At 72.6% G+C, this 57277-nt stretch carries 49 protein-coding genes and 1 pseudogene (2 of these 50 cut by a window edge); 31 read left to right on the top strand and 19 right to left on the bottom strand.

What is annotated here, in order from left to right; genetic code table 11:
• The 7 genes from VA596_RS18460 to bla form a co-directional block, all read right to left on the bottom strand.
• A protein-coding gene (locus VA596_RS18460) for an Hsp70 family protein (protein ID WP_323328728.1) crosses the window boundary here: on the bottom strand, window positions 1–1556 show its 5' portion. The gene continues 325 nt to the left of window position 1, outside the view; 1556 of the gene's 1881 nt are visible here — the first part of the coding sequence; it begins with the start codon at window positions 1554–1556; its stop codon lies off the left edge, out of view.
• Window positions 1553–3370 carry a dynamin family protein gene (locus VA596_RS18455; protein WP_323328726.1) on the bottom strand — a complete coding sequence of 606 codons (1818 nt, stop codon included), beginning with the start codon at window positions 3368–3370 and terminating at the stop codon, window positions 1553–1555. The genes VA596_RS18460 and VA596_RS18455 overlap by 4 nt, the downstream gene beginning before the upstream one ends.
• Window positions 3363–4157 (bottom strand): nucleotide exchange factor GrpE, encoded by a 795-nt coding sequence (gene grpE / locus VA596_RS18450; protein ID WP_323328724.1) that lies wholly within the window; start codon window positions 4155–4157, stop codon window positions 3363–3365. The genes VA596_RS18455 and grpE overlap by 8 nt, the downstream gene beginning before the upstream one ends.
• Window positions 4158–4494: 337 nt before the next feature.
• Complete coding sequence (locus tag VA596_RS18445; RefSeq protein ID WP_323328722.1) at window positions 4495–5928, bottom strand: dynamin family protein; 1434 nt, start codon at window positions 5926–5928, stop codon at window positions 4495–4497.
• A gap of 169 nt (window positions 5929–6097) precedes the next feature.
• A complete protein-coding gene (locus tag VA596_RS18440) occupies window positions 6098–6856 on the bottom strand; it encodes an ATP-binding protein (protein WP_323328720.1) in 759 nt (252 codons plus the stop codon).
• 192 nt (window positions 6857–7048) lie between these two features.
• Entirely contained in the window at window positions 7049–7297 is a 249-nt protein-coding gene (locus VA596_RS18435; protein ID WP_410171894.1) for a sigma factor-like helix-turn-helix DNA-binding protein, read from the bottom strand.
• Window positions 7298–7444: 147 nt separating this feature from the next.
• Window positions 7445–8314 carry a class A beta-lactamase gene (gene bla / locus VA596_RS18430; RefSeq protein WP_410171898.1) on the bottom strand — a complete coding sequence of 290 codons (870 nt, stop codon included), beginning with the start codon at window positions 8312–8314 and terminating at the stop codon, window positions 7445–7447.
• A 139-nt stretch (window positions 8315–8453) separates the two neighbouring features.
• On the opposite strand from bla, the gene VA596_RS18425 reads away from it, so the two are divergent.
• Genes VA596_RS18425 through VA596_RS18415 form a run of 3 tightly spaced genes read left to right on the top strand, consistent with a single transcriptional unit; the run spans window position 8454 to window position 10615 of the window.
• Window positions 8454–9332, top strand: a complete 879-nt coding sequence (locus VA596_RS18425; RefSeq protein ID WP_323328715.1) for a LysR family transcriptional regulator — start codon at window positions 8454–8456, stop codon at window positions 9330–9332.
• Window positions 9333–9342: 10 nt separating this feature from the next.
• The gene (locus tag VA596_RS18420; protein ID WP_323328713.1) at window positions 9343–10245 is read left to right on the top strand and encodes a serine hydrolase; all 903 of its coding nucleotides are present in this window, start codon (window positions 9343–9345) and stop codon (window positions 10243–10245) included.
• A gap of 43 nt (window positions 10246–10288) precedes the next feature.
• Entirely contained in the window at window positions 10289–10615 is a 327-nt protein-coding gene (locus tag VA596_RS18415) for an antibiotic biosynthesis monooxygenase family protein (RefSeq protein WP_323328711.1), read from the top strand.
• 479 nt (window positions 10616–11094) lie between these two features.
• Here the strand turns inward: VA596_RS18415 and VA596_RS18410 are convergent, their stop codons facing one another.
• A complete protein-coding gene (locus tag VA596_RS18410; RefSeq protein WP_323328709.1) occupies window positions 11095–11661 on the bottom strand; it encodes an isochorismatase family protein in 567 nt (188 codons plus the stop codon).
• A 31-nt stretch (window positions 11662–11692) separates the two neighbouring features.
• Complete coding sequence (locus tag VA596_RS18405; RefSeq protein ID WP_323328707.1) at window positions 11693–12364, bottom strand: TetR/AcrR family transcriptional regulator; 672 nt, start codon at window positions 12362–12364, stop codon at window positions 11693–11695.
• A gap of 79 nt (window positions 12365–12443) precedes the next feature.
• Between VA596_RS18405 and VA596_RS18400 the strand changes: the two genes are divergently transcribed.
• Complete coding sequence (locus tag VA596_RS18400) at window positions 12444–13340, top strand: MBL fold metallo-hydrolase (RefSeq protein ID WP_323328705.1); 897 nt, start codon at window positions 12444–12446, stop codon at window positions 13338–13340.
• 41 nt (window positions 13341–13381) lie between these two features.
• Window positions 13382–13684 carry a ribosomal protein L7/L12 gene (locus VA596_RS18395; RefSeq protein WP_323328703.1) on the top strand — a complete coding sequence of 101 codons (303 nt, stop codon included), beginning with the start codon at window positions 13382–13384 and terminating at the stop codon, window positions 13682–13684.
• Here the strand turns inward: VA596_RS18395 and VA596_RS18390 are convergent.
• Window positions 13681–15516, bottom strand: a complete 1836-nt coding sequence (locus tag VA596_RS18390; RefSeq protein WP_323328701.1) for an FUSC family protein — start codon at window positions 15514–15516, stop codon at window positions 13681–13683. The two genes, VA596_RS18395 and VA596_RS18390, sit on opposite strands and share 4 nt — an antisense overlap.
• Window positions 15517–15614: 98 nt before the next feature.
• The gene (locus VA596_RS18385) at window positions 15615–15791 is read right to left on the bottom strand and encodes a CsbD family protein (RefSeq protein ID WP_323328699.1); all 177 of its coding nucleotides are present in this window, start codon (window positions 15789–15791) and stop codon (window positions 15615–15617) included.
• A gap of 188 nt (window positions 15792–15979) precedes the next feature.
• Here VA596_RS18385 and VA596_RS18380 point away from each other — a divergent pair, with 188 nt between their 5' ends.
• The gene (locus VA596_RS18380; protein ID WP_323328697.1) at window positions 15980–16333 is read left to right on the top strand and encodes a hypothetical protein; all 354 of its coding nucleotides are present in this window, start codon (window positions 15980–15982) and stop codon (window positions 16331–16333) included.
• 48 nt (window positions 16334–16381) lie between these two features.
• Here VA596_RS18380 and VA596_RS18375 read toward each other — a convergent pair whose 3' ends face one another.
• The 5 genes from VA596_RS18375 to VA596_RS18355 form a co-directional block, all read right to left on the bottom strand.
• The gene (locus VA596_RS18375) at window positions 16382–20041 is read right to left on the bottom strand and encodes a family 78 glycoside hydrolase catalytic domain (protein WP_323328695.1); all 3660 of its coding nucleotides are present in this window, start codon (window positions 20039–20041) and stop codon (window positions 16382–16384) included.
• A 162-nt stretch (window positions 20042–20203) separates the two neighbouring features.
• On the bottom strand, window positions 20204–21514 hold the full coding sequence (locus tag VA596_RS18370; RefSeq protein WP_323328693.1) for a DJ-1/PfpI family protein: 1311 nt from the start codon (window positions 21512–21514) through the stop codon (window positions 20204–20206).
• Window position 21515: 1 nt separating this feature from the next.
• Window positions 21516–21905: a hypothetical protein gene (locus tag VA596_RS18365; RefSeq protein ID WP_323328691.1), complete on the bottom strand. Its 390-nt coding sequence runs from the start codon at window positions 21903–21905 to the stop codon at window positions 21516–21518.
• Window positions 21906–21995: 90 nt separating this feature from the next.
• Window positions 21996–22649: a response regulator transcription factor gene (locus VA596_RS18360; RefSeq protein ID WP_323328689.1), complete on the bottom strand. Its 654-nt coding sequence runs from the start codon at window positions 22647–22649 to the stop codon at window positions 21996–21998.
• Window positions 22646–23740: a sensor histidine kinase gene (locus tag VA596_RS18355; RefSeq protein ID WP_323328687.1), complete on the bottom strand. Its 1095-nt coding sequence runs from the start codon at window positions 23738–23740 to the stop codon at window positions 22646–22648. The genes VA596_RS18360 and VA596_RS18355 overlap by 4 nt, the downstream gene beginning before the upstream one ends.
• Before the next feature lie 138 nt (window positions 23741–23878).
• Between VA596_RS18355 and VA596_RS18350 the strand changes: the two genes are divergently transcribed.
• From VA596_RS18350 to VA596_RS18340, 3 genes are all read left to right on the top strand, one after another.
• A complete protein-coding gene (locus VA596_RS18350) occupies window positions 23879–26455 on the top strand; it encodes a glycosyltransferase (protein WP_323328685.1) in 2577 nt (858 codons plus the stop codon).
• A complete protein-coding gene (locus VA596_RS18345) occupies window positions 26455–27906 on the top strand; it encodes a radical SAM protein (RefSeq protein WP_323328683.1) in 1452 nt (483 codons plus the stop codon). The genes VA596_RS18350 and VA596_RS18345 overlap by 1 nt, the downstream gene beginning before the upstream one ends.
• Window positions 27907–28008: 102 nt before the next feature.
• On the top strand, window positions 28009–28851 hold the full coding sequence (locus tag VA596_RS18340) for a lysozyme (protein ID WP_323328681.1): 843 nt from the start codon (window positions 28009–28011) through the stop codon (window positions 28849–28851).
• A gap of 50 nt (window positions 28852–28901) precedes the next feature.
• Here the strand turns inward: VA596_RS18340 and VA596_RS18335 are convergent, their stop codons facing one another.
• Together VA596_RS18335 and VA596_RS18330 are read right to left on the bottom strand one after the other, a co-directional pair.
• Window positions 28902–29186: a hypothetical protein gene (locus VA596_RS18335; protein ID WP_323328679.1), complete on the bottom strand. Its 285-nt coding sequence runs from the start codon at window positions 29184–29186 to the stop codon at window positions 28902–28904.
• Entirely contained in the window at window positions 29183–30070 is an 888-nt protein-coding gene (locus VA596_RS18330; protein WP_323328677.1) for an AraC family transcriptional regulator, read from the bottom strand. Before VA596_RS18330 ends, VA596_RS18335 begins: the two co-directional genes overlap by 4 nt.
• Before the next feature lie 100 nt (window positions 30071–30170).
• Here VA596_RS18330 and VA596_RS18325 point away from each other — a divergent pair, with 100 nt between their 5' ends.
• The 7 genes from VA596_RS18325 (at window position 30171) to VA596_RS18295 (ending at window position 37367) form a co-directional block, all read left to right on the top strand.
• Window positions 30171–30854, top strand: coding sequence for an alpha/beta hydrolase (locus tag VA596_RS18325; RefSeq protein ID WP_323328675.1), 684 nt, complete (start codon window positions 30171–30173; stop codon window positions 30852–30854).
• 813 nt (window positions 30855–31667) lie between these two features.
• Window positions 31668–32903: a GDSL-type esterase/lipase family protein gene (locus VA596_RS18320; RefSeq protein ID WP_323328673.1), complete on the top strand. Its 1236-nt coding sequence runs from the start codon at window positions 31668–31670 to the stop codon at window positions 32901–32903.
• A gap of 56 nt (window positions 32904–32959) precedes the next feature.
• Window positions 32960–33349, top strand: coding sequence for a hypothetical protein (locus tag VA596_RS18315; protein WP_323328889.1), 390 nt, complete (start codon window positions 32960–32962; stop codon window positions 33347–33349).
• Window positions 33350–33389: 40 nt separating this feature from the next.
• Window positions 33390–33746: a ClpX C4-type zinc finger protein gene (locus VA596_RS18310; protein ID WP_323328671.1), complete on the top strand. Its 357-nt coding sequence runs from the start codon at window positions 33390–33392 to the stop codon at window positions 33744–33746.
• A gap of 124 nt (window positions 33747–33870) precedes the next feature.
• Window positions 33871–34530: a DUF4255 domain-containing protein gene (locus VA596_RS18305; RefSeq protein ID WP_323328669.1), complete on the top strand. Its 660-nt coding sequence runs from the start codon at window positions 33871–33873 to the stop codon at window positions 34528–34530.
• Window positions 34527–36512, top strand: a complete 1986-nt coding sequence (locus VA596_RS18300; protein WP_323328667.1) for an ATP-binding protein — start codon at window positions 34527–34529, stop codon at window positions 36510–36512. Before VA596_RS18305 ends, VA596_RS18300 begins: the two co-directional genes overlap by 4 nt.
• A 105-nt stretch (window positions 36513–36617) precedes the next feature.
• Window positions 36618–37367, top strand: coding sequence for an eCIS core domain-containing protein (locus tag VA596_RS18295; protein WP_323328665.1), 750 nt, complete (start codon window positions 36618–36620; stop codon window positions 37365–37367).
• A gap of 5 nt (window positions 37368–37372) precedes the next feature.
• Here the strand turns inward: VA596_RS18295 and VA596_RS18290 are convergent, their stop codons facing one another.
• On the bottom strand, window positions 37373–40810 hold the full coding sequence (locus VA596_RS18290; RefSeq protein WP_323328663.1) for a phage tail protein: 3438 nt from the start codon (window positions 40808–40810) through the stop codon (window positions 37373–37375).
• Window positions 40811–41000: 190 nt separating this feature from the next.
• On the opposite strand from VA596_RS18290, the gene VA596_RS18285 reads away from it, so the two are divergent.
• From VA596_RS18285 to VA596_RS18215, 15 genes and pseudogenes are all read left to right on the top strand, one after another.
• Window positions 41001–42548 (top strand): phage tail sheath family protein, encoded by a 1548-nt coding sequence (locus tag VA596_RS18285; protein WP_323328661.1) that lies wholly within the window; start codon window positions 41001–41003, stop codon window positions 42546–42548.
• A 15-nt stretch (window positions 42549–42563) separates the two neighbouring features.
• Window positions 42564–43007, top strand: a complete 444-nt coding sequence (locus VA596_RS18280) for a phage tail protein (protein WP_323328659.1) — start codon at window positions 42564–42566, stop codon at window positions 43005–43007.
• 4 nt (window positions 43008–43011) lie between these two features.
• Window positions 43012–43464, top strand: a complete 453-nt coding sequence (locus tag VA596_RS18275; RefSeq protein WP_323328657.1) for a hypothetical protein — start codon at window positions 43012–43014, stop codon at window positions 43462–43464.
• Window positions 43461–43619 carry a DUF6760 family protein gene (locus VA596_RS18270; protein ID WP_003098516.1) on the top strand — a complete coding sequence of 53 codons (159 nt, stop codon included), beginning with the start codon at window positions 43461–43463 and terminating at the stop codon, window positions 43617–43619. The genes VA596_RS18275 and VA596_RS18270 overlap by 4 nt, the downstream gene beginning before the upstream one ends.
• Window positions 43620–43626: 7 nt before the next feature.
• Window positions 43627–46317 carry a hypothetical protein gene (locus VA596_RS18265; RefSeq protein ID WP_323328655.1) on the top strand — a complete coding sequence of 897 codons (2691 nt, stop codon included), beginning with the start codon at window positions 43627–43629 and terminating at the stop codon, window positions 46315–46317.
• A gap of 11 nt (window positions 46318–46328) precedes the next feature.
• Entirely contained in the window at window positions 46329–46775 is a 447-nt protein-coding gene (locus tag VA596_RS18260) for a phage tail protein (protein WP_323328653.1), read from the top strand.
• A 2-nt stretch (window positions 46776–46777) separates the two neighbouring features.
• Entirely contained in the window at window positions 46778–47542 is a 765-nt protein-coding gene (locus VA596_RS18255; protein WP_323328651.1) for a CIS tube protein, read from the top strand.
• Window positions 47535–49355 (top strand): VgrG-related protein, encoded by a 1821-nt coding sequence (locus tag VA596_RS18250; protein ID WP_323328649.1) that lies wholly within the window; start codon window positions 47535–47537, stop codon window positions 49353–49355. Before VA596_RS18255 ends, VA596_RS18250 begins: the two co-directional genes overlap by 8 nt.
• A gap of 13 nt (window positions 49356–49368) precedes the next feature.
• Window positions 49369–49650, top strand: coding sequence for a PAAR domain-containing protein (locus tag VA596_RS18245; protein ID WP_323328647.1), 282 nt, complete (start codon window positions 49369–49371; stop codon window positions 49648–49650).
• A 1-nt stretch (window position 49651) separates the two neighbouring features.
• Window positions 49652–49822, top strand: a pseudogene (locus VA596_RS18240) (GPW/gp25 family protein); the annotation flags it as partial.
• A 58-nt stretch (window positions 49823–49880) separates the two neighbouring features.
• Window positions 49881–50291, top strand: a complete 411-nt coding sequence (locus tag VA596_RS18235; protein ID WP_323328645.1) for a GPW/gp25 family protein — start codon at window positions 49881–49883, stop codon at window positions 50289–50291.
• Window positions 50291–52252 (top strand): putative baseplate assembly protein, encoded by a 1962-nt coding sequence (locus VA596_RS18230; RefSeq protein ID WP_323328643.1) that lies wholly within the window; start codon window positions 50291–50293, stop codon window positions 52250–52252. Before VA596_RS18235 ends, VA596_RS18230 begins: the two co-directional genes overlap by 1 nt.
• On the top strand, window positions 52249–52788 hold the full coding sequence (locus VA596_RS18225; protein WP_323328641.1) for a phage tail protein: 540 nt from the start codon (window positions 52249–52251) through the stop codon (window positions 52786–52788). The genes VA596_RS18230 and VA596_RS18225 overlap by 4 nt, the downstream gene beginning before the upstream one ends.
• 3 nt (window positions 52789–52791) lie before the next feature.
• Entirely contained in the window at window positions 52792–53769 is a 978-nt protein-coding gene (locus VA596_RS18220) for a zinc ribbon domain-containing protein (RefSeq protein ID WP_323328639.1), read from the top strand.
• 27 nt (window positions 53770–53796) lie between these two features.
• Window positions 53797–57277 carry the 5' portion of a VWA domain-containing protein gene (locus VA596_RS18215; protein ID WP_323328637.1) on the top strand. It continues 542 nt past the right edge of the window, so 3481 of the gene's 4023 nt are visible here — the first part of the coding sequence; it begins with the start codon at window positions 53797–53799; the stop codon falls past the right edge of the window.

Raw genomic sequence — 57277 nt, 5'->3', positions numbered from 1 at the left:
CTCACCCCGACCTTCTCCCCGTCCATCAGGTTGGTGTCCTCGACCCGGCACGAGTCGAGCTCGTCGACCAGCCGCCACACCCGCTTCGACGCCGCGAGGACCGTGGAATCGTCCACAGTGGACGGCCTGGTGGTGGTCGTGCTGTCCGTGGTGTCGGTGGTGTCCGTCGTGGTCGACCGGCCGGACGTCGAGGTGTCCGAGGTCGTGCTCGTCCGGGTCGGGCAGTCGAACGAGTACTCGACCGTCGTGCCGTCGGAGCAGGTGTAGCCGGAGCGGGAGCTTTCGTTCGCCACGACGATCAGGTAGGCCGCCACCGCGAGCACCACGAGGGTCATCGCGGAGAACGACGCCGCCAGCGCCCGGCGTCGTTTCCGGGGCGGCGGCACGACGACGGGGGCCGGGCCGGGCGGCGGGAAGGCAGCCGGGCCGTGCGCGCGGGCCCAGGCGTGGCGGGCGGCACCGTCGGCCACCGCGGTCGTCGGGTCGCCGTGCACCAGCGGCGGCTGCCCGATCCGCTGCGTGACGAGCGTGCCCAGCAACGGGATCCGGGACGACCCGCCGACCAGGAACACCCCGGCCGGAGGCGGCCCGGGTGCCGCTTCGGCGAGCGCGCCGGCCACCAGCTCGACCGCCTCGGTCAGGCCCGGCTCCCGGCCGCGCCCGCCGCGGACCAGCTCTTCCAGGTTCGGCTTGCTGACCAGGACCGGGGTGTAGTCGGGCAGTTCCGGCGGGACGCGCGGGAGCTGGGCCGGCACGGCGGGCAGCTTGGACAGCTGTTCCTTGACGTCGCGCGCGTGGTCCCGGATCTCGACCGCGGTTTCCCGCCGGGTCGCGTCCTCGGACGTCGCGAGCTGGTCGAACAGGCCGGGCCGGCCCACCTCGGCCGTCATCCACCGGGCCAGCCGCAGGTCGAAGTCCTCACCGCCCAGCGAGTCCAGTCCGGTAGGCCGCCCGGCGACCGTGAGCATCGGACCCCGCCGGTCGACGACGGTGACGTCGACCGTGCCGCCCCCGAGGTCGAGGACCACCAGCCGGCACTCCGGCGGCAGCGTTGCGATGCCGAGGGTGCGCTGCGCGGCCGCCTCCGGCTCGGTCAGCGGGTGCGGCATCGGCCAGCCCTTGAGCTGGGCGATCGCCGAGCGCGCGGCCTCCAGCAGCACCCGCACGCGGGACTCGCCCCAGGTCGCCGGGTGCGTGACGGTGAACGCGGCCGGCGGCTGCCCGCCGTGCTGCTGCGCGGCCTCCTGGGTGACGATCCGGAACACCGCGGCGATCGCCTCGACCACCGGGACGTCCTGCCCGGCCAGGAAGAGCGTCCCGTCCGAAATGGACTTCTTCGGCGTGGCCTCGAACCGGTCGAGGCGGCGGCGGGCGAAGTTCACCGCGGCGGTCCCGACGATCCAGCTGTACTTGCCGCCCTTGCCCGCCTCGTTGAGGAACACGGCCGAGGGCAGCACCGGCTTCCCGTCGACGTTGACGATGTGCACGCCGGCTTCGTCGGCGACCGCGGCCACGGTGTTCGTGGTGCCGAAGTCCACGGCCAGAACCCACGTCATGGTGTCGGTTTCCTTTCCAGCAGCTCGGCCGCCAGCTCGTCCGCGTCGCGGAGCAGGCCGGTCAGCACGGCGACGAGCGTCGTCAGCGACGCGGCGGCGGCCTGGCGCGCCTGCGCTCCGGCCCGTTCCAGGTCGGCCAGTTCGCTTTGCAGCCGCGTCAGCTCGCGGCGGCGGGCGGTGATCAGCTCCGGCAGCACCTCGTCGAGGTAGGTCCGGACGCGGCGGATCCGTTCGGTCAGTTCGCGGTCGAAGCCGGCGCGTTCCCCTTCGGCCGCGGAGGTCACCCAGGCGGCCAGCTGCTTGCGGCGTTCCCCCTCGGCGCCGCTGTGGTAGCGCCACCAGCCGGCGCCCGCGGCGAGGGCCAGGCAGGCGGCGAGCACCCCGGGCCCGGTCAGGAACGTCACGACGGCCGCGGCGCCGCCGGCGATCTTCGTCAGCTTCTCGAAGACGTCGGTGGCGACGGTCAGCCCGGCCTGCGCGCGAGCCGGGGCGTCGTCGGAGAACCGCGGCACGGCCGGACCGGCGGGCCGGCCCACGGGCTGCGGCGACGGTTGGGCGACCCCGCCGAACCCGAGCCGGTCCAGCAGCGCGGCGGCCAGGCGGGTGGTCCGTTCCTCGGTCGCCTCCAGCGTGGTGACGCCCAGGGCGGTGAGGTCGGCGATCATCCGCGGGGCCAGCGCGTCCAGGCGGTTGGCCGGCCCGTGCTCGGCCTCGGCCTTGAACCGGTCGCGCAGCTGCGCGACGGCGGTGGTGAAGCCGCCGACGGTCTCGTCAAGCAGGTCCGTGAGCCGCCGGTCGGTCGCCGACATCAGCCACTCGCGGTCGGCGAGCAGCCCGGTGAGGGTGGCGATCTCGGCCTCCAGCTCGCGTTCGCGGTCCGCGTCGCCGAGCGCGTGCGCCGCCGACTCCTCCGCCCGCGCGAGCAGGACCCGGCAGACCCGGGCGGCGACGCGCGCGGCGTTGGCGGCGCGCAGGGCGTCGGCCCCGGAGGCCGCCTGCCGCTTGAGCGTGCCGACCAGCTCGGCCATCCCCGACAGCTCGACCAGCCGGGCGGCGATCCCGGCGTCCTCGACGTCGGTGGCCCGGTCCGCGAGCGGCGCGGAGACGGCGAACACCGGCGCGTGCCGCAGTTCGTCCCGCGCGGCGAGCCGGGAGCGCGTCTCCGCGACGACGACCTCGAAGTCCGCGTTGGTGTCGCGCTTGGTCGCGGCGACGACCACCGCGGGCACCCGGACGGCCGCCTCGGCCAGGAACGCGACCTCGGGGGCCAGGATCGGCTGGGTGGCGTCGCAGACGAACAGCACCGCGTCCGCCTGCCCGAGTGCGGCCAGCGTGGCCTGGGCGTGCCCCTCCTGCAGGCCGCCGACGCCGGGGGTGTCGACCAGCACGAGGTCCCGCAGCAGCGGCGCGCGCAGCTTGACCTCGACCCCGAGCACCGGGTCGGCGATCTCGGGCAGCGCGACGTACCGGGCGACGTCCCGGACGTCGATGGGCACCCGGCGAGGGGTGCCGGGCGCCGCCGGGTCGGCGAGCAGGACGACGGCCTCGTCGCGTTCGCCGTAGGACAGCTCGAGCCAGCAGGAGGTGGTGACCTCGGCGCTGACCGGGCTCAGCAGCGGCCGCCCGATGAGGCTGTTGACCAAAGTGGACTTTCCCCGGTTGGTCTCGCCCACCACCACGACGCGGATCCGTTCGCCGCGGTCGGCCGGTGCCGCGGCGTCGAGGTGCTCGACCAGGTCCTGGTGCTTGCCCTGCACGGCTTCGGCGCGGACGGCGCCGAGGATGCGCGCGAGCCGCGCGGTGGTGTCAGTCATCGGCAGGCCTCCCCGCGGGTGCCGCGTCCGCGTACACCACGACCTTCGGGTAGACGACGACCCGGGCGCCGTCGCTGTAACCGGGCCGCACGGTCCGGGCGACGGTGTCGACCCGGCCGGTGTCCGGCGCGGGCTCGGTCCCGACGGCCTGGTGGGCGCGCGGATCGAACGGCGCCCCGTCCGGTGAGACCGGCCGCACCCCGGCCGCGGCCAGCGCGTTCGCCGCCTGCCAGGCCAGCCCCTCGGGCAGCTGGGGCATCAGCTCGGCGAGCCGGAGGATGAGCAGCTCGCGGTGCCCCGGGTCCGCGGCCGCCGGCCTGGCTGTCGGCGCCCGCCCGAACACGCGGGCCCCGGCAACGAGCGCGACGGCGGCCAGCCCGGCCCCGGCGAACGCGGCGGGCAGCGGACTGTCCGCCTCGGTGGCCACCGCCGCCCAGGCGCCGTCCGGCGTCGCGACGCTCGCTGTGCTGTCCGCCGCGGCGGACAGCCGGTCGAGCAGAGGTCGGACGTCGACATCGCCGCGGTACAGGGCGACCGCGCCATCGGCCGTCGAGGCCCCGGTGGCCAGCCCGCTTTCTTGCGGCGGCAGCACGACGACGGCCCTCGCCCCGCTCGGCAGCACCGCGGCGACGGCCCCGGCGTCCCCGGTTTTCACGGCGGCGGCCAGCGCCTCGGCCGCGGTCCGGCGGGTGTCGGGCTTGGCCGGTTCGAGCAGCATCACGACGATGAAGGCGAGAAGCGCAGCCGCCACCGCGGCGGCGGCGAGCGTTAGCCGGTGCGGGGTCATCGGGCGCCGCCGTTTTGGTGGGTGGCCGGTTGGCTGGCGCGGACCATTACGGGGGTGACGTTGTGGCGCGAGGTGTCGGGGAGCGACAGCGGGTGCGGGGTCATCGGGTGCCGCCGTTTTGGTGGGTGGCCAGTTGCCTGGCGCGGACCATTGCGCGGGCGATGTTGCGGTGCGAGGTGTCGGCGGGGGTGGGCCTTTCCCACCGGGCACCGGCCGTCCTGGTGGGTGGTCAGTTGCCTGGCGCGGACCACTACGCGGGCGATGTTGCGGCGCGAAGTGTCGGGCAGCGCCGACCACTCCTGCGGGGTGGCGGTGAGCGACAACCGGTGCGGGTTCATCAGGCACCGCCGCCCTCTCGGGTGGCCAGCTGCCAAGCGCGCACCATCACCCGGGCCACGTTGCGGCCCGAGGTGTCGGCCAGCGCCGACCACTCGCGCCACGCGCCGGCGCGCTGAGCCGCCTTTGCGGGCGTCGAGCGCGGCAAGCCGACCGTCACCGCCAGCCATGCCTCCTCGGCCATGCCCGCCGGTGGCCGTACTCGGCCGCGGGCCAGTTGGCGGGCCATTTCCTGCAGCCGCAACGGGAACATCTCCGCCCGGTCGAGCAGCTGCTGCGCCTGGCCGTAGATCGTGCGGTCGCCCGCGGCCTGCGCCCGGTCGAGCAGGTCCTCCAGCGCGGACGCGGCCTTGAGGACGTCGGCCCGGTTGCCCAGCACGACCTCCAGCCGCGCGGTCACCGCGTCCAGCCCGGACGCCGCCCGCGCCACCTCCGTCAGCGCGGCCGCGTGCGCCGGGACACCCGAACGCAGGGCTTCGAGCAGCTCGCCGATGCCGAACGTCCCGAGCAGCGCGACCAGCTCGCCACGCTCTTCGCGGGACACCGGGCCGGGCAGCTCCAGGAACAGCTCCGGGCTGGCCAGCGCGATCTCGCTCCGGTCGGGATTCCACTCCTTCGCCAGCGCCGCGAGCGCCCGCGCGTGGTGTTCGCGCAGCGCGCCGCTGGCCGCGGTCTCGGCCAGCAGCCCGATCACCGGCAGGACCTCGGAAAACAGCTCCGCGTGCGCGGCGGACATCTTCCGCGCCGACTCGCTTGCCTCCTTCCAGACCGTCTTGCGGTCGGACGTCCGCTGGTCCGCCTTGGTCAGCAGCCCGACGGCGGTGCCGCCGGTGAGCCGCGCCCCGCCGCGGGCGGCGCGGAACGTCCGCACGGCCGCGGCTTCGTCGTCCTTGAGTGTGCTGTTGAGGCAGAACAGCAGCGCGTCGGCGTCCGCCGCCGCGTCACTGGTGTCCTCCAGCATGCGCGCGGTGACCGCCGAGGTCTCCACGCTCGTCGACGCCAGGCCCGGGGTGTCCAGCAGCGTGACCCGCTGCAGCAGCGACGCCGGGAGCGTGACGTTGACGCGGCGGAGCCGGTCCGCGGGCAGCGGGATGGTGGTGGACAGCCGGGTGCCCTCGAAGTTCATCGGCACGTCACGGGAGCCGTCACGCGGTTCGGCGACCGCGTAGTCCCACATCCCGTGGCGGAAGGAATAAAGCACCTTCGTGCATTCGCCGCCGGCGGTGGGGGAGACCGAGCGCCCGAGCAACGCGTTGAGCAGCGTCGACTTGCCGGAGGAGACCCGGCCGACGACGGCGACGCACAGCGGGCGGCGCAACCGTTCCGCCGTCCGGTTCCCGGCCGCGGCGAGCGCGGGGTCCGGGGCGGCGGCGGCCCGCACCGCCAGTTCGAGCACGGCCTCGGCCAGGGGCCACGCCTGCTGCTGCGGAATCATGGTCAGCTTTCGTCAGCGTCCGTTTTCGACAGCTATAGGTCGGTCGGCACACGGCTCGCGATACATCCGGGTTCTCCAAAACCGGCGGGTGCACCCGATTGGCGCAGACTGATTTCTCCACGGGTGCGGCCGGTGGTGAGTTCCTTGCCCACCAACGGGTTTTCCGGAATCAGCCCGGCTCGCCGCGCGCGTGGTGCCGGGCCGAGGGGAGGACCGCCCAGACGACCTTGCCCCCGGACCACCGGTGGCTGCTGCCCCAGGCCTTCGCCGCGTGCGCGACGATGCGGAGGCCGAGCCCCGGGCTGCGGACGTCGGACCGGTCGAGCAGCACGGCGGGGTCCGGGTTGTCGTCCGCGATCGCGACGGTCAGCAGGCCGCGGCGCAGGTCCAGCCGCATCCGCGGCGCCGACGAGGTGTGCCGGACGGCGTTGTCGGCCAGTTCGCCGGCGATCAGGGCACCGTCGTAGACCAGCTCGGGCACGTCCCACCGCGCGGCCAGTTCGCGGACGAACGAGCGGGCGAGCGCGACGGTGTTCGGTGTACGGGGGAGCGTCCGGTCGGCCTGGTGCCGGATCGGCGTGGCCTGGTGGTGCTCCGCCGCCTCGACGTCCGGGTGCACCGCGACGAAGCGGTCGATCCCGGAGCGCCGGAGCAGCCGCACGTGCGCGTTGCGGTCGGTGACCAGCGACAGCGGGATGCCCGGCCACTGCTCGATGCGCCGCGCGATCAGCGGGAAGACGCTGGCGGGGGCCAGTTCACCCATCGTCAGCCCGCTGACGTTCGCGACGATCCCCGGCGGCGTGTCGGCCGCGATCTTGAGCAGGCCGTCGCGCAGGGAGGCGTAGCCGGGCAGGTTCAGGTCGCCGCTGACGGTCACCAGGGCGCTCTCCGGCCGGGGCGTCAGCCGCAGGGTCAGTGCGGACGGCACGGAATCCGTCGGTCCCCGCCGGCGCGCCGGCGGCGTGCGAAGGGGAGAAACCGGGGTCCCGCCGCCGAAGACTCCATGGCGCTCCACGCTAGTCGTGATCTTTCCGCGCGCAGTACTCCGTATCGACGAACCCGTGCGCCTGACCGGCGAGGCGCCGTTGGTCCCCCGTCTGTCCACATCGGACTTACCCGCTCAGGCCGCGGCGAACCGGAGGACCCGGCGCAGCCGGCGGATCGCGCGGAACTGGGCCACCCGCACCGCTTCGGCGCTCGGCATGCCGAGCAGCTCCGCCGTCTCCTCGGCGGAGTACCCGAGCAGGATCCGCAACGTCAGCACCTGGCGGTAGTGCCGCAGCAGCCGGAACAGCCGCTGCGCCGCGTCGTGGTCACCCCCGACCGCCTCCCGCACGAGCTGGACGTCCGGCGGCGGCGCTGCTCCCACGGTGCTCTCCCGGGTCGGCACCGGGGCGGGGGTGCACGAGTCCCGGTGCCCGGTGGATTCGGCCATCGGGGTCCGGGACGGCGCACGCGTTCCGTTTCACCCTACCGGAAGATCGCCTTGCGAATCCTTTGTGGACCGATTCGGGCGTCAGCGGAAGGTGCCGAGGGCGAGCTGGGCGGCGGCCGCGATCAGCCGGTCGTCGTGCTTCGCGTCCTCGGTCTTGCGGTCGGACAGCACCACGAGCACGATCGGCGCCCGCCCGGGCGGCCAGACGACGGCGATGTCGTTGCGCGTCGCGTACGAGCCGGTGCCGGTCTTGTCCGCGACGGCCCAGCCCGCCGGCGCACCCGCCCGGATCAGGGCGCCGCCGGTGGTGTTGGCCTTCATCATGTCCGTCAGGATGGCTCGTTTCTCCGGCGGCAGCGCGGAGCCGAGGGTGAACTCGCGCAGACTGGCGGCCATCGCGCGCGGGGTGCTGGTGTCCCGGATGTCGCCGGGCGCGAGGTCGTTGAGCCCCGGCTCGGTCCGGTCGACGTGGGTGGTGGTGTCGCCGATCCCGCGCAGCGCGGCGCCGAGCCCGGCCGGGCCGCCGAGCTCGCGGAACAGCAGGTTCGCGGCGGTGTTGTCGCTGTAGCGCAGGGCGGCGTCGATCGCGTCCCGCAGCGTGATGCCGGTGTCGACGTGCTTCTCGGTGACCGGCGAGTTCTCCTGCAGGTCCGCGCGGGTGTACTTGAGCACCTTGCCGAGGTCCGGGACGGCGGTGCGCTGGAGCACCGCGCCGGAGGAGAACACCTTGTGCGTCGAGGCGTACCCGAAGCGGTCGTCGGCGTGGTGGGCGACCTCGCGGCCGGTGCCGGTGTCCACGGCGTAGACGCCGAGCCGCGCGTCGAACCGGCTTTCGAGCGGCTCGAAGTCCGGCTGCGGGGCCAGCGTGGCGGCGGGCTGCGACGACGGCGTGGTCGGCGCCGGGGGTGCGGTTTGCGGTCCGGCGCAGGCGGTGAGCGTGACCAGGGCCAGCGCGGCGAGCGCGGTCCGCCGGACGTGGGGGAACGGCACGGGACTTCCTTTCGTCTTGATCGGCTCTCGCAGTCTCACCGCGTCCGCTCATGCTGTCCAAGACGGAAACGAGCAGTTCCATGCCGGAATCGCATAGAGTGTGGTCGTGGACCTGGTCGGCGGCTGCAGGGCGTTCGTCAGCGTGAGTGAGGCGGGCAGCTTCACGGCGGGCGCGGCGCTGGCGCGCATCCCGCAGCCGGTCGCCAGCCGCCGGATCGCCGCGCTGGAGCGGCACCTGGGGGAGCGGCTCTTCGACCGGTCGTCCCGCCGGGCGACGCTCACCCCGTTCGGGCGCGACCTGCTGCCGTCCGCGAAACGCCTGGTCGGGCTGGCCGAGGCGCTGGAACACGACGCCCGCCGCGCCCGGCTGCGGCCGATGCGGGTGGCGGTCCCGGACACCTGCGGCGTGCGGGACCTGGCCGAACTCGCGGCCGAAGCCCGGGAGCTCGACGTCCACCTGGAGTTCCGGGCCGCGGCGCCGGGGGAGCGGGCCGAGCTGGTCCGCACCCAGGAGGTGCGGGCCGCGCTCGTCGCGGTCCCGGCCGAGGAGGGCGCGTGGACCGTGCCGCTGGGCCTGGCCGGGGTGGCCGCGCCGCGGGCGAAGGTCGTCCACCTGGAGACCCTGCGGGCAGGACGGGCGGGCGGCCCGCGGCGGCGCGTCTGGCTCCAGCCCGAGGACGACGTCCCGCACGTGCGTGACCGCATCCTGCGGCTCCGCGACGCCGTGGGCCTGCAGCCCGCCCAGGTCAGCGCGGCGGATTCCCTGACCTCGGCGGCGGCCGGCGTCTTCGGCTCGGCGGACCTGCTGCTGTGCTCAGCCGCGCAGGCCGCCGACCTCGGGTTACAGTGGCGGCCGATCGGGGAGATCGATCTTGCGCGCGGCTACGACGCGACGGCCGCGCTGGGCGCGGACGCCGACCGGCTGCGCACGGCGCTGGGGGAGGCCGTGGGGCGGTGCCTCGGCGCCACCGGGACGTGAGGAGGGCGGGGTGACCACCGAGACGCTGGTCCGTGAGCTGCGGGCCGAGCTGGCCGACGGCGGGCTGCGCGGTTCGTTCCTGGTCCGCGACCTGGCGTCCGGGCAGGAGCTGGGCATCGAGCCGGACCGGGTGTTCCCGATCGCGTCGGTGGTCAAGGTCCCCCTCGCGGCGGTCACCCTGGAGCGGATCCGCCGGGGTGAGCTCGACGGCGCGGCCCGGCTGGAGGTCGAGCCCGGCGGCGTCACCACGCCCGGCCCGATCGGCCTGACCCGCTTCCGCCACCCGGCGCGCGTCGCCGTCGACGACCTGGTCTACCTCAGCACGTCCCTGAGCGACGGCGCGGCGGCCGACGCCCTGTTCGGCCTGACCCCGCCGGCGGAGGTCGGCCGGATGCTGGACGAGTGGGGCGTCCACGGCATCGCCGTGCGCCACCCGATGAGCGACCTCGTTGACACCCCGGCCGAGCGCTTCGGCTCCGGCGACGTCGACCTGGCGCACTCGCTGGCCATCGGTGCCGGGACCGAGGGGCAGGGCCACCGGCTGGCCCAGCTCGACGTCACCCGCGCGAACGCCGCCTCCGCGCGTGCGCTGCTCGACCTGCTGCAGGCGCTGTGGACGCCGTCGAAGATCGACCCGTCGGTGGCCGCCGACGTCCGGGACCTGATGGGGCACAACGTCCTGCGGCACCGCCTGACCCCGGATTTCGCCTCGGACGCCGCGAAGTGGTCGTCGAAGACGGGCACCCTGCTGAACCTCCGGCACGAAGCGGGCGTCGTCGAACACGCCGACGGCCGGGCGTACGGCGTCGTCGCCCTCACCGAGTCGAGGGTCCCGGCGGTCGTCCAGCCGGAGGCGGAGGTCCTGATGTCCCGGGTGGCGCGGCAGCTGCGCGACCACCTGCGCGCGGCCTGAAAACCGGTTGGGCGCGGGATTTCCGGCGCCTAGGCTCTCGCTGGTGTCCTTCACGAGACCCGAGCCGCCGTACTACGCGGTGATCGTCAGCAGCAAGCTGGACGCCGCCCACCTCGACGGCTACGCCCCGATGGACCAGCGCATGGCCGAGCTGGGAAGAGCCCAGCCGGGCTACCTGGGCCGCGAGTCGAAGACGGACGCGGACGGCCGCGAGCTGACGGTGCTGTACTACCGCGACGCCGAGTCGATCTCGGCGTGGAAGCAACACCCGGAGCACCTGGAGGCGCAACGCCGCGGCCGGGAGCAGTGGTACGCGGACTACCACATCGAGGTGGCCAGGGTGGAGCGCGCTTACGGCTTCGAGCGCTAGAGGGATGAGGCCGGTGGGTGCCGCTGTGCGGAGTTGGCGGCTGCGCCCGAGCCCGGCGGCCGGACGGCTGTGCCCGTTGGCGGACCCGCGGGCGCTACACCGCGCGGTGGTGGTCGGGGCTTGACCGCTTGGCGGCTGCGCCGCAGCGTCGGGCAGCTGCGGCGGCCCGGCTGGTTACTCGTGAATCCGGCGGCTATGCAGCCCGGTTGAACATGAGCCGGTTGCCACGCACGAGTCCGGCGCCGCGCATGCGCTTGTGCCCCCCGACGACTGTGTCGTCGGGTTGTGCCCTGCGGCTGCACTCGAGACCGGCGGTTAAGCCCATGCTATGTCCGCACCATGCGGCCAGGCACGAAGCCGGCCGTTCTCGATGGCGATAGCGCGGCTGCGCCACGCCACCTTCCATGAATCCGGCTGTTGTGGCTGCACCGGCGACCACATCGCCCGTCAGCCCACCCCGGTTCACCGCCAAGCCCCAGTCAGGCTGGCGTCTTCACCGCGAAGTCCACCTCCGCAGTCGTCACCGTGCCGCCGACTCGCCCAGGTGCTGTTTCGTGTTGCCAGTACAGGTTTGTGTGGGCGATGACCGCTCCGGGACCCGGTGCTCCGTAGGCCGACAGGTCTTCCGTCGTGTGGGCGTCGGCGACCAGGGTTGCGTCGTAGCCTCGGGTGATCGCGCCGTGGAGGGTGGCTCGGATGCAGGCGTCGGTCTGGGCGCCTGCCACGATCAGGTGACCTATGCCGCGCGCGGCCAGGACCTCCTCGAGGTCCGTGGCCTCGAACGAGTCGCCGTACAGCTTGTGCACCAGCGGTTCCGTGTCGCGGCGTACGAGTTCCGGGACGTACTGCCAGGTCTCGCTGCCGCGCGGGAGCTCGTCGTTCGTGTGCTGCACCCACACGACCTCGACGCCGGCCGCGCGCGCCTTGTCCACCAGGGCCACGATGTTCGCGAGGACCGCCTCGCGGTCGTGGGCGCCGTTCATCACGCCGTTCTGCACGTCGACGACCAGCAGACCGGTGTTCGGCCGGTCGGTGAGTGTGGTCATGGTGTCCTCCCCGTCGGTGGTCGCGACCACTCTAAGCCGGGCCACCGACATTTTCGCGCGCCTGCCGCTCGGTGTGCGACGTCCGGGGGAGCGGCCAGGGTGACGACGGCTCGGGTTCCGCCGCCAGCCCGGTCAACACGGCCCCGATCAGCCGCTCGGCCTGCCGGTCGAGCGCGCGCGGGCCGTCGAGGCGGACCAGCCCGTCGGCCAGGAGCGTGGCGAGGCCGTGCATCGCCGACCAGACGAGGATCTCCGCGCCGGGCCGCGCGGACGCGGGCAGCCCGCCCTCGTCGGCCAGCCGGTCGAGTTCGGCCGCGAACACGTCGTGGGGGTGCGGGGAAACCGCGTCGCCGGGCTCGGCGCGGTGCGCCGCGAAGACCAGCCTGGCCACGGCAGGGTCTTCGATCGCCCAGCGGACGTAGTCACGCGCCGCCGCCACGAGCCGATGCCGGGGCCCGCCCCTGGCGTGCGCGGCGGCCCGGGCCATGCGCTCGCCGAGGCGGGCGACCAGCCGGTCGGACAACGCGCGGACCAGCACGTCGCGCGACGCGAAGTGGTGGTAGGCGGCGCTCGGGCTGACCCCGATCCGCACCGTGGCCTCGCGCAGGCTCCAGCCGTCGGCCCCGCGCTCGCGCACCAGCGCTTCGGCGCCGTCGAGCAGCGCGTCGCGCAGGTCTCCGTGGTGGTACCGCTCGCGTGCCATGGACCTGATCTTAACACCGCTCAGAATCTGTACTATGTTCAGATCTGGAACTGAACACCGATCAGATGGGAGCCCGGACATGGGCGCAGACCTGCCCGACGTGACGGAGGCCGCGCCGCCGATCGTGCGAGGCGAACCGGCCGAGGTGGCCGACGGCGTCTTCGTCCTGCACGACAACCGGGTGCCGCTCGTGCCCAACATCGGCTTCGTCGTCGGCGACCGCGCGACCCTGGTCGTCGACACCGGCCTCGGCCGCCGCAACGGCGAATACGTGCTGGCGCAGGCGAAGAAGCTCGCCGGGGAACGGCCGCTGTACCTGACCACGACACACTTCCACCCGGAGCACGGCTTCGGCGCGGAGGTCTTCGCGGGCGCGGCCACGATCATCGCCAACCGGGGTCAGCGTGACGAGCTGGCCCGCAAGGGCCCGGGGTACGTCCAGATGTTCCGCGGCCTCGGCGCGGCCATCGCCGAAGAACTCGAGGACGTCACCTTCGTCGACCCCGACTTCGTCTACGAAGGCCGGGCGGAGCTCGACCTCGGCGGCCACCGGGTCGTGCTGCGGGAGTGGGGCCCGGCGCACAGCGCGGGCGACCAGACGGTCCTCGTCGACGACCGCGTGCTCTTCACCGGCGACCTCGCGGAGACCCGGATGTTCCCGATCGCGCCGTACTTCCCGCCGCACGACACCGATTTCGACGGCGGCCGCTGGATCGGCGCCCTGGCCGGCATGGCCGAGCTGAACCCGGCGATCGTCGTGCCCGGTCACGGCGAAATCGCGGACGTGACGCTGCTCCACGACATCCGCGGCTACCTCGAATACGTCCAGGCGGAGGTCGCGCGGCTGAAGACCGGCGGCGCGTCCGCGGAGGAGACGGCGGCCAAGATCGGCGAGGACGCGCGGGCCCGGTGGCCGGAGTGGGCGAATCCCGAGTGGATCGGCCTGGCGGCCACGGCGTTTCACGCGGCGGGCTGAACCTCGCGCGCACCGCGCCGCCGCTCACTACGATGTCCACCATGGACTACACGCTGCTGGCCATGGTCGTGCTGGTCGCCGCCGTCGCGCTGGGCGCCTCGGCCAACGACCGCCGGGTCAACCGCCTCGAGCGCCGCCTCGCCCGGATGGAGCTGAAGCTGGACGCCATCGCCGGGCACCTCGGCGTCGCCGTCGCGGATCCCGCCCAGCCGCAGCTCGCGGACCTGCCCGAAGTGCGGAAGTACCTGCAGGAGGGCAAGAAGATCCAGGCGATCAAGGCCTACCGCGAGAGCACCGGCGCGGGCCTCAAGGACGCGAAGGACGCCGTGGAGCGGATGCTCTAGCCGGCGAGGGCCGGGGCGGCGTGGCGGACGCGCAGGACGTCCGCGATCACCGTGTCGGCCACCAGGCGCTGCTCCTCGTCCAGCGGCTCGTCCGGGGCCGTGATCGCCGACGAGCCGTGCAGCGCCTGCGCGGCCGACGACGTGAACCCCGCCATCGGCCCCGAGCCGCCGCGCAGGAGCAACGCCCCCGCCGACGCGGCCAGCCCGCGCAGTCCTTCCGCGGCCGAGTCCAGGGCGGCCTGCTGACCGGCCTCGGGCGGCTTGCTGCCCGGCTCCGGCGCCCGCAGGTCCTGCTGGGCGCGGGCCGCGGCGCGGAACCGCACGCCGAGTTCGCGCCGCCCGGCGGTCTCGCCGCTCAGGGTGGCCGCGACCGCCGTGAGCAGCGCACGGGTCGTGTCCACGGCCTCGGTGAACCGCTCCGCCAGCGACGGCTTACGCACCCCGGGCACGGCGGCGAAGCCGAACAGCAGCGCGATCGCCACCGCCAGCACCATCAGCAGGACGTACTCGACGAGCAGGGTCCGCGCGTCGAGGTGCTTGGTCGCCGAGTTCATCCCCACGCTCAGCAGCACCATGCACCCGTTGAACACCGTCGGCTTGCTCTGCATCAGCGGGAACCCGGCCAGCAGCGCGACCAGGGCGATCGGCAGCAGCGCGTCGTGCGGCAGCAGCCACAGCACCAGCGCGAGCACGACAGCGCCGCCCAGCGCGCCGCCGACCCGCTGCCACGCCTTGCTGAGCGTGTCGCGCCATTCCGGCTGCAGCACGGCGAAGGTCGTCATGAGGAACGACACCGTGAGCGGGTCGCCCGGGCGGAACCGCGCGACCACGAGGGCGAGCAGCATCCCCAGGGCGCACCGGACGGCGTGCCGAAGCTGCGCCGAACGCCAGGAGAGCATGCCTTCCGCCTCGTGGCGCAACGCCTCCCGCACGGCCTGGCGCGGAACGTCCACAACGGACTCGTCGCGGGTGAGCACGGCCTCGCGCACCGCGTCGACGCCCGACCACAGCTCGTCGACGAGCCGTCGCGTCTCCCCGGGGAGATCGACGACGAGATCAGGACGGGCGGCCGCGACAATCTCGTCCGGGGCATCCTTGGCGCGGACGGCCTCGGCGAGCTGAGCGAGTTCGACGTCCACCGCGTCGAGGATCGTGCCGAGCGCGGTGGCCTGGTCTTCGGTCAGCGTGCGCCGCCGGTCGCCGAGCACCGCGGCGGTGGCGCGCGCCCGCACGCCCGCGCCCAACACGCGGCTCTGCCACTTCCGCGGCCGGTCGGCCAGCCACAGCCGTACAGCGCGCTCGGCGGTGTCGCGCCCGCCACCCGCTAGCGCGTCGGCCAGCGCTTCCCGCGTGGGCTTGCCGGGGTCGCCGATTCCGAGCAGCAGCCGCAGCACGATCGCCACCCCGACGGCGAGCGCGGGCGCACCGATGATCTGGCCGGCGGACGCGGTGCCGGTGAGCTGGAAGCCGTAGCCGAACACCGAGGCCATGCCCAGCCCGAGCCCGACCGTGACGAACCGCGGGCCGAGCGCCGGCAGCAGCGCGGCGGTGAACACGACGACGACCAGCAGCGCGATCGCGGCGACGTCCGACACCGCGCCGAGCAGCCGGGGTCCCGCCACCCCGGCGACCACCACGGGCGCGTAACCGGCGAGCAGGACGAGGTCGGAGCGCACCGGGCCGCCGGTGGCGGCGATGAAGCAGAACAACGCGGTCAGCCCGGCCAGTACCACCGTGTTCCCGAGGCCGGCGGCCACGCCGATGCCCGCCGTCGCACCGACGACGGCGACGATGAACACGAGCATCCCGACGCCCTTGACCAGGCCTTTCACCACTTCAACCCTTCGCCGCGCGGATCGCCGTGGTCATCCTGGCACGCAAAACCGCCGCACCCCGGGATGCGGGATGCGGCGGTTTCGGGAGGACCAGATCAGTCCTTGACGCCCTTGATGGCGTCCTTGATCTTCTCGCCGGCCTGCTTGAGGGAGCCCTTGGCCTGGTCGGCCTTGCCCTCGGCCTGCCACTGCTCGTTGCCGGTGGCGTCGCCGACGGCTTCCTTGGCCCGCCCCTTGAGCTCTTCACCCTTGTTCTGGATCTTGTCGTTCATCCGACGCACCTTTCGTCAGGCGACATTTCCGGATCGGCCTGTCGCCACGAGGGCCTTGCTGGAGGGTTACCCGCCAGTCGGGCGCTTACACATCGAGCCAGCCGTCCGGGTGACGTGAGAGCCGTCACGCCCCCGCGTGGAGCAGGCGTAGCGTGGCGAGGACCGACACGACCGGAGGAGGCCTCAGGTTGAAGGCGACGAACGGTGCGGGCGGCCCCTGCAGGTTCTGCGGCAGGCTCCCGCGCTCGGGGGCGCCCCGGGTGCCCGGCCCGGCCGGCCCGATCTGCCTGGACTGCGTGCGCGCCGGGCTGCGGGTCGTCGGCGACGGCGAGGAGCGCACGAACGAGGCGGGCGAGCGCCTCGACGCGGTCAGCGACCTGCAGGCCCCGGTCTGCGAGTTCTGCGGCCGCCGCGAGCGCCGCACGTTCCTCGGGTTCCGGCGCCCCCTGGTCCGGCTGCGCTGCGCCCCACGCGACGCGGTCATCTGCGTCGACTGCCTGGACAGCGCGGGTGACGCGCTGAACCTGGCCCTCCGGAGCTGACCCGGACGGGCCGGTGCCGCCGCACACCGCGACGGCACCGGCCCGGTCTCACGCGGGAGCCGTGAACACGTACGACCCGGCGGGCACGAAGTACGTGCCTGCCGCCGACGGCACCGCCTCGGCCGGTGCGGTGACCGCGCCCGGCTGGGACGTCGGGACCTTCACCGTGGCCGAGGTGCCCGCCGGGACCGTCACCCGCAGGGTGAGCGTGCCGCCGGCGATCGACCAGTCGCTGACCGCGCCGCCGTACGGGGTCTCGTACGACGACTTCGCCGAGGTCAGCCCGCCGCCCGGCTGAGGTGCCACCGACAGCGCCGCGTACCCCGGGGCCGCCGGGGACAGGCCGCCGACGGACCGGTAGAGGAAGTCGCCGACCGAGCCGAGCCCGTAGTGGTTGAACGAGTTCATCCCGGGATCGTTGAACGAACCGTCGGTCTTGATGCCGTCCCAGCGTTCCCAGATGGTCGTGGCGCCGCGGCCGATCATGTAGCCCCAGCCGGGGAACCCGGGCTGCAGCAGCACCTGGTACGCGACGTCGGCGTGCCCGTGCGCGGCCAGCACCGGCAGCAGGTTCTCCACGCCCAGGAAGCCGACGCTCAGGTGGCCATTTGCGGCTGTGACACGTGCGGCCAGCTTGTCCGCCGCCGGCTGCACCCGTGCCGCCGGGAGCAGGCCGAAGGCCAGGGCCAGGACGTACCCGGTCTGCGTGTTCGCGCCGACCGTGCCGTCCGCGGCCGAGAACTTGTTCGTGAACGCCGTGGCGATCTGGTCGGCGAGCGTCCCGTACTTGGCCGCCTCCGCGGTGTGCCCGGTGGTCGCCGCCATCCGCGAGACCAGCCGCGACGAGTACGCGAAGAACGCCGTCGAGATCAGGTCCTGCGCGGTGTTGTCGTTGACGTTGAGCCAGTCCCCGAACGTCTGGTGGTCGCGGATCAGGTCCGCGCCGGACGTCGAGCGCAGGTACTCGACCCACTTGACCATCGCGTCGAAGTGCTTCTGGATCACCGCGGTGTCGCCGTAGCGCTGCCACAGGGTGTAGGGCACGATGACACCCGCGTCGCCCCAGCCGGCCGTGCCCGAACCGTCGAGCACCCCCGGCGCGACGTCGGTGAACGAGCCGTCGGCGTGCTGGGCGTCGGTCAGGTCGTCGCTGAACTTGCCGAGGAAGTTCGCCACGTCCAGGTTGAACGTCGACGTGCCGGCGAAGATCCCGATGTCACCGGTCCAGCCCAGCCGCTCGTCGCGCTGCGGGCAGTCGCTCGGCACCGAAAGCATGTTGGAGCGCTCACCCCAGAGGATGTTGTGCTGCAACTGGTTCACCATCGTGTTGGACGAGGTGAACGTGCCGGTCTGCGCTCCGGACGTCCACATCGCCCGCCCGGTGACGGTGTTCGTGGTCGGCGCGGACGGCAGCCCGGTCAGCTCGACGTACCGGTAGCCGTGCACGGTGAACCGCGGCTCGTACGTCTCGGCCCCGCCGGTGCCCGCGAGGGTGAACCGGTCGGTCGCCTGCGCGGCCCGGAGGTTGTCGGTGTAGATCGTGCCGTCGGGGTTGAGCACCTCGGCGTGCCGCAGCGTCACCGTGGTCCCCGCCGGTCCGGTCACCGAAAGCCGGTCGACACCGCCGAAGTTCTGGCCCAGGTCGGCGACCCACACACCCGGCTTGGGCTGGGTGATGGCGACCGGGTGGAACTCCTGCTGCACGGTGACGCCGTTGTCCACCTGGGACACGAGGTTCGGCTTCGCGTCGGTGCGGACGCCGGCGGCCTGCCACGCGCTGTCGTTGAAGCCCGGCTGGTCCCAGCCCGCCGGTGCGAGCCGCGCGTCGTAGGTTTCGCCCTGGTAGAGGTCGTCGGCGCGGATCGCGCCGTCGCCGGTCTTCCACGTGCCGTCGGTGGCGACGGTCGCGGTCGTGCCGTCGGTGAACGTCAGCCGCAGCTGCGCCGAGTACCACGGCTTGGTGCCGTAGCGCTGGCTCCCGGCGATGCCGATGCTGCCGGAGTACCAGCCGTTGCCCAGCATCGCGCCGAGCGCGTTCTCACCCTGCCGGATCTGGCCGGTGACGTCGGAAACCCGGTACTGCAGCCGTTTCGTGTAGTCGGTCCAGCCCGGTGCGAGGACCTCGCCGCCGACCTTGGTCCCGTTGAGCCGGGTCTCCTGCAGACCGAGTGCCGTGGTGAGCAGCCGAGCGCTCGCCACCGGCTTACTGACCGTGAAACTCTTGCGCAGCAGGGGAGACGGCGACGCGACGACGACGTTCGACGCCCACGGCCCGCTGCCGTAGGCGGTCAGGGCCCGCGCCGCGGTCCACGCGCTGTCGTCGAACGTGCGCTGCTCCCAGCCGGAGGGCCCGGTCTGGTTCGCCTTCCAGGTCCCGTCGGTGACGACGGTCGGCCCGCCCGTGACGGTCAGCTTCGCGATCATCCCGGCCGGGCTCTGCGTGGTGTTCTCGCTGCTGACCGCGATGACGTTCGCACCGGTCGTCAGCAGCGGGCCGACGTCGACGACGGCGGCCTGCTTCCACGAGTCGGCAGTCCGCGGCGAGGCACTGACCTGGGTGCCGTTGACCCAGACGGTCGCGCTGTCGTCGCCGGTCACGACGAGCGTGGCCTTCGACGGCGCCGCGCTCAGCTGCACGGTCTTGCGGAAGAACCGGGTCGCCGGCGGGATCCCGCCGGCCGGGTCGCCTTCCGGGTACCAGACCCAGCTGGCCCCGGCGAGGTCCGGGCCCGCGGCCGAGCGCCCGATGAACGCGCCGGTCCACTCGGTGGCCGGGGCGCGCAGCGCCGTCTCGAACCGCTGCACCGCGCTCCAGCCGCTCGCGCGGCCCTGGGCGTCCCAGACCCGGACGCGCCAGGTGTAGGCCGTCAGTGAGCCGAGCGCGGGACCGCCGTACGGGACGTCGGCCTGCTGCGCGGACGCGACCTGGCCGCTGTCCCAGACGTCGGATCCGTTGGCGGACACCACGATCTGGTACGCCGACTGCCGCTGCTGCGACGCCGAGGACGTCAGCTTCCAGCCGAACCGGGCCTGCGCCGGGTCGACGCCGATCGGGTTCGTGCGCGTGCCGACCGTCGCGCTCGCGACCGTGAGCGGGGCTGCGCCGGTGGAGTCCGGCGTGGTGACGCCGGTGCCCCAGGGCGCGGCGCCGTAACCGCCGAGATCCGCGGCCGCGGGCCAGGACCCGTCGGCGAAACCGGGCTGTTCCCAGCCTTCCGGCGCGGTCTGTGCGCTCTTCCAGCCGGCCCCGGTGGTCAGGTCCGTGGTGCCCGACGCGGTCGCGACGTGCACCCGGCCGAGCAGCCCGGCCGGGCCGCCGGCGTTGCGGACGGCGACGGCGAGGGTGTTGACGCCGGGGACGAGCGCCGGCCGCAGGTCCACCGGCAGCCCCGTCTTCCAGGAGTCGGTGACCCGGGCCGAGGAGGCGAGGGGCTTGCCGTTGAGCCAGACGTCGGCGGTGTCGTCGCCGGTCACGCTGAACCGGGCGTCGCTGACCGCGCCGGTCGCGACGGTGAACGTGGTGCGGAAGTACCGGGTCGCGGCCGGGGCGGACACCCGCGCGTCACCCTCGGGGTACCAGATCCAGTGGGCCCCGGAGAGGTCCGGTGGTGGTGCGGCGCCCGCCGGGGGAGCGGCGGCGCCGGAGAGCACCAGGGTCGCGGCGAGGGCGGTGGTGGTGGTCGCGCGCCAGAGCTGGGATCGCGGCATTGCGGCTCCTGGATGACGGGGACGGGGGAGCGGATCCTTAAAACGTTTCAATCCAGCGTGATATGTGACTGTAATCAGAGGATCACGCAACCGCAATACTCCACCGGGTGCAGCGGCGATCGTCCGTGCTGGTCCGATCGCCGCCGCATAAATCGTTTTAGGTCACTCCACCCGGCGCCTTCGCCGTACGACGAACACGACGCCGACCACCCCGAGAAGAACGAGCACGACCGGGACGGCCGTGGGCCACCACGGCCACGCCGGGCCGTCGAACACGACGTCTTCGGTGGGCAGCTCCAGGGCTTTCGCCGTCCACCGAGCGGTCGCGACGTCGGTGTCGCGCGCGAGCCCGCCGACCGCCACGTCGTAGGCGAAGCCGGGCCGGTCGTGGACGTACTCGGGGGCCGGTCCGCCGGGCGGCGTCGCGACTCCGCGCGTGGCCCCGGGCACGAGCAGCCGGTCGAGGTCCGGTGCGGCGTCGGCCAGGGAAGACCGGGGCACGAAGGTCAGCCCGTGCCGGGACCGCACCGGGCCGCCGTCGGCGGTCACCGCGAGGGTCCGCGACGACAGGGACTGGCCCTGGGTGTCGAACACCGACGCCAGCTCGATCTCGCCGGCGCCCTCGGGCACCAGCACGCCGATTTCGGCGGGGTTCCACCGGAAACCCGCGTTGACGATCGCCACGGCGTCCGGCATCGCGGCCGGGGTGGTCACCGGCACCGGGGTGCCGTAGTGCCGCCAGCCGATCGCCTTCGCGGCGTCCGCGGCCACGCCCGCGCCGGCCATCCGCTCGACCAGGTGCAGGGTCCCGTCGATGCCGGACAGGATCCCGGCGGTGGTGACGACCTTCCCGTCATCGACGTACCGCTTCCCGCGCTGCCACTGCACGGCCGGGTAGTCGCTCGCGTAGGTCTCGAGTTTCAGCCAGTGCGCGGTGGCTGGACGGCCGTCGAGCAGGCCGGCCGAGGCCAGCACGCCAGCGCCGTTGCAGACGCTCAGCAGCTGCGTGCCGCGGGCGGCCTGCTCCCGCAGCCACTGGGTGACCGGTCCGTTCGAGGCCTCCCCGGTGTCCGGCATCGCGGGGACGACGACGAGGTCCGGCGCGGCCCCGCCGAGCCGGGCGGCGAGGTCGGTGAAACTCAGGTCGGGCACCAGGTCGAGTCCGCCGGTCAACGGCTTCGGCGTCCGGTCCGGGGCGACGGTGTAGACGTTGAACCGGCCGGTGGCGGCCAGGATCTCGTACGGCGCGAGCGTGTCGGAGACGACGGCACCCGCGTTCCCGACGACGACCACCGCGGTCGGCTTGGCCGGGTCGTGGGGGACCGGCGGGGTGGCGGGCGCGGCCCGCTGCGGGCCGGGGGCGTTGAGGGCGCGGAAGGTCGCCAGAGCGGAGACGGTGGCACCGACGCCGGGAACCAGCAGGACGGCGACCACGGCGGCGAGGACGAGCGCGATGCGGCGCAGGACTCTCATGTCAGTGCCAGTACTCGGCGCGGCGCCACACCATGACGGCCAGCATCAGCGGGAACATGATCACGTGCCCGGCGATCATCAGGCCTTCGCCGGACAGCACACCCAGCGAGTACGGCGCGAGCAAGGCCACGAACGGCAGGTACATCGCCGCGCACATCTCGGCGATCCGCGCCCAGGAGTGCCGCCGCAGCAGCATCGCCGCGGCCATCGCGACGCTCATGTCGGTGGCCATCACGAGGGCGCCGACTGCCGGCCGCGCCGTCCAGGCGTCCGGCCAGAGCGGGTCGAGCGCGACCATGCCGATGATCATCGCGGCGACCATCTCGACGTAGTGGCCGGCGAACCGGGCGAGTTTGCGGCCGGTGCCGCGGCCGGTTTCGGTGGTGGTCATGGGGTTCCCTCCAGGTTGTCCTGGACGAGAGTCCCGGCCGGCGGGCGTGCTGCCAGGTGCCGGAAGTCATGACCGGGGGTCATGACCCCCTCAGAGCAGCCCCAGATCCCGGGCCCGCAGCGCGGCCTGGGTGCGGTCCCGGGCGCCGAGCTTGCCCAGGACGTTCGTGACGTGGTTCTTCACGGTGCCCTCGGCGAGGAACACCGACGCGGCGATCTCCCGGTTGCTGCGGCCGTCGGCGACCAGCCGCAGCACCTCCAGCTCCCGCTCCGACAGCGGCACGACCAGCGGTTGCGGCCGGGGAGCGGCCGTCTCGGGCAGCTGCGCGAACCGGGCGACGACCTTCGCCGCGACGGACGGCTGGAGCACCGACTCACCCCGCGCGGCGGCCAGCACGGCCTCGACCAGCCGCGCCGAGGACACGTCCTTGAGCAGGTACCCGACGGCTCCCGCGCGCAGGGCGGCGAAGACGTCCTCGTCGTCGTCGAACGTGGTGAGCGCGATGACCTGGACGCCCGGCTGGGCCAGCCGCAGCCGCCGGGTGGCGGCGACCCCGTCGAGGACCGGCATCCGCAGGTCCATCAGGACGACGTCGGGAGTCAGCTCGGCGGCCCGTGCCAGCGCTTCGTCGCCGTTGCCCGCTTCGCCGACGACGTCGATGTCGTCGCGGGTGGCCAGCAGCGTCGCGAGGGCTTCGCGGAAGAGGGCCTGGTCGTCGACCAGCAGGACCCGGACCGGGCTCACGCCGGTACCTCCATGCTCAGCGTGCACCCCTGTCCCGGTGCCGATTCGACGGCCAGCTTCCCACCGAGGTGCGCGGCCCGTTCCCGCAGCCCCAGCAGGCCGTAGCCGGTCGCGGGCGCGCCGTCGGTGCCGGCGCCGTCGTCGCGGACCTCGACGCGGACGCCCTCCTCGGCGTACGCGAGCACCAGGTCGACACGGCTCGCGCGGGCGTGCTTGCGGACGTTGGTCAGTCCTTCCTGCGCGGCCCGGTAGAGCGCCTCGCCGGTCTCGTCCGGCAACGGCCGTTCGACCCCCGAGACGGTCAGCGTCGCCGCGACGCCCGTCGCGGACGTCTCCTCGGCGAGGGCCTTCAGCGCTTCGGGCAACGGCGGCACCGACCGGGGTTCGCGTAGCGTGCGCACGGACCGCCGGACGTCGGCCAGTGCGGTTTCGGCCTGCTCCTGCGCCTTCGCGAGCACGTCGTCGGCCTTGGCCGGATCGGTCGGCAGCACCGCCCGCGCGGCCTTGACCTGCATCTGGACCACGGTCAGCGCGTGCCCGAGCCCGTCGTGGATGTCCCGCGCGACCCGGTTGCGCTCCTGCGCCGTCGCGAGCCGTTCGGCTTGGACGGCGTAGTCCTGCAGCTTCGCGTGCACCTCGGCGAGCTCACCGCGGGAGCGTTGTTCCCGCTTGAGCAGCTCGGTGACGACGGCCGCGAAGATCACCGACACGAGGGTCCCGAGCCCTTCGCGCAGGCCGTCGCCCAGTGACATCCCCAGGTGCACGAGCGGGATCAGGGCGATCACGACGGCGAGGGCGGGCAGCGGCAGGTTCAGCACCACGCACTGGCTGACCAGCACCACGAGGAAGAGCGTCGCGCCGACACCGGCGTTGATCGTGAAGACGAAGAACGCCAGGGGCAGCTGGACGACGACGTAGGCGGCGGCCCAGCCGAGGTGCTCGCGCCGCTGCACCCAGCCGAAGCCGGCGGTGCCGAGCGCGGTGAAGACGGCGCCCAGCACGAGGGAGAGGACGGGCTCCCCGGACGCGAGGACCCCGAGCACCACGGAGAGGAAGGCGCCGCCGGTCAGCACCGCCAGAGCCCGGTTCATGGGGCCACTCTGCGGTGTCCGCCAGACCTGGTCAACCGCCTCCCGGCCGGGAAAGCGCTGTCTGTTTCTAGGGCTTTTCCGTGAACGGGCGACGTAGGGTGGAGCCGACACCGCAGTCGACACGGGAGTCCGCCATCGATGTCAGTGCTCTGGGGCGTGTCCTTCGACGGAACTCCGCTGTCCGGGGTGGTGGTCGAGTTCCTCAAGACGGCGAAGCGCCTGGCCGCCCGGGGGCACCGGGTCCACCTCGACCTCGGCTACGACATCAAGGCCGACAAGGGCGCGTTCTTCCGGCCCTATCGTGACGAGGCCGGGCTGCTGCCGGACTGGGTCGTCCTCGACCGCGTCGACGGCGTCGAAACGGTCCGCGGCTACGACCGCGAGTTCGTCGAGCGGGTGCTTGCCGAGGTCGTCCAACGGGAGGCCGGGGCGGCGTTGCGGCCCGAGCTGGACCGGATCGCCGGCGAGCTGGCCGACCGGATCACCGCCACCTGGGAACGCCTCGGCGTCACGATGGTGATGGTCGAGAACGGGACCCTGCCGGAGAACCCGGCGTACACCGAGGGCCTCTACCGGGCGATCGACCGCTACGGCGCGCGCCACCGGCTCGGCCGGTTCGTGTTCTGGCGCGACCACGACCTGATGTGGCAGAGCGAACCGGGGATCGCCAAGTACGGCCGGTTCCCGTACCGCGCGACGCCGGCGCCGCGGAACTCCCCGTACATCCACTACTTCGCGCTGCACGAAGAAGCGAAGGCGCGCACCCTCGAGTGGGTGCCGGGCCTGCGCAACCTCGACGTCCTGCCGAACACGTTCCCCATCGACACCGCGAAGATCGACGCGCGCAACGCGGGCTTCCGGCGCGACCACGGCATCCCCGAGGACGTCCCGCTGCTGGCCCGGATCACGCGGATCATCCCGCAGAAGCGCGTCGACCGGGACCTCCACCTCCTCGTGCTGCTGCCGGACGCGTGGCTGTTCGTGGCGGGGGACGTCGAGGAGGCGCCCGCGGAGTACACCCGGCTCACCGAGCTGGCCGGCCGGCTCGGGGTGCGCGACCGGGTCGTCTTCGGCGGCTGGCTGACCCCGTACGACACCGCCACGCCCGGCCGCTACTCCGTCCGCGATCTGCTGGCGCACGCGAGTGTCGTGTCCTTCCTGACCTCCTACGACTACGAGAGCTACGGCAACCCGGTCAGCGAGGCGATCGCCTCCGGGACGCCGTACGTGACCAGCGGGTACGAGCTGTATAACGCCGTCTACGGCACCGCGGGGTTCCAGGCGCCGGTGCTGGACATCCGGGCCCGCGACCTGCCGGACGCGGCGTTCGCCCGCGAAGTGGCCGAACTGATCACCGACGAGGGGAAACGAGCGGAAGTGGTGCGGGCGAACCAGGAACTCGGGCGGGCGCGGTTCGGCACCCAGGTCGTCGACGACCTGGTCGACCGGCTGTACCCGCCGCCGATGGGCGCCGGGACGCGGCTGAGCGTCGTGCTGCCGGTGTACAACGAGGCCGCCAACCTGCGGTCGGTGCTGCGGACGCTGTACGACCAGCGCGGGCTGGACCGGGAAAGCTACGAGGTCGTCCTGGTCGACAACAACTCGACCGACGACACCGTCGCGCTCGCCCGCGAGTTCGCGGCCGCCCACCCGGACCTGCCCGTCCACGTGATCCACGAACCCGAGCAGGGCGTCTCGTGCGCGCGCCGCGCGGGCATGGACTTCGCCGCCGTCCGCAGCCGGAACCGCCCGGACACCGACCCGGCGCAACGGTTCTACCTGGTGTCCGCCGACGCCGACTGCCGGGTCGACGTGCACTGGCTGAGTGAGCTCCTCGAGGCGATGGAGACGACCAAGGCCGCGATCGGCGTCTGCGACTACTACTACAACGCGGACCACTTCACCGGCCGCCCGCGGCTGTGGGACGCGATCCAGCGGACGTTGCGCTGCCGCGCCGTCACGTTCTCGCTGTTCGGCGGCTTTCCCGACGGCAAGGGCTTCGCCGTCGAGCGCGACGCCTACGAGCGCGCCGGCGGCATCGAGGTCTTCTACCAGCTGCAGGACGGGAAGTTCGTCAACCACCTCTCCGACGACTGGGACTTCGGGATCAAGGTCGCCAGCGGGGGAGACGCGATCACGTACGCGCCGCGCTCGCGCGTCGAGATCAACCCGCGCCGCGTCGACCACGCCATCGACGAGGTCATCACCGGCCGCGCCTACGGCTCGGGCGGCACCATCGTCATGCGCGACATCCGCCCTTCCGCTCCGGCCGTGTCCGCTGACCTGACCGAGGCGGAAGCCTTGCAGGCGTGGGAGTTCTCCATCAAGGACTTCACGCCGAAGAACACCATCCTGCCGGTGCTGCTGACCCCGGCGCTGCTGGAGGACGACGCCGTCATCGGGTTCTTCGGCGCGGACCTGGCCGCGCGGCTGGGGGAGCGGATCGCCGAGATCCGCGACGAGATGCGCGTCGTCGACTTCACGCCGATCCACGCGTACAAGACGCCGTCCTACCGGCTGTACCTCGAGTTCGCCGACGAGCTGTTCGCGTGCCTGCGCAAGCACGTCGGCGAGGACATCGGCCATCCACCGCCGCTGCCCTCGTGTTTCGCGGACGTTCCGAAGGAGCGGTTCGCGGAGTTCGTCCACTACTACTGCGAGGACCGCGAGTCCGGAGAGGCCCACAACTACTTCGGCAACGGAGGGGTGTTCTGATGACACTCGCCTACGAAGAGGCGATCGGCTCACTGCACGGTCTCGACCCCGCGTGGCCGCGCCCCGCGGTCCTCGACGTCCTGGAGGCGCCCGAAAACCGGCACCTGCTGGACTACGTGCAGGAGGACCCGTTCGGGGCACACGTGTTCCCGGGCAACGTCCCCGGCTACGCGCCGGCGGACTTCCTGCGCGACCTGGACGCGCAACTGGCCTCCAGCAACCCGATCCACCTGTGGTCCTACATCCCGACGTGCGCCTACCGCTGCCGGTTCTGCCAGTACCCGGTGGTGCTGGTGAAGGGCAAACCCGAGGTCACGGACGAAAAGGCGAAGCACTGGGTCGACCTGAACATCGCCGAAGCCCGGATGTGGCTCGACGCCGTCCCGAACCTGGCGGGCGCGGAGGTCGGCGAGTTCAACGTCTTCGGCGGCACGCCGTCCCTGCTGCCGGAACCGGAGATCCGGCGGCTGCTGGACTTCTACCGTGACGAGTTCGGCTTCACCGCGGACACGACCATCCGGTTCGAGGGCGACCCGAGCACGTTCACGCCGGCGAAGCTCGAACTGCTGCGGGACCTGGGCTGCACCAAGCTGTCCAGCGGAGTCCAGTCGTTCGACGACCACGTCCTCGAGCTGTGCGGGCGCGAGCACTCGGCGCAGATGTGCGTCGACTTCGTCCGCAACGCGCAAAGCCTCGGCTTCGAGTGGGTCAGCATCGACCTGATGTACGGCCTGCTCGACCAGACCCTCGACAGCGTCCGCCGGGACCTGGACGTCGTGCTGGAGAACGAGATCACCGCCGTCGTGTGCACCAAGCTGCACCTGGCCTCCTACAGCGACACCCGCACCGGGGTCACCGGCGAGAAGCCCGCCGCGTGGCAGCTGCCGTCCTACCGGGACAAGCTGGTGCGCGACGGCCACCGCTGGCCGACGCTCGGGGAGCAGTACCAGATGCGGGAGCTGCTCACCGACGGTTTGCGCGCGGCGCACTACACCGAGCACCCCACGATGTACTTCGCTCGTGACGGCCTCGGGCCGGAGAAGTGGAAGTCCATCATGGTCGACCAGGAGAAGCAGGAGGCCGAGGTCGCGATCGGGCTCGGGGGCAGCTCGAGCTGCCGCGCGTCGGAGGCGATCAGCGACGTGAACTCCAAGCGCTACATCGAAACGGTGGAGGCGGGCCGGATCCCGCTGGGCTCGGCGACACGGTTCACGCCCGAGGCCCAGGAGGCGCGGGCGGTGAAGATGGCGCTGACGACGTTGCAGCCGTTGCGGGATTCCGTGCACGCCTCGCGGTTCCCCGGGCGTTCGCTGTTCGCCGAACCGTGGCTCGGGAAGTTCCGCTCCCTGGCCGATCGCGGCCTCGTCCGGCTGGATTCCGGGGCGGGGAAAGTGGAATTGACCAAAACCGGAGAAGTCCTGGTGGAGGCCATCATCACGACCGAGCTCTGACGACCAAGATCACTCCGACGGGTGACGGAAGTCTCGCGAGGACCGGTACGGGCGTGCAGCATGGGGTCAGCACCGTACGGCCGTACCGAGATCGGAGCCCAGATGACCCGAATCGTCCCGGGACCCCTGGCGAAGCTGGCCGGGGCCGGCGCGTTCGCGGCGTTCGCGTCGGTGGTCGTCGTGACGCCGGCGCAGGCCGCTCCCGACTATTCACACGCCGACACGAACTTCGCGGGCACGCAGATCGAAGCGCACGAAGGGATCCACGGGAGCCCGCTCACGTCCCGCGCGGACGTCGCCGACCAGACCCTCGGGCACGACGTGAGCGGCCACCAGGGCCCGGTCGACTGGGGCGCGGCGGCCGGCGGCGGCGCGAAGTTCACCTACGTCAAGGCGACCGAGGGCACGGGATTCGTCAACCCGCAGTACGCCCAGCAGTACGACGGCGCGCACGCCGCGGGCCTGATCCGCGGCGCGTACCACTTCGCGCGCCCGGACGTCTCGAGCGGCGCGGCGCAGGCGGACTACTTCATCGCGAACGGCGGCGGCTGGCGTGGCGACGGCACGACCCTGCCGGGCGCGCTCGACATCGAGTACAACCCGTACGGCGACGCCTGTTACGGCAAGAACCCCGCCGACATGACGGCGTGGATCGCCGATTTCACGCGCACGTACCTCGCGAAGGCGCACCGCAGCGCGCTGATCTACACCAGCACGAACTGGTGGAAGACCTGCACGGGCAACGCGAACGGGTTCGGGAACACGAACCCGCTCTGGCTGGCCCGCTACGGCCCGGAGGTCGGCGAGCTGCCGGCGGGCTGGGACAAGCAGAGCATCTGGCAGTTCGCCCGCGGCGGCGGCCTCCCGGGCGACCAGAACTACTACAACGGCCCGATCGGCCGCGTCGAAGCACTGGCGAAGGGCGCGGCGGCCCAGGCGGCCTAGCTCGGCCGGCACCGGCTCGAACACCTGCCACTGCTCGCCGGGCAGCAGACCTAGCGCGTCTGCCGGATCACGACGTCCGGCCACGGCGGCTTGCGCAGCACGGCCAGCGTGCTGAACGTCGCGGCCATCAGGCCGGTCATGGCCCCGATCAGCAGGATCCGGGTCCGGTCGACGGCGGGTTCCCACTTGACGTCGCCGCCGTGGACGACGAACACCCCGACCGGCTGGAGGACCGGGATGACCGTGGTCCCGTCCGGTGTCTCGTAGGGGTCGCCGAAGACGGCTCCGTCCGGCCTGGCCGCGTCGCGCACTGCTCGAAGCTTCGCCCTGTTCATCGGTCCATCGAACCGGAACTCGCGGTGCCGCGCCAGACCCGCGGCGAACTGCCGTACGCGCGGGAGAAGGCCCGGCTGAACGCCGCTTCCGAGGCGTAGCCGACCCGGCCCGCGATCCGGCCGACCGGCTCGGCCGTGCTCCGCAGCAGGTGGGCGGCGTGATCCAGCCGTCTCCGCTGCACGTACGCCCCCGGCGGTTCCCCGACCGACTCGGTGAACCGCGCGGCGAACGCCGAGCGGGACAGGGAGCTGAGCCGCGCCAGCTCGTCGACCGGCCAGTCGTGCCCGGGGTGGCGGTGGATCGCGGTGAGCGCGGGCCCCAGCGCCGGGTCCATCGCGGCGGTGAGCCAGCCGGGGTGCGTCTCGTCGCCGGAGGCCGCCCACGTCCGCAGCGACCGGATGAACAGCAGGTCGAGCAGCCGCGACACCATCACGCGGGCGCCGGGCTCGGGCCGCGTCACCTCCGCGAGCAGCAGGTCCCGGCTCAGCGGGAGCCACGCCGCGGTCCGGGCGTCGCCGCGGATCACGATGGCCGCGGGGAGGACCCCGAGCAGCGGCGCGGCGACGAGCGGCTCGACGTGGAACTCCCCGGTGACCCACTCCGCGACCGGGACCGGATGGGCGACGTGCGCGTCGCCGCGGGCGAGCAGCGCCATGTCGCCGTGCAGCAGCTCGACGGGCGGCTCGCCGTCGGTCTCGAGGCGCAGCCGGCCCGCTCCGACGAGGTGCAGCAGCCGGGTCCCGGCCGGGTACCGCTCGACGGTGTCCATCCGGCGGCGCACGGCACCACCCTGCAGGTGGATGGCCTGCAGGACGTCGGAGAGCGCGTCCTGCTCGCCGTACGCCGGAAGCGAATCGGCAAAGTTTCCCGGTTCCTGGGGCATGGTTCTTGCTCGAACCTCCTCCTAGTCTGGTCTGAGGCAGTATGCGTGACCGGTTCGGCACGAGCGGACCCGGCGCGCCGGATCGAGGAGGCAACCCTTCATGGCCGAGAAGCCGACCGTGGTGCTCGTCCACGGCTTCTGGGGTGGCGCCGCCCACTGGGCGAAGGTCATCGTGGAGCTGGACAAGCGCGGTTTCGGGGCGCTCCACGCGGTGGAGAACCCGCTGACGTCGCTGGCCGACGACGCGGCCCGCACCCGGCAGATGGTGCAGCAGGTCGACGGGCCGGTGCTGCTGGTCGGCCACTCGTACGGCGGCGCCGTCATCACCGAGGCGGGGACTCTGCCGAACGTGACGGGCCTGGTCTACGTGGCGGCGTTCGCGCCGGACGCGGGGGAGAGCCTGGCAACGGTCAGCGAGGGCCACGACGCCCCGGGCGGCGCGAACATCGCCCCGGACTCCGACGGCTACCTGTGGATCGCGCAGGACAAGTTCCACGAGAGCTTCTGCCAGGACCTGCCGGAGGACGAGGCCCTGGTCATGGCGGTGACGCAGAAGGCCCCGGTGGGTTCGACGTTCGGCGACCCGGTGACCGACCCGGCGTGGAAGTCGAAGCCGTCCTGGTACCAGGTCTCGGCCCAGGACCGCATGATCGCCCCGGACAACCAACGCCGCATGGCAGCGCGCATCGGCGCCCGCGAGACGATCGAGCTGGAGTCCGGTCACGCATCGCTGGCTTCGCAACCGGTCGCGATCGCGGAGCTGATCGAGCGCGCCGCTGGCTGATTGGTCGCTCGTTGTCGCGGCCCGATCGAGCATGGCACCGGTTGACCGGGTCGCTGTCGGCGAGACGCAGCAGGTCGCGATTGCCGCGCTGATCGGGCGCGCGGCCGGCTGACTGGTCGCTCGTTGTCGCGGCCCGATCGAGCATGCCGCCGTTGACCGGATCGCTGTCGGCGAGACGCGGCCTGTCGCGGTCGCCGAGCTGATTGGGCGTGCCGCTGGTTGATTGGTGGATCGTGGTCGCGGGCCGATCGAGCATGGCACCGGTTGACCGGGTCGCTGTCGGCGAGGCGCGGTCGCCAAGCTGATCGAGCGTGCCGCTGGCTGATCGGTGGATCGTCGTCGCGGCCCGATCGGGCATGGCACCGGTTGACCGGGTTGCTGTCGGCGAGACGCAGCCGGTCGCCGAGCTGGTCGAGCGTGCTGCTGGCTGACTGGTCGCTCGTCGTCGCGGGCCGCCTCGACAGCAGGCCTGACCGAGCATGCCGCCGGTTGGTCGGATCGCGGTCGCCGAGGTGATCGAGCGGGTGGCCGGCTGGCTGCGCGGGAGATTGTCTGTCGGCTGAGGAGGTCGGTACGGGTTGGCCGATCGTCGTCGTGGGCTGCCGCGATGGCGGGCTTGACCGAGCAATCCACCCGGTTGACCGGCTCGCGGTCGGCGAGACGCGGCCCGTCGCGATCGCCGGGCTGAGCGAGCGCGGGCGGCTGACAAGATCGGACAGGACCGCCCTCGTGCTGTTGTCGGCGCGGGGGCGGCTCCTTACTCTCGTTCTTGTCGCTGTTTCGTTTGGTCCTTTGTGGACTACGGAGGTGCCTGTGCGCGGCAAGGTGGCGGTTCTGGCGGCGGTTTCGGCTTTGGCCTTCGCGGCGGCGCCGGTCGCCGCGGGGGCCGGGCAGGCGTGGTTCACCTCGTGGGCCCAGTCCCAGGACGGCCGCGCGGACACGCCGCTGAACGGGCAGTCCCTCCGGATGATCACCCACCTGAGCGAGGGTGGCGACGCGGTGCGCGTCAGGCTGCAGAACACGTTCGGCTCGGGCCCGTTGTCGGTGGGCCACGCGACGGCCGGGGTGAGCGCGGGCGGCGCGGCGGTGACCGCGCCCCGGGACCTGACCTTCGCGGGCAGCGGTGCCGTCACGATCCCGGCCGGGGGAGAGGTCTGGAGCGACGAGCTGCGCCTGACCACCCGCCCGAACACGAACCTGGCCGTGAGCATGTCGGTGCTCGGCACCGCCACCCCAGGACGGCACGGCGCGGCTCTACGCGACAACTACCTGACCGCTGCCGGCGCTGGCGACCACACGGCCGACACCGGCGGCTCGGCTTTCGCGCAGACGGTCGGTTCGACGTACGTCGTGAGCGCGGTGGACGTGCACAACACGGCGGTGAAGGGAACCGTCGTCCCGTTCGGCAGCTCGGTGGTCGACGGAATCGGCAGCACGAACTGCGGCCCCGGCTGCACCCAGCTGGGCGCGGACCGCCGCTGGGCGGACGACCTCGCGCGCCGGGCCGCGCCGTCGGGCCTCGCCGTCGCCAACGCGGGCGTCTCGGGCACCACGAGTGCTCCGACCTGCCCGAGCATTCCGCCGGGGGTGGTCGGCCTGGACGCCGCGAGCCGCCTGGACCGGGACGTCCTGGCCCTGCACGGCGTCCGTGCGGTGATCTACTACTACGGCACCAACGACCTGGCGTACGGCTGCGACGCGACGGCCGTCCTGGACAGCTACCGAGCGGTCTTCGCCCGCCTGCGCGCGGCCGGCATCGCCATCTACGTCACGCCGAGCACCCCGCGCCCCGGCTACAGCGACAAGAACAACCTCGATCGTCACGAAATAGCGTTGTTCGTGGAACGCTGGAACACTTGCGGCGGCCTGTGTTCGGGAATCCTCGACTTCGACGAAGTCCTGAAAGACCCGCTGAAGCCGAACAGCATCAACCCGGCCTACGACAACGGCGACGGAATTCACGCGAACGCGGCGGGCCAGCAGGCCCTGGCGGACTTCATCTCGATCCCGATGCTCACGTCCGGGTTCACTTCTCACACGATGGGCTGACAGCGCGAGTCGCAACGGCCCGAGTGTGCGGCCCGCTGCGCACAGTACGTCGCGTGATGAACAACTCGATGGACGACGCGGGGTGCTGCCTGCTGTCGGTGGCCTGGAACATAGCCCCGCTGCTGGAATCCCCGCCGACGTCCCGCCGGGCCTCCCTGCGCGCGACGGTCGAGGAGACGTGCCGCGTGACCGGCCTCGGCGCCCGTTCGTGGTCGGCTTGTCACGGCGCCGGGACGGAGGCGGAGTACCGCCCCTTCCTCCAGCTGGCGGACGTCGCCTACGAGATCGCCACGCTCCTGCTCCTGGTCGGCGACTTCCTGGTCCCGGACCTCGAACGCGAACACCGCCGCTGGGTCGAGATCGAGGTCTTGATGTCCCGTCTGGAGGAGCTGTCCGGCTGGACGTCCTCGTTCCTCGGTGCCTTGACCTTGTCAGGTCGCGCCTGACGCGCGTAAGGTCCAGCCTGACACGTCGAGGAGGCTGCTGATGACCACCGCGGTACTGGCCCACTGTTCGTTCTGCGCCCGCCCGAACACCGAGGTGAAGACCCTGGTGAGTGGCCCCGGGGTCTTCATCTGCGACGGCTGCGTCTCGTTGTGCGCGGCGGTGATCGAGGGAAAGCCGGCGTCGATCCCGCGCGTGGCCCCGTGGGATCAGGAGCTGACGCTGGACGACGTCCTGTCGCGGCTGGCCCCGGTCGCCTCGGCGGGTGCTCAGGTCCAGCAGAACCTCACGGCCTGGGTCCGCAAGGCGCGCACCCTGGGTGGCACGTGGACCCGGATCGGCGCGGCGCTGGGCATGACCCGTCAGTCCGCGTGGGAACGCTTCTCCGGCGAAGAGTGATCCGGCGGGCCGGCCCTGCCCCAACGGGCAGCCGGGCGTACCCGAAGGTCTGCCGCTGCGCGGCTGGCCGATCCGCGCCCCCGCGGACAGGGTGGAGACGCCGCCCGTCCTAGGAGGTCTGCCGGTGATCCACGAGGTCGACGAGGCGCTGCGGCGGCTGGTCAAGGACGAGGCGCTGCGCGGCAGCGAGGTCGAAGTCGCCTTCGACGCGCCCACGAAGGACTGGGCGGCCAGGCGCAACGCCCCGGCCGTCAACATCTACCTCTACGACGTGCGCGAGGACATGCGACGGCGTTCGCGCGGGCTGCTCAACGAGTACGACCAGCGCGGCGAGGTCTCGGCACGGCACCTGCCGCCCAAGCACGTCAAGCTGTCGTACCTGGTCACCGCGTGGACCCAGCGCCCGGAGGACGAGCACCGCGTGCTGTCCGACCTGCTGCTCGGCCTGCTGCGCTACGAGGCCGTGCCGGCCGAGGTGCTCACCGGGTCGCTGGCCGAGATGGGGCTGCCGGTGCCGATGACCGTCGCGCTGCCGCCGCCGGAGGACCGCGCGTTCGCCGACGTGTGGACCGCGCTGGGCGGCGAGCTGAAGCCGTCGCTGGACGTCGTCGTCTCCGCCCCGATCCACAGTGGACGCGTGTACCCGGCCGGGCCGCCCGCGAAGGAAGGCCTCAAGCTCGACACCGGCGGTGGCGAACTGATCGGACACCACGTCTCCGAAAGCGGGGCGGTCGACGGACAGCGCCGGGTCGCCATGGCGCGCAACCACCGGAAGCACCGGTGAGCCTGGAGTACCTGTTCGAGCGGCTGGCCGGCCTCGAACAGCGCATCCGCGACGCGGTCGACGGCCGCCGCGCGGCCGACCCGAACCCCGACGACCCGTTCCGCGGCCTGTACCTGTCCAACGAGGCGATCGACGCGCTGCTGGAAGGTCACCGCGAGCCGTTCGCGCCGTTCACGGACTCCGCCCCGGACGGCAGGCTGCGCCCGCTCGCCGAACGCGCGGGACTCACCGGCGTCGACGTCGAACTGCTGCTGGTGGCGCTCGCCCCCGACCTGGACAGCCGGTTCGAGCAGTTCTACGGCTACCTCAACGACGACGTGACCCGCCGCCGCGCGACCGCCGGGCTGGCGCTGCGCCTGTGCGGGATCCCCGAGGCGTCGGCCGCCGGGCGTGCCCGGCTCGACGCCGGCTCCCCGCTGCACACCTGCGGCCTGCTCACCGTGGGCGAGGACGAACGGCCGTTCCTCTCGCGCACGCTGCGCGTTCCCGACCGGGTGGTGAACCACCTGCTCGGCGACGACCGCCTCGCGCCCGAGCTCGCCGGCTGCGCGCACCTGGGCACCGAGCTCGTCGACGTGCCGGGCCGGGACCGGCTCGCCCGCGCGATCCGTGGCCGGGCCGGGCTGGTCTACCTGAAGGAACAGCCCGGCGGGGGCGCCGAGGAGCTCGGCGTCGGCGCGCTCGCCGCGGCCGGGTACCCGGCGCTGGTGGTGGACGCCGTGCGCTGGCAGGCCGAAGCCGGCCACGCCGAACTCACCGGGTCGCTGCGGCGGGAGGCGTTGCTGCGGGGCGCCGGGATCGTGCTCGGGCCGGTCGACGACCCGCGGCTGGAAGAGCTGGTGCACCCGGCGATCCCGCTCGTGGTGCACGGCACCGGCGCCTGGGACCCGCGGTGGAGCGCGACCCCGCCGCTGCACCTCGACGCGGTGCCCCTGCCGGCCGCGAGCCGCGCCGGGCTCTGGCGCAGCCGCCTCGAGGGCCGGCTCGCCCCGGGCGTCGACCCGGGGGAGTCGACCGCGCACTTCGTGCTGGGGCCGGCCCAGATCGCCCGCGCGGCGAAGGCCGCGTCGGTGTCCGCGCTGGCCGACGACGGGCTGGTCCGGACGTCCCACCTGCGCGCGGGCGCGCGAAGCCAGAACGCCGCCGGCCTGCAACGGCTCGCGCGGCGGATCGAACCGGCCGTCGGCTGGCCCGACCTCGTGCTGCCGGCCGGCGTACTGTCCCTTTTGGACGAACTGGCCGCGCGGGCGCGGTACCGCGACCAGGTGCTCGACGAGTGGCGGATGCGCCCGGGTGGCGGGCGCGGGCGGGGCGTGACCGGGCTGTTCGCGGGGGACTCGGGGACCGGCAAGACGATGTCCGCCGAGGTCATCGCCGCGTCGCTCGGGATGGACCTCTACACCGTGAACCTGGCGACCGTGATCGACAAGTACGTCGGCGAAACGGAGAAGAACCTGGAACGGATCTTCACCGAGGCGTCCGGGGTCAACGGCGTCCTGCTGTTCGACGAGGCGGACGCGATCTTCGGCAAGCGGTCCGAGGTCCGCGACGCGCACGACCGGTACGCCAACGTCGAAAGCGCCTACCTGCTGCAGCGGATGGAGACCTTCGACGGCATCGCGGTGCTGGCGACGAACCTGCGGGCGAACCTCGACGAGGCGTTCACCCGCCGGATCGACGTCATCGTCGACTTCCCGCTGCCCGACGTCGCACTCCGGCACCAGCTGTGGGACCGCTGCCTCGGCACGCGGCTGCCGCGGGGCGCGGACCTGGACCTCGGGTTCCTGGCCGAGGCCTTCGAACTGGCGGGCGGGCACATCCGCTCGGCCGCGGTCACCGGCGCGTACCTGGCCGCCGAGGCCGGCCGCCCGGTGGCGATGAGCGACCTGGTCGGCGCGGTCGCGCGGGAGTACCGGAAGCTGGGCCGGCTCTGCCTCGACCGGGAGTTCGGCCCCTACCTGGCGATGGTGACGGAAGGCTGAGCTTGCCCGTTCGGGCGATTTTTACCGCCCTTCCGGACGCGCACGCCAGTCTGGCGCGCGGCGCGGCGGCGGGGCAAGCTGGACGGGCGGCGGAGGGAGCGGACCATGCGCGGGCACAGTCACGAAAACGACCTCGAACCGACCCTGCGGCCACACGGCGACCGGATCGAGCGGGACGACCACGACCTGATGGGGCGGGCCGCGGCCGCCGGCCGCACGGACGTCCTCGGCCCGGCGGGCCTGCTCGGCCTGCAGCGCGCGGTGGGCAACGCCGGCGCGAGCACCCTGATCGAGCAGTCACCGGTGCACGAGGTCGTCGGCTCGGGCGGCGGCGCGCCGCTGGACACCGAAACGCGCGCCGACATGGAAACCCGCTTCGGCCACGACTTCGGCGACGTCCGGGTCCACACCGGCAGCGCGGCCCACGACTCGGCGAAGTCCGTGAACGCGCAGGCGTACACGGTCGGGACCAACATCGTGTTCCAGCGCGACAAGTACGACCCCGGCTCCGACACGGGCAGGCACATGCTGGCGCACGAGCTGACCCACGTGGTCCAGCAGCGCAGCGGCCCGGTGGACGGCACCGACGCGGGCGGCGGGGTGAAGGTTTCCGATCCGTCGGACCGGTTCGAGCGCGAGGCGGTGGCGAACGCCGACCGCCTGATGTCGGCGCCTGCCCCCGGGCCTGCCGCTCTTGCGGCCCAGCGCTGCGAGGACGGCGGCCACACCGCCGAGGACGCCGTCCAGCGGATGACCGTCCAGCGCGAGGAAGAAGCTCCTGCCGCCGAGGAAGGCGAAGAGGAGAAGATGGCTCAGACCTTCGTGCAGCGCGAGGAAGAGACCGAAGAGGCCTAGGCCCGTTAAGGGTTCCCGTCGGGGCCGGTGAAACCCGGGATCGTGACGTCCTTCACGTATTTCTCGGCCCGGCCGGTGTCGGGGTCCTTGGATCCCTTCTTGCTGTTGCACGACCCGCAGAGGACTTCGAGGTTGTCGGCGTCCGCGTAGAACTTCGTCCGGTCGCTGTGGCCTTTCTCTCGCCCCTGGGAGTTCCAGTGTCCCGCCACGGAGCGTTTGTGGTCCAGGGCGTAGTTGTCGGCACCATTGGCCTTGACCCTGGTCGTGACGTGGGGGCCGATACCGAGGAAAGGGACGCCGGGGCAGGTGAAAGTCACGCCGTCGGGCCTCGTCGCGGCGGCGATCTTGGCGGCGTCCTGGCCGCTGTACTTGTGAGAACCTCCGTAGAACACCGCGCGGACATCGTGGTACTCGGGACGCAGAGTCTTGCCGTCGATCGTGTATTGCGTCTGGTTCGCGCCGCCTTCGGCCGGCCCCAGTTCGGGGCCGCCGTCCGGCGTGTTCGCGAGGAACTTGAGCACGGGGAAGGCCGGGCGTCCTTCCATGGTCCTGCTGGTGCCGCCGATCGAACGTTCCAGTTCGTACTTGAGCGTCACCCAGCCGTCGTCGCGGACGGATTCGACCTTGGCCACGCGGTTGGTGGCCTTGACCACGAACCGCTTGCCGAGGTAGATCTTGGCCTCGTCGACCGGGGCCAGTGGGCCCAGCGGCATTTCGTTGGTGTCGTCGGTCGGATTGATCTCCAGGTGGGTCTTGAACTTTCCGGGGCTCGCCGGGACCAGGGCGATGGTCTTGAGCTGGAAGGTGTCCTTGATCTTCGGCAAGGCCGCTTCGACGGATTGCCGGGTCGCGTCCGGTTTCCGCATTGCGGCGTCGGCGGCCTGTTTCGCCTGCCCCAGGGCTTGCTGCTTCTGCTGAGCGGTCCGGGTGTCCGGACCGCCGCCGGCCTTGCCCTTGCCCTTCAGCTTCGACCAGACCTTCTTGCCCGCCTTGACGATCGTCCCCACGACCGTGTCGATCACCTTGCCGACCGGCGCTTGGACCTTCTCCAGGATCGACTTGATCTTCTCCGAGATCCCGCCCAGCCCGAGCAGGCTCGCCAGGAAGCCAAGGACCATCGGCAGCGCCTTCGCCAACGTGCGCTCGATCAGGCCGGCCACCGCTCCGGCCCCGCCGCGGGCGATGGACTCCACCGAGTCCAGGACCGAGTCGACGAACTCCTTGATCTGGGCGGCCTTGTCGACGAAGAACATCACGATGTCGTAGATCGCCTTGCAGGCCTTGATGAACGCCGCGGCCGGGTTGAGCATCGAGATGATCCAGGTGATGCCCGCCTTGACGATCTTCTCGATGACGAATTCCTTGATCTGGCCGAGGACCATCTCCTTGAGGTCGCCCAGCTTCTCGACCACCCAGCGCCAGAGCCCCGGCACGCCCTCGGTGACCAGGATCTTGACCACCTCGAACGTCTGCTCGAGCTTGGCGAGCACGGGTTCGGGGATGAAGCGGAGGATCCGCGCGCGGACGCTCGCCCAGGTGAGCCCGAGGAGCGACATGACCATCTTGAGGATGCCCTTGGCGTCCAGGGCCTCCGGGATCTCGATGCCCGCGCTCGCCAGGTTGCCCAGCAGCCACCCCTTCAAGCCGTCCTTGAGGTGCTGGACGATGTTCGAGCCGAAGTTCAGCACCCCGGTCTTGACCGCGTTGACCAGGTTGCCGAGGAACTCGATCGGCTTCGCGATGATCAGGCCGACCGCGTTCGCGGCCCGCGAAAGCACGCCGAGCAGCATGTCCTTCAGCTTCAGGATCGTCTCGATCGCGCCGCCGACGGCTTCCTTGGCCTTGTCCCACAGGCCCTTGTTCTCCGCCTGCAGCGTCTTGATCTCCTCGTCGACGGTGTTCCGGGCCTCGCTGTACTTCTGGGCGAGGTCCTCGACGAGCGACTCCTGCTTCTCGTCGACGGACTTCTCGAGGTCGTCGAACTGGCCGCCGAACTCCTTGGCCGCCTCGCCCGCGATCTTGCGCAGGGCCGGCGCCTGGGACTCGACCTTCTGCTGCACCCGTGACCGGCCCTCGGCGATCAGCCGCTTCGCCTCGCCCAGCTGCTGGCCGACGAAGTCCGCGATGTCGCCGATGACGCCCTGTATCCTGACCTCGTAGACCTTCTTGGCCTCGAGGAAAAGGTTGTTGGCCTCGGCGGGCAGGCTCGCGAACAGGTCGTAGGTCCAGCGGGCCGCGCCGGAGATGCCGTCGTAGCGCTCGTCCTTGTACTTCTTCATCCGGGCCTGGTGGTCGGCGGTGAACGCCGCCTTCGCCGCCGCCTCGCCCGTCTCGAACCGCTTCGCCACCTGGTCGTCGAGCGCGCCCAGCACGCCCTCGACCTTCGTCTTGGTCTCGTCGAAGATCGTCTTGATCTCGGTGGTGATCCGGGCCCGGTCCTGCTCGTCCTTCGACTTCGTGGCCGACTTCGACGCCTGGCCCTTCTGCCCGGACGTCGTACGAGCCCCGGTCATGCCTGCCATCGCGGACCGTCCGGACGCCTGGGCCGCGCCGGTGACGTCGGCCAGCTTCGCGGCTTCGGACTCGCGGACCGCGGCCGGTGCCGAAGCCGTGTGCCGCTCGCCTTCCTGTTTCGCGGCCAGCGCACCGGTGAACTCCGGCTCGTTGGACTGGGCCAGCTGCTGGTCGGTGACCCCGGCCTCGGCCATCCTGCCGTGGGTCTCGCACTGGTCGGCGCGCAGATCGGTCTGCTCGGGCGGCGCCTTGTCCGGGGTGGCCTTGCGCGCGTCCGGCGGGGCCAGGGCGGGCGGGGCGGGGGCGGCCGGCAGCGGGGTGACCGGCTTTTCCACGGCCCGGCTCGGGTCCGGCGCCTCCTTCGTGCGGTCGGTGACGTCCTTGGCGGAGGCGTCCTTGCCACTGGTGACCTTGCCCAGCACCTCGGCCTTGACCTGGTCGGCCTTGCCGGAGGTGGCGAACTTGTCGGCGTCGTCGAGGTTCTGCGGCGCCTGCTTGGCGACGGCGGCGTTCACCGCGGCGATGAAGGCCGCCTTGTCGAAGCCCGCCGGTTTCGCCGCCGCCATCTTGTCCGCCTGGGCGGCCTTGGCCTGGGCGTCCTTGTCGTCGGCGGGGGCGACCGAGGCGTCCTGCGCCTTCTTGACCTCCGCGCCGGCGGGCGGATGCGCCTTCGCCGCGTCGGCCTGGCCACCGACGTCCTTCTTCAACGACTGGAACTTCGGATCGGACGCCGGGGTCACGCCGGCGGGTGCGACCGGGGGAGCGGGACAGCCCTGCCGTTGCAGCGCGACCAGTCCCGCCACCGCCGCGTTGCCGGCAGAGGCCTGCAGGCGCAGCAACGCGGGCGGGGTCGCCCGGCGCGCGGGTTTCGCCGCCCGCGCGGACGGCGCGGACGGTTCCCGTGGCGCCATGTCCCGCCCCGTTGGCATGGATCCACTGTCGCCCGTGCCGGGCAGGTTGCCAACGACCAGAGGGGCGGGCGCGGGTGCCCGAAGGGGCAATTGCCTTTAAGGGCAGAGATCGGTTCCCGCGGGCCTAGCCGCACGGTCGTTTCGCGCGGAGCGCGCGGGCAGCAGGATCGCCGAGGACAAGACTTGTGCGTCGACAAGGGAGGCACGCATGCCCACCTATCTCACGCCGGGGGTGTACGTCGAGGAGATCGAGGCGGGCGCACGGCCGATCGAGGGCGTGGGCACCGCCGTCGCCGCGTTCGTCGGCTTCGCGGCGGACGGTCCCTTCAACACCCCGACGCTGGTTTCCAACTGGGGCCAGTACACGCAGGTCTTCGGCGACTTCGTCGAGGGCTGCTACCTGGCCCAGTCGGTCTACGGCTACTTCCTCAACGGGGGCACCAACTGCTACATCGTCCGCGTCGGCGGGCCGCGCACGCAGGACAACGGCTCGGCGCCGAAGCAGATCACGGCACGCCAGGCGGTGCTCGGCGGCTACCGCTTCGTCGCGAAGGAACTGCCGGACGGCAAGAAGCAGGCCGGGGAGATCACCGTCGAGGTGGCCGAGCCGACCGGCGACAGCCCCGCCGACGACCGGTTCACCGTGCTCGTCCGGCAGGACGGCAAGGTCGTCGAGACGCACAACGTCACGACCAAGCGCACCAAGGAGAACGTCGTCACGGCGGTGCGGGAGAAGTCCGCCTTCATCACCATCGAGGAGGTCGCCACCGGCAGCGCGGCCGCCAAGCCCGACCGGGGCGCCGCGGTGCTCGTCGAGCCGCCGCAGGCACCACCGGTCCCGCGCCGGGTCGCGGCCGGCGACTACGTCGGTGACGTCGCCGACCGCACCGGATTCGGTGGCCTGGAAGCGATCGACGAGATCACCATGGTCGCGGTGCCGGACCTGATGGCCGCCTACCAGCGCGACCTGATCGACCTCGACACGGTCAAGGCCGTGCAGCTCGCGATGATCGCGCACTGCGAGCTGATGGGCGACCGGATGGCGATCATCGACCCGCCGCCGGCGCTCAACCCCCAGGAGGTCCGGAGCTGGCGGATGGACGGGGCCGGGTACGACTCGAAGTACGCGGCGCTGTACTACCCCTGGGTCCAGGTGCTCGACGCGGCGACCGGAACCAACGCGTACGTCCCGCCGAGCGGCCACATGGCCGGCGTGTGGGCCCGCACCGACGCCACCCGCGGGGTGCACAAGGCGCCGGCCAACGAGGTCGTCCGCGGCGCGCTCGCGCTCGAGACGCACCTGACCAAGGCCGAGCAGGAGCTGCTCAACCCGATCGGCGTCAACTGCGTGCGGTCGTTCTCGGGCAAGGGCATCCGGGTCTGGGGTGCGCGGACGCTGTCGAGCGACCCGGCGTGGCGCTACCTGAACGTCCGGAGGCTGTTCAACTACCTCGAGGAGTCGATCCTCGGCGGCACGCAGTGGGTCGTGTTCGAGCCGAACGACGACGCGCTGTGGGCGCGGATCCGGCGCACGATCAGCGCGTTCCTGGTGATGGAGTGGCGCAAGGGCGCGCTGTTCGGCCTGACCCCGGAGGAGGCCTTCTTCGTCAAGTGCGACCGGGAGACCAACCCGGCCGAGGGGATCGACCTCGGCCAGGTGATCTGCGAAGTGGGGATCGCCCCGGTGAAACCGGCGGAGTTCGTGATCTTCCGACTGGCCCAGATGTCCGGCGGCACCAGCCTGGTCAACGAGTAGTGAAAGGACTCCGACATGGCACTTCCCGATCTTGACAAGGCGGTGGGCCACTCCTTCGGCCTCGAGATCGACGGCGTCCAGATCAAGCAGATCTCCGAGGTCTCCGGCCTCAAGATGGAACAGGACGTCATCGAGCTCAAGCAGAACACCGTCGACGGCAAGTACGTCATCAAGAAGCTCCCCGGCCGCCCCAAGGCCGGCGAGGTGACGCTGACCCGCGGCCTGACCGACGACAACAGTTTCGAGAAGTGGGTCAAGGACGCGCACTTCGGCAAGATGGCGTCCGCGCGGAAGGGCGGCGCCATCATCGTCTACGACTACGAGGGCACCGCGCTCAAGCGCTACAAGCTCACCAACGCGTGGCCGAAGAGCCTGGAGATCGGTTCGCTGAAGGCCGGCGACACCAGCGTGCTCACCGAAAAGATCGTGATCACCTACGAGCAGATGGAAGTCGAGTGAGCCGATGCGCAGGGTGATGGCGTCGGCGCCGGCCGAGGAGGCCCCGGCCGCGGCGGCGGTGGGGGAGCCCCGGGCGGAACGGCCGAAGCTGCGGACGGAGTTCGCGTTCGAGCTCCCGCGCGGGTACGTCGACGACGAGGGCCGGGCGCACCACTCCGGGGTGATGCGGCTGGCCACCGCGCGGGACGAGCTGATCCCGCTGCGGGACGACCGGGTGCGCGAGAACTCGGCGTTCCTCACGGTGGTGCTGCTGGCGCGGGTCATCACCCGGATCGGCGACATCACCGACGTGCACGCCGGGGTCGTCGAGAACCTCTTCGCCTCGGACCTGGCGTTCCTGCAGGACATGTACCGCCGGATCAACAGCGAGGGACACACCAGGGCGGGCGTCGCCTGCCCCGAGTGCGGCCACGGCTTCGTCGTCGACGTCGCTGGTGGCCGCCTGGGGGAATCGTGACGTACGCGGCCGACCGGCTGCACGAGGAGGTCGCGTACGTCGCCTACCACCTGCACTGGTCGCTCGACGACATCCTCGACCTCGAACACCCCGACCGGTTGACCTACGTCGCCGAGATCGCCCGGATCAACACCCGGATGAGCCAGGGACGGTGACGCTGGAATGTGGTGGAGCAGGAGGGAGGCGAGCCCGCCCCCGGAACCCGCGGCGGCGGCCCCGGCCGCGCTGCCGGTGACCCGCGCGCACTGGCGGAGCGTGCCGCCGATCCAGCGCGTCGTCGAGGAGCACCCGCTGGTCAACCCGGTGCAGCGGTTCAGTGCTTCGCTGACGTCCTGGCGGAGCCCGGCCTACCTCGAGCCGCTCGGCCACCGGGTGGGTCCCGACGAACCCGCCGGGGTCATCGGTGACCTCGCCCGGCCCCGTGCCCTCGAGACGCCCGCGCCCGTCATGCCGGTGGTGCAGCGTGAGACGCGCAAGCCGAGCGGGCTGTCCCCGCTGTGGGGTGCCTCGGTGCAGCGCGACGCCACGCCGGTTCTGGAACAAGCGGAACCGTTGCCGTCCGAGGAACCGGCCGCCCCGCCGATGCCGGCCCTGGTGCTGCCTGCCGTCGCCCCGGGCGAGGTCGTGCGGCCGCTGACGTCGGCCGGCGCGACGGCCGTCCCGCCGGTGCGGACGATCCAGGCGATTGCCGAACCGTCCCCCGTGGAGGTCGCCGTGCCCGATCCGGTGGAACCTGCGCGGCCCGCGCTGCCGGTCGTCCAGCGGATCGAGCAGGCGGCCCCACGACGGCTGGGACTCGGCGCGCCGATCCTGCCGGAGCCCGCCGCGGCTCCTCCGACGGCCGGTGCGGTCGAGACCACGGTCCGGCCGCCCGACGACGTCCCGGCCCCGGCGGAGAGCACGGCCGGCGCACCGCTCCCGGTATCGCGACCGACGGCGCTCCAGCGTGTCGTGCCATCGGCACCCGAGCCGGAGCGGTCGTCGCCGGTCAACACCTTCCGCCCGCTCGACACCCCGGAGATCCGGACCGCCGAGCCGCCCGGCACACCGGGCGGCTCGACGAGCGTTTCCCCGGCACCGGCGCAGCTGTCCTTACCGGTGGCGAAGGCCATGCCGTCTTCGCCGACGGGCGCCGTCGAACCCTCCCCGCTTCCGGTGGCCCGGACCGCCGAAGGTCCTCCTCTGCTGGTGGCACGTTCCGTCGAGGACTCGCCTGCCCTGGCACCACGCCCGGCCGAGCCGCCGGCGCTCCTGATGCCGCGGGCCATCGAGGGCTCGCTTGCTGTCACCCGGGCGATCGAGAACCCGGCGGTCTCGGTGGCTGGAGGCGTCGAGGGTGCGCCGCTTCCGGTGACACGCGCGGCCGAGCTCCCGGCACTCCGCAGCACACGGGCGGCCGAGGTACCGGCTCTTCCGGTGGCTCAAGCGGTCGAGGGGTTGCCGCCGCTTCCGGTGACGCGTGCGGCCGAGTCCCCGGTGCTCCCCGGGATACGGGCGGCCGAGACGCCGGCGCTTCCGGTGGCTCGAGCTGTCGAGGGCTCGCCGCTTCCAGTGGCGGCGGAGTCCCCGGCACTCCGCAGCACACGGGCCGCGGACGCACCGGCTCTTCCGGTGGCTCGGGTTGTCGAGGGCTCGCCGCTTCTGGTGACCCGCGCGGCCGAGTCCCCGGTGTTCTCCGGGATACGGGCGGTCGAGGCATCGGTACTTCCGGTGGCTCGGGTTGTCGAGGGCTCGCCGCTTCCGGTGACCCGCGCGGCCGAGTCCACGGTGCTCTCCGGGATACCGGCGGCCGAGGCATCGGTACTTCCGGTGGCTCGGGCGGTCGAGGGCTTGCCGCCGCTTCCGGGGACGCGCGCGGCCGAGTCCCCGGCACTCCGCAGCACACGGGCCGCCGAGGCACCGGCGCCTCCGGTGGCTCGGGTCGTCGAGGGCTCGGCGCTTCCGGCGGCGTCCCCGATACTCCCCGGGACAAGTGCGGCCGAGGCATCGGTACTTCCGGTGGCTCGAGTCGTCGATGGCGCGCCGCTCCTTCCGGGGGCGCGAGCGGCCGAGGTGCCTGCGCTTCCGGTGGCACGAGTCGTTGATGACGCGCCGCTCCTTCCGGGGGCGCTAGCAGCCGAGGTACCGGCACTTCCGGTCGCTCGAGTCGTCGAAGGCGCGCCGCCCCCTCCGGGGGCGCGAGCGGCCGAAACTCCGACGCTCGCGCTGGCGCGGGCCGTCGAGGGCTTGCCGTTTCCCCTTACCCGGGCGATCGAGAATCCGGCAGTCCCCGTGGCTCGAACCGTCGAGGGCTTGCCGTTTCCCCTCACCCGGGCGATCGAGAATCCGGCAGTCTCGGTGGCTCGAGCTGTCGAGGGCTTACCCCTTCCGGTGGCGCGCACGGCCGAGACACCGGTACTTCCGGTGGCCCGAGCCGTCGAAGGATCTGGAGCCCCGGTGACGCGAGCGGCCGGGATCCCGGCGCTCCCGGTGGCGCGCACCCTCGAAGCCCTGGCGCCGAGGATCCTGCCGCCGGCCGATTCGGCGCGCCACAACGAAAGCGCGCCACTGCCGGTCGCACCGACGACGCCGGCCGCGGAACCACTGCCGGTCGCGAGATTCGCGGACCACGCCCAACCATCCACTGTGGACGCAAAGTCGGCGGCCCACCAAGACAGCCTCCCCCCGATCGTCCAGCGCGAGCCGGTGCCCGAACCCGCGCCGGCCGCGCAACCGGCGGCGGACCACGCCGCCGTGCCGCCGGAAACCGAGGAGCTGGTCAAGAAGCTGTTCGACCCGCTGCTGCGCCGGCTGAAGACCGAACTCCGTCTCGACCGTGAGCGCCGGGGTGCGCTCACCGACCGCTCGCACTGAAGGAGAAGCCGATGCCGGACACCGATGAGGCCGTCGCCGTGTGCTACGTCGTCAAGCTGGACGACAAGAACCTCGGCAACCTCGGCGCGTTCTCCAGCTGCGACGGGCTGGGCTGCGAGTTCGTGATGGAGCAGCGGGAGGAGGGCGGCAACAACGGCATGGTCTGGCAGCTGCCGACCCGGATCAAGTACTCGAACATCAAGCTCTCCCGCCCGGTCACCGCGGCCAGCTCGCAGATCACCAAGTGGTTCGCCAGCCTGGCGAGCGGGGTCGAGCGCAAGACCGCCACGATCGAGGCCCGCACCCTCGAAGGCACCGTGATCGCCAGCTGGGCGCTCGAGGGCGTCGTCCCGGTGCGCTGGAGCGGGCCGCAGCTCTCGCCCGACTCGCCCAAGGTCGCCACCGAGACCCTCGAGCTGGCGCACCACGGTTTCCTCACCCCGGCGAAGAAGGGCTAGCCATGTCCTCGCCCGTCACGTTCACCTCGGCCGGGTCGCAGCCCCCGGCCGCCTACGGCTCCGGCGAACCGGCGCCGAACAACCTGCAGCGCGCCCTGCTGGACGTCCGCAAGCCGCCGCAGTCCGGCGGGACCGGCCAGCCGGGCGCCCAGCTGTTCGAGATCAAGTTCCAGTTCAACCCCAAGGAGCTCTCGCTCAGCAAGAACGCCAAGTGGGCGCGCGACCCGCAGCGCAACGCGAAGAAGAGCGGGGCACCGGAGTTCAAGGGCTCCGATCCCTGCAAGCTCACCCTGGAGATGTTCCTCGACGCCACCGACAAGATGGACGACGCCGTCGTCAAGAAGGTCGAGCAGCTGTTCACCTGCTGCGTGGCCACCGAGGAAAGCCGCCAGCACGGCAAGGGTTCGCCGCCGTGGGTGATCTTCAAGTGGGGCGGCATGACCGGTTTCCCCGCCTACGTCGCCAGTGTCACCGCGAAGTACACCCTGTTCACGCCGTCGGGCACGCCGGTGCGCGCGGTCTGCACGGTGAACCTGGAGGAGATCGCGGGCGAGCTGAGCGGCCAGAACCCGACGTCGGGCGCGCTCGCGGCGCGGGACACCCACGTGCTCGTCGCGGGCGATTCGCTGCCGTCGGTGGCGTTCCGGGCCTACGGCGACGCCGGGAGGTGGCGCGAGATCGCCGCCGCCAACGACATCGACGACCCGATGCGGCTGCGGCCCGGCACGCGGCTCCTGGTGCCCGCGCTGGAGGAGCTCGATGGCTAACGAGAGCTTCGCGAACAACCTCCTCGTCGAGGTCGAGGGCAACCCGCTTCCCGACGACGTCAAGACGCTGCTCGGCCACGCCTACGTCGACGACAGCCGGAACCTGCCGGACGCGTTCGTCCTGCGCTTCCGCGACTCCGGGCACGTCGTGCTGGACAAGGGCAAGTTCAAGGTCGGCGCGAAGATCAAGCTGAAGGTCCAGACGTCCGACCCCGAAGGCCCGCAGGACCTGCTGTCGGGCGAGGTGACCGCGGTCGCGATCGACCTCGACCGGATCGGCACGTTCACCGAGGTCCGCGGGTACGACCACGCGCACCGGCTGTTCCGCGGCCGCCGCGTCGCGGCCTACCCGAACATGACGATCGCGGACGTCGTGCGCAAGGTGGCGCAGCGCGCGAACATCGCGCCCGGGAAGATCGACGACGTCAAGGGCTTCGGCGGCCGCCCGGACACCCAGCTCAGCCAGGACAACGTCAGCGACTGGGACTTCCTGTCGCGGCTGGCCGACGCGGTGGGCGCGCAGATCGCCGTGCGCGACGGGAAGCTGAACTTCGAGCTCCCGGAGAAGCCGTCCGGCGCGCCCGCGACCACGGCCAAGGCGACCGCCGACCCGCTCGTGCTCGAGGCCCACCGGACGCTGGTCAGCCTGCGCGCCAGCGTCACCGCGGCCGAGCAGGTGCCCGAGGTGCAGGTCCACGGCTGGGACTACGAGAACAAGAAGGAGATCAGCGCCACCGCCGTCCCGAAGAACGCGGGCACGGAGGTGCCGGGCGTGGATCCGGTGGCCCTGGCCGGCAAGTTCGGCAGCCCGCCGTTCCTCGACGCGGCCTCGCCCCGCCGCACCCAGGGCGAGGCGGCCGCGACCGCCCGGGCGCTGGCCGACCGGTTCGGCAGTGCCTGCACCGAACTCGACGGGGTCGCGAAGGGCAACCCGAAGCTGCGCGCGGGCACCCCCGTCACGCTCACCGGCGTCGGCGCGCCCTTCTCGGGCAAGTACACGCTGACCAGCACCCGGCACCTCTTCAACGCCGACGTCGGCTACACCACCGAGTTCACGGTGTCCGGGCGCCAGGAACGCTCGCTCTACGGCCTGGTGGCGGGCGGCGCGAAGGGCTCGTCGTGGCCGGGTGTCGTCCCCGCCGTGGTGACCGACCTCAAGGACCCGCTGAAACTCGGCCGCGTCAAGCTGAAGTTCCCGTGGCTGTCGGCCGAGTTCTCCAGCACGTGGGCCCGCACGGTCCAGGCCGGCGCGGGCGCCGGGCGGGGCTCGCTCGTGCTGCCCGAGGTCGGCGACGAGGTCCTGGCCGGTTTCGAACACGGCGACTTCGAGGCGCCCTACGTCCTCGGCGGGCTGTACAACACCAAGGACACCACGCCGACGTTCAGCAAGGCCGTCGTCGACGGCAACAGCGGCGAGGTCGCCGTCCGGGGCTTCGTCTCGCGGAAAGGCCACAAGCTGGAGTTCGCCGAGGACGACGGGATCGTCCTGTCCTCCGGCGACGCGAAGTTCGTGGTCAGGATCGACCAGAAGAACCAGGTCATCGAGGTGACCAGCGGCAAGAGCGTCACGGTCAAGGCGAAGAACGGCGTGAGCATCGATGCCGGGACCGGGCCGCTGGTGCTCGAGGGCCAGAAGGTGACGGTGAAGTCGCAGACCGACGCCGGCATCGAGGCGGCCGGCCAGCTCAAGCTGAACGGCACCGCGGGCGTGAAGGTCGAGGGCGCCACGGTTTCCGTCGCGGGCCAGGGCCAGGCGGAGCTGACCGCGAGCGGTGTCGTCACCGTGCGCGGCGGCGTGGTCAAGATCAACTGACGGGGGAGTGCGCATGCCACCAGCCGCGAGGGTCGGCGACCCGACCGGGCACCCGGGCGTCATCGCGGGGCCCGGCGTGCCGACCGTGCTCATCGGCGGGGTGCCCGCCGCCACCGTCGGGACGCCGCACACCTGCTCGTTCCCGCCGCCGGCGGTGCACCCGCCCAGCACGATCGCACCACCGGGCTGCCCGACGGTGCTGATCGGCGGCCTGCCCGCGGCGCGCATGGGCGACCTGGCCGCCTGTGGTGCGCCGATCGTCCTGGGCTGCCCGACCGTCATGATCGGAGGCTGACGTGGACTTCCTCGGCAGGGGGCTGGCGTTCCCGGTGCACACCGACGCGACCGGCTCGATCGCGCTGGTCGGCGGCGAACGCGAGGTCGTCGAGAGCATCCGGCTGATCCTGGCGACCGCGCCGGGCGAACGCCCGATGCGCCCCGAGTTCGGGTGCGCGGTGCACGACCTGGCCGCCTGTGGTGCGCCGATCGTGCTGGGCTGCCCGACCGTCATGATCGGAGGCTGACGTGGACTTCCTCGGCAGGGGGCTGGCGTTCCCGGTGCACACCGACGCGACCGGCTCGATCGCGCTGGTCGGCGGCGAACGCGAGGTCGTCGAGAGCATCCGGCTGATCCTGGCGACCGCGCCGGGCGAACGCCCGATGCGCCCCGAGTTCGGGTGCGCGGTGCACGACCTGGTGTTCGCGCCCGCCGACGCGGCGACCGCCGGGCAGATCGCCTACGAGGTAAGGACCTCGCTGGAGCGCTGGGAACCGCGCATCACGCTCACCGACGTCGTGGTCGGGTTCGCCGAGGCCGACCGGGGGACCCTGCTGATCGACATCCGCTACACCCTGCGCGGCACGAACGACCCGCGCAACCTCGTCTTCCCGTTCTACGTCATCCCGCCGCACGAGTCCCCCGAGGACGGTGCGTGATGTCCCTGCCGATGCCCAACCTCGACGACCGCCGGTTCCAGGACCTGGTCGACGAAGCCAAGTACCTGGTCCAGCGCAACTGCCCGGAGTGGACGGACCACAACGTCTCCGACCCCGGCGTCACCCTGATCGAGACGTTCGCGCAGATGGTCGACCAGCTGCTCTACCGGCTCAACCGGGTGCCCGACCTGCACTACCTGCGCTTCCTCGACCTGATCGGGGTACGCCTGTTCCCGCCCGCCGCGGCACGCGCCGACGTGACGTTCTGGCTCTCGGCCGCCCGGGACGTCCCGGTGGTCGTCTCCGCGGGCAAGCAGGTCGCGAGCGTGCGCAACGAGGTCGAGGACCCCGTGGTGTTCACCGTGGAGCGCACGCTGAACATCGTGCCGTGCTCGCTCACGCACCTGGCGACCAGCACGTCCGACACCGGCCTGCCGCCGGTCGACCGCACCGGCGAACTGCTCGTCGGCGGTGGCCCCGCGGTCTTCTCCGAGACCCCGGCGCCCGGCGACGCCGTCCACTTCGGACTCTCGGACGCCGTGCCCGGCTGCGCGGTGCTGCTGCGGCTGGACTGCGAGGTCGAGGGCCAGGGCGTCGACCCGCGCGACCCGCCGTGGCTGTGGGAGGCGTGGGACGGCACCGGCTGGGCGGCGTGCGAGGTCGACCGCGACAGCACCGGCGCGTTCAACCGGGCCGGGGACATCGTCGTGCACGTTCCGGAGGGGCACACGATGTCGGTGCTCGCGCGCGGCCGCGCGGGCTGGATCCGGTGCCGCCTGGTCGAGGCCCAGCCGAACCAGCCGTTCTACCAGCGTTCGCCGCGCCTGCACGCGGTCGAGGCCTCGACCATCGGCGGCACGGTCGGCGCGGTGCACGCCGAGGTCGTCCGCAACGAGATCGCCGGGACGTCGGCGGGCACCCCCGGCCAGCGCTTCCCGCTCGGCCGCAGCCCGGTCGTGGCGGGGGACGGCGAACTGGTCGTCGAGGTCTCCGGGCCGGACGGCTGGCAGCAGTGGACCGAGGTGCGGTCGTTCGCCGACTCCGGGCCGGACGACCGGCACGTGCTGCTCGACCGCGTCGCCGGCGAGATCGCGTTCGGCCCCGCGGTGCGCCAGCCCGAGGGCGGCGTCCGGTACTACGGCGCGGTGCCGGCCAAGGCCGCCGCGATCCGCGTGCCCGAATACCGCTCCGGTGGCGGCCGGCGCGGCAACGTCGCCCGCGAGGTCCTCGAGGTGCAACGGGATCCGATCCCGTTCGTCAGCAGCGTGGTGAACCGGCGGCCCGCGACCGGCGGGGTGGACGGCGAGTCGGTGCGGGACGCGGCCGTGCGCGGCCCGCTCGTGCTGCGCACCCGCGATCGGGCGATCACCGCGGAGGACTACGAACAGCTCGCCCGTGAAGCCGCGCCCGAAGCGGCTCGCGTGCGCTGCATCCCGGCGCACGGCACGGACGGCCGCGAGACCGGGGCGATCCGCGTCCTGGTCGTGCCCGCCGTGCCCGACACCGGCGAGCTCGCCTTCGCGACCCTGACGCTCGATCCGGGCATGCGCGGCCGGATCGAGCGGTACCTCGACGAACGGCGCTGCGTGGGCGCGCTCGTGTCCGTGGAACCGCCGTTCTACCAGGGCGTAACAGTGGTCGCTCGGCTGCGGGCCCGCCGCCGGACGACGCCGGGCACGCTCGGCGCGCGGGCCACCCAGGCCCTCTACGACTACTTCAACCCGCTCAGCGGCGGTCCGGACGGGGCCGGCTGGCCGTTCGGGCGGCCGGTGCAGTCGGGCGAGGTCTTCGCGGTGCTGCAACGGCTTCCCGGCGTCGAGCTGGTGGAGGACGTGCGCCTGTTCGCCGCGAACCCGATCACGCGCGAACGCGGCGACCAGGTCGACCGGCTCGACCTGCCGCCCCACGCGCTCGCGTTCTCGTTCGGGCACCAGGTCCGGGTCCGGGAGGCCGGCGGATGAGGACCGGCGTCCCCGGGCTGGCGAGCCCGCACCCGATCGGCGAGCAGCTGCCGGCCGTCTACGCCGAAGACCGGTTCGTGCAGGGCTTCACCGGGGCGCTCGACGAGGTGCTCGCGCCGGTTCTGTACACGTTGGACAACGTCGCCGGCTACCTCGACCCGGGGCTGGCGCCCGAGGACTTCGTCGGCTGGCTGGCGCACTGGGTCGCGCTGCGCGTCGACGAGAGCTGGAGCCCGGCGCAGCTGCGGCAGCTGGTGACGCGGTCGGTGGAGCTGCACCGGTGGCGCGGCACCCGGCGCGGGCTCGCCGAGCACGTGGGGCTGCTGACCGGCGGCGCGGTCGAGGTGACCGACAGCGGCGGTGTCGTCGCGTCGCCGGAGCCGGGCGCGCCGCTGCCGGACCCGGGACCGCCCTGGGTGCAGGTGCGCGTGCGGGTGCCCGACCCGGCCCGGGTCGACGTGCGGCGGCTGACGGCGACGGTCGTGGAAGCGGTGCCCGCCCACGTGCGGGTCACGGTGGAAGTGCTGGAGGGGTAGCGGATGGTCATCTACGCGGAGTGCGGGCACCAGGGTCCCGCCGACGTCGAGTTCTGTGGCGAATGCGGCCAGTACCTGAAGTGGGACGACGACGGGCCGGTCGCCGTGGCGCGGCAGCCGGTCGCCCTCCAGCAGGTCGTGCAGCCCGCCGAGCCGGTCGCGCCGGCCCGGCCGCCGCAGCGGCAGGTCGCCGAAGAGGAGGTCCTCAGCCCCGGCGACCTGATCTGCGGCCGGTGCGGCAAGGGCAACGCGCCCAGCCGGAACTTCTGCAGCCGGTGCGGCGAGTCGCTGGCCGAGTCGCAGGTCGTGAAGACGTCGTGGTGGCGCAGGTTGTTCGGCCGCAAACCCAAGGAGCACCACGCGGGCGAACGGCCGGGCAAGGACGGCGTCCGCCGCCGGACCGGGCGGGCCGGGGCCGCGCGCCGCCAGGCCGGCAAGGTGATCCGGCGGGCGATCACGGTCGCGCTGCTGCTCTCGGCCCTCGTCTACGCGCTGTACCAGCCGTTCCGCGGTGCGATCAACACCGCGGCGACCGGGCTGTGGGGCCAGGTGACCGGGGTCTTCGAGGCCAAGCTGAACCCGGTCCGCCCGACCAAGGTGACCGCGAACGCGCAGTCGCCCGGCCATCCGGCGACCCTGGTCAGCGACAACGCCACCAACACGTTCTGGTCGGCTCCGGTGACCCCCGAGCCCGCGCTGGTGTTCACCTTCGACCACGCGGTCGACCTGCGGCAGGCGATCGTGCATTCGGGCAACGCCGCCGACCTGCAGTCGACCCACCGGCCGGCGAAGGTGCACCTGGTGTTCTCCACCGGCAAGACCTACGACCTCGTCCTGGCGGACACCCCGGACGAACAGAAGGTCCCGATCGAGAACAGCGCCGGCGCGACCAGCGTCGAGCTGCACGTGGTCGGGCTGCACCGCTCGCTCAACGGCACGGAGGTCGCGATCTCCGAGATCGAGCTGTTCGAGGCCGGCTGAGCCACCGAAGTCCGGGAAGGGTTGACCATGCGCGCGAACCGAGCGGTGGCCGGGATCGCGGTCGCCGGATTGCTCGGCGGCTGGGCGATCAGCGGGGCGTTCTCCCCGACCGAGGCGCAGGCGCCGCCGCCGGGGCCCGCCGTGCCGTACCGCGTCGGCTACGTCAGCGCGGCCACCACGGGCCTGGTCCAGGCGACCGGGGACGGCACGGTGGCCGCGCTGCCGGCGGGCGCCGGGAGCGTCGACTCCGACGCGTCCGCGGGCACCGGGGGCGTGGTGTGGGTGAGCCACCGGGCCGCGACGGCCGGTGGCGCGGAGCGGGACGGCGAGCTCTACTTCCTCGCCGACGGTGCGCGGACCCCGGTGCGGCTGACCGCCGACGAGACCGCCGACGTCCATCCGGCTCTTTCCCCGGACGGCCGGTCGGTCGCGTTCGCCTCGGACCGCACCGGCAGCAGGAACCTGTTCGTGATCGGCGTGGACGGGCGTGGCCTGCGCCAGGTGACGTCCGGCCCGGCCGCCGACGACTGGCCCGCCTGGTCGCCCGACGGCACCCGGCTCGCGTTCGGCAGCACCCGCGACGACCCGGCCGGGGACATCTACACGGTCCCGGCCGCCGGCGGCCGGCCGTCCCGCCTGACCGCCGACCCGGCCGCGGACACCCAGCCCGCGTGGGGCCCGGCGCGGATCGCCTTCACCACCACGCGCTTCCACCCGGCCGGTGACGTGGTCCTGATGGCGGAAACCGGGGGCGCGGTGACCCGCGCGGTCCCCGACCCCGGTGACTCCTCCGAGCCCGCCTGGTCGGCCGACGGCACCCGGCTGGCGTTCGCGACGCACGCGGCGGACCCGCTCGGCGACGTCGAGCAGATCTCCGGTGGCCGGGTGTCGGTCATCTCGGCGGTGCCCGGCACCGGTGAGACCGAGCCGACCTTCCGCGCCGACGGGCAGCCGGTGTTCACCGAGCTGCGATCGGGTGACACCACGGACATCTGGAGCTCCGACGCGGCCGGCGGCGACCGCCGGGACCTCACCCACCGCCCGGACGCCGACGAAGCCGACCCGGCGTTCTCTCCGGACGGCACGCAGCTGGCCTACACGGAGTTCGCGCCCGGCGAGTCCGCGGAGGCCCGGATCATGGTCGCGAACGCCGACGGCGGCGCGCCGCGGGCGTTGACCGGTGCCTCGGAGGGCGAGCGGGAGGGGCATCCGGCGTGGTCGCCGGACGCGACGATGATCGCGTTCACCACCACGACGTTCCCGGGCGAGAGCAGGCAGGACTCCGTGCGGATCGCGCGGGTCGCGGACGGCCGGGTCCTCGGTGACGTCCCGGTACCGCCGTATCTCCGGGGCGACGACTCGCAGCCGGTGTGGTCCGCCGACGGCACGAAGATCACGCTGACCCGCGCGGCCACGAGGGCCGCCCCGCCGGGACCGTCCAGAGTGGACCCGGCGGTGGCCGACATCCCGGTCGGGCGCGGCACGTCGGCGTCGATCGACAAGACCGTCCAGACGGACAAGATCCCGGCCAAGCCCGACATCGTCCTGCTGATGGACCAGACCAGCTCGATGGGCACGGCGCTGGGCGACATGCAGGCGAACCTGACGCAGGTCATGGGGACGATCACCACGCAGCAGCCGCTGGCGCAGTTCGCCGCGGCGGCGTTCGGCGACCGCGACGACCCGGCCGACGTCAACAACCCGAACGGGCGCCTGTTCCAGGTGCAGCAGGACCTCACGAACGACCAGGCCAAGATCACGGACGCCTTCAAGAAGATCACGCCCGCCGGCGGTATCGACGTCCCGGAGGACTGGATCTACGCCCTGGACCGCGTGGCCACCGGGGCCATCGGCTTCCGGCCCGACAGCAGCAAGATCGTCGTGCTGGTCGGCGACGCGCCCAGCCACGACCCGAGCGGGAACTCCGAGGACCACACGAAGGGCGTCTCGCTCGCCGGCGCGATCAAGGACCTGCAGGACAAGGGCATCCGGGTCATCGGCGTGTCCGCCGCGGGCGGTGGCGGCGGCCTGGACAGCAGCCCGGACCACCAGGCGACCCAGGTGGTCGGCGCGACCGACGGCGTCCTGGCGAACTCGGCGCCGGACCAGATCAGCGCCGCGATCACCAAGGCCATCGGCGACCTGCCGGTGAAGGTGCAGCCGGTGCCGTCGTGCGACCCCGGCGTGACGCTTTCCTTCACGCCCGAAGGGATCCAGCAGGTGCCCGGCGGCACGCCCGCGCGGTTCGCCGAGACCGCGACCGTGGGACCGACCGCGCCGCTCGGCGCTTTCCTGCACTGCCGGATCGAGTTCCGGCTCGACGGCGAGCCCGCGGTGCGGCCGGGCTACACCGAGGACCTCACCGTGCGCGTCAAGGATCCCCGGCTGCCGTTGATCACGGTGCACGACAAGACGGTGCCCGGGACCGCGCCGACGGTGATCGAGTACCCCGCGACCGCGATCGACACCGACCGGGAAACCACGGTCACCCCGTTCTGCACCCCGTCCTCCGGCAGCCTGTTCCCGGTCGGGGCGACCACGGTGACGTGCACGGCGACCGGGGCGAACGGCACCGCGACCGAGACCGCGGTGATGGCGGTCGACCCGGGCGGGGAGTTCCGGCAGGAGCTGTGGCAGGTCGCGATCGGCCCGGGGCCGGACACCGTCGTCACGGGGACCCAGCGGGACCTCTCGCCGCTGTTCGGAACGCCTTGCGGCGCCGGTGGACAGGACTCGGCCGACGTTGCGCCGGACGGCGCGACGCTCGCGTTCTCGGCGGGCAACAGGCTGATCTGCGCGGCGGCGGCTGACGGTGGCCCGGGCCGGGTTCTCGTGCAGGACGCCGGATTCGTCGACCACCCGGCCTGGTCGCCGGACGGCGGGCTGGTCGCCTTCGACAGCTCGCCCGGGGAATCCCGGCCGAGCATCCAGGTCGTGCCCGCGGCCGGCGGCGCGCCCGCACTCCTGATCGCCGGCCCTGGCGGAGCTTCGCAACCGGCGTTCCAGCGGATCGCGGACGTCGCCGTGACCGCCACCGCCGTCCCGGCCCAAATCCCGTTCGAGGGACTCACGACGTTCGAATTCGTGGTCACCAACCACGGTGCCGCCGCCTCGCCCGGGGCCGGGCTGTTCGTCCGGCTGACGGCCGGCCTGCGGCCGCAGGCCCCGATCACCACCAAGGGCGCGTGCACGCCGGAGCTGGTCTGCACCTTCGGCACGCTCGCGCCGGGCGACCAGGCGCGGGTGCGGTTCAGCGCCACCGGCCTGGTGGCCGGGCCACAGGCCGCGACCGGCACGGTCACCACGGGAGGCCAGGACGCCGACGCGCGGGACAACTCCGCCGCGGCGGTGGTCGTCGTCGCCGAGAAGCCGGCGCCACCGGTCACGCCGGGGTCGTTGTCGGTGGGGCTGTCGGTGTCGGCGGTACCGCTGTTCGCCGGCGGTGACGACGTCGTGCTGACGTTCCTGGTGCACAACGGTTCCGGGGCACCGATGCCGGACGTCCGCC

It is taken from the genome of Amycolatopsis heterodermiae (genome assembly GCF_034929455.1).
Classification (GTDB): Bacteria; Actinomycetota; Actinomycetes; order Mycobacteriales; family Pseudonocardiaceae; genus Amycolatopsis; species Amycolatopsis heterodermiae.
This window is presented reverse-complemented; position numbering and strand designations above follow the sequence as displayed.

What these genes read in the sequence shown, in the direction of transcription:
- VA596_RS18290 (WP_323328663.1), bottom strand. Translation starts at nt 40,810, where the DNA reads ATGCCAACGGGGCGGGACATGGCGCCACGGGAACCGTCCGCGCCGTCC.
- VA596_RS18375 (WP_323328695.1), bottom strand. Translation starts at nt 20,041, where the DNA reads ATGCCGCGATCCCAGCTCTGGCGCGCGACCACCACCACCGCCCTCGCC.
- VA596_RS18285 (WP_323328661.1), top strand. Translation starts at nt 41,001, where the DNA reads ATGCCCACCTATCTCACGCCGGGGGTGTACGTCGAGGAGATCGAGGCG.
- VA596_RS18455 (WP_323328726.1), bottom strand. Translation starts at nt 3,370, where the DNA reads ATGACTGACACCACCGCGCGGCTCGCGCGCATCCTCGGCGCCGTCCGC.
- VA596_RS18395 (WP_323328703.1), top strand. Translation starts at nt 13,382, where the DNA reads ATGGACTACACGCTGCTGGCCATGGTCGTGCTGGTCGCCGCCGTCGCG.
- VA596_RS18330 (WP_323328677.1), bottom strand. Translation starts at nt 30,070, where the DNA reads ATGCCCCAGGAACCGGGAAACTTTGCCGATTCGCTTCCGGCGTACGGC.
- VA596_RS18260 (WP_323328653.1), top strand. Translation starts at nt 46,329, where the DNA reads ATGCCGGACACCGATGAGGCCGTCGCCGTGTGCTACGTCGTCAAGCTG.
- grpE (WP_323328724.1), bottom strand. Translation starts at nt 4,157, where the DNA reads ATGACCCCGCACCGGCTAACGCTCGCCGCCGCCGCGGTGGCGGCTGCG.
- VA596_RS18245 (WP_323328647.1), top strand. Translation starts at nt 49,369, where the DNA reads ATGCCACCAGCCGCGAGGGTCGGCGACCCGACCGGGCACCCGGGCGTC.
- VA596_RS18340 (WP_323328681.1), top strand. Translation starts at nt 28,009, where the DNA reads ATGACCCGAATCGTCCCGGGACCCCTGGCGAAGCTGGCCGGGGCCGGC.
- VA596_RS18365 (WP_323328691.1), bottom strand. Translation starts at nt 21,905, where the DNA reads ATGACCACCACCGAAACCGGCCGCGGCACCGGCCGCAAACTCGCCCGG.
- VA596_RS18325 (WP_323328675.1), top strand. Translation starts at nt 30,171, where the DNA reads ATGGCCGAGAAGCCGACCGTGGTGCTCGTCCACGGCTTCTGGGGTGGC.
- VA596_RS18280 (WP_323328659.1), top strand. Translation starts at nt 42,564, where the DNA reads ATGGCACTTCCCGATCTTGACAAGGCGGTGGGCCACTCCTTCGGCCTC.
- VA596_RS18350 (WP_323328685.1), top strand. Translation starts at nt 23,879, where the DNA reads ATGTCAGTGCTCTGGGGCGTGTCCTTCGACGGAACTCCGCTGTCCGGG.
- VA596_RS18230 (WP_323328643.1), top strand. Translation starts at nt 50,291, where the DNA reads ATGTCCCTGCCGATGCCCAACCTCGACGACCGCCGGTTCCAGGACCTG.
- VA596_RS18265 (WP_323328655.1), top strand. Translation starts at nt 43,627, where the DNA reads ATGTGGTGGAGCAGGAGGGAGGCGAGCCCGCCCCCGGAACCCGCGGCG.
- VA596_RS18445 (WP_323328722.1), bottom strand. Translation starts at nt 5,928, where the DNA reads ATGATTCCGCAGCAGCAGGCGTGGCCCCTGGCCGAGGCCGTGCTCGAA.
- VA596_RS18370 (WP_323328693.1), bottom strand. Translation starts at nt 21,514, where the DNA reads ATGAGAGTCCTGCGCCGCATCGCGCTCGTCCTCGCCGCCGTGGTCGCC.
- VA596_RS18405 (WP_323328707.1), bottom strand. Translation starts at nt 12,364, where the DNA reads ATGGCACGCGAGCGGTACCACCACGGAGACCTGCGCGACGCGCTGCTC.
- VA596_RS18410 (WP_323328709.1), bottom strand. Translation starts at nt 11,661, where the DNA reads ATGACCACACTCACCGACCGGCCGAACACCGGTCTGCTGGTCGTCGAC.
- VA596_RS18295 (WP_323328665.1), top strand. Translation starts at nt 36,618, where the DNA reads ATGCGCGGGCACAGTCACGAAAACGACCTCGAACCGACCCTGCGGCCA.
- VA596_RS18385 (WP_323328699.1), bottom strand. Translation starts at nt 15,791, where the DNA reads ATGAACGACAAGATCCAGAACAAGGGTGAAGAGCTCAAGGGGCGGGCC.
- VA596_RS18250 (WP_323328649.1), top strand. Translation starts at nt 47,535, where the DNA reads ATGGCTAACGAGAGCTTCGCGAACAACCTCCTCGTCGAGGTCGAGGGC.
- VA596_RS18355 (WP_323328687.1), bottom strand. Translation starts at nt 23,740, where the DNA reads ATGAACCGGGCTCTGGCGGTGCTGACCGGCGGCGCCTTCCTCTCCGTG.
- VA596_RS18275 (WP_323328657.1), top strand. Translation starts at nt 43,012, where the DNA reads ATGCGCAGGGTGATGGCGTCGGCGCCGGCCGAGGAGGCCCCGGCCGCG.
- VA596_RS18255 (WP_323328651.1), top strand. Translation starts at nt 46,778, where the DNA reads ATGTCCTCGCCCGTCACGTTCACCTCGGCCGGGTCGCAGCCCCCGGCC.
- VA596_RS18310 (WP_323328671.1), top strand. Translation starts at nt 33,390, where the DNA reads ATGACCACCGCGGTACTGGCCCACTGTTCGTTCTGCGCCCGCCCGAAC.
- VA596_RS18220 (WP_323328639.1), top strand. Translation starts at nt 52,792, where the DNA reads ATGGTCATCTACGCGGAGTGCGGGCACCAGGGTCCCGCCGACGTCGAG.
- VA596_RS18400 (WP_323328705.1), top strand. Translation starts at nt 12,444, where the DNA reads ATGGGCGCAGACCTGCCCGACGTGACGGAGGCCGCGCCGCCGATCGTG.
- VA596_RS18335 (WP_323328679.1), bottom strand. Translation starts at nt 29,186, where the DNA reads ATGAACAGGGCGAAGCTTCGAGCAGTGCGCGACGCGGCCAGGCCGGAC.
- VA596_RS18345 (WP_323328683.1), top strand. Translation starts at nt 26,455, where the DNA reads ATGACACTCGCCTACGAAGAGGCGATCGGCTCACTGCACGGTCTCGAC.
- VA596_RS18315 (WP_323328889.1), top strand. Translation starts at nt 32,960, where the DNA reads ATGAACAACTCGATGGACGACGCGGGGTGCTGCCTGCTGTCGGTGGCC.
- VA596_RS18225 (WP_323328641.1), top strand. Translation starts at nt 52,249, where the DNA reads ATGAGGACCGGCGTCCCCGGGCTGGCGAGCCCGCACCCGATCGGCGAG.